The following is a 57,671-nucleotide window of genomic DNA, read 5'->3' as shown; positions in this document are numbered from 1 at the left end:
GATTGGCCCGGCTAGCGAGAAGATGTAATCGTCCAGCCAGTCATGCGCGCCGGGCGGCGGGATCGTTTCCGCCTGCGGCCCCAATATGGCGAGCGCGGTCTGGTGAAGGTGAATGTCCATTTCCGACCAGAAGATCTTATTGGTGGATGCTTCCGGACCGATCTTCGCGCCGGCCATAAGGCGCGAGGCGGTTTGGTAAATGCTGAGCGCATAGGCCTCCGCATTCATGTGTGCGCGCACAACATCAGCTTCCAGTATCGGATCGGCCTCATGCTTCTTGGCCTGCCACAGCTTCGCCAGCGCGGCGGCGGCGACCTGATAGCGGGCAGGTGAGCGAAGCATCAGCCCGCGCTCGAAGCCGGCCGTCGCCATGCAGATATGCCAGCCCTGACCCTCGTCGCCCAGACGGTTGAACGCGGGTACCCGGACATCTTCAAGGAAGATTTCGGCGAAGCCTACATGACCGTTGATCTTCTTGATCGCATTCACCGTGACGCCCGGAGCATCCAGCGGGAAGAAAATGAGAGACAGGCCCTTGTGACGCTCCGAACCGGGCGTGCGGAAAAGGCCAAAGGCCCAGTCTGCAAAGACGGCCCGGCTCGACCAGATCTTGTGCCCGTTCAGGATATAATCCTCGCCGTCCTGTGCCGCCGTCGCACGCACGCCGGCCAGATCGCTGCCAGCCTGGGGTTCGGACCATGCCTGCGCCCAGATTTCCTGTCCGCTTGCCATGGGCGGGAGGAAGCGCTGCTTCTGCTCGTGGGTGCCGAACTCGATCAGCGTGGGGCCGAGCAGGAAGATGCCGTTCTGTCCGACCCGTCCAGGCGCCCCGGCGCGGGCATATTCCTCCTCGAAGATCAGCCACTGGATGAGATCGACGCCCCGGCCGCCATATTCCTTGGGCCAGGTGACCATGCCCCAGTCGCCCGTCTTGAGCGTCGCTTCCCATTGGCGATGTGCTTCGAACCCCTCGCGGGTCGCGTCATAATGTTCGAGCGGCGCGTCCGGCATATTGATCCGCAACCAGGCTCGAACCTCGTCACGAAAGAGCTTCTGCTCGCGGGTGTAGGTCAGGTCCATCAGAAGCTCGCCGCCTTGCCGGTCTCCACAAAGGCGTCGCGGGCCTTCTGGCTATCTTCATGCATGTACATTTCGAGCGTGAACCCTTGCTCCCAGCGGTAGCCGCGGTCGACATCGCGCGCTTCCAGGCCGTTCAATGCTTCCTTCGCGATCACCAGAGCCTTGCGCGACTTGCCGGCGATGATGGCGCAAAAGGCCCGGGCCTCGGTTTCGAGTTCGCTGCGCGCAACGACCTTCTCTACAGCGCCAAGCCGGTAGGCTTCAGCTGCCGGTATATTGCCGCCGGTGAAGAAGGCGGCACGCACCTTGTGCAAGGGCAGCATGCGAGACATGTGGCTCGCACCGCCCATGGCACCGCGATCGACTTCGGGTAGTGAAAAATAGGCGTCTTCGGACGCGATGATGGTGTCTGCCGCGCCGCAGATGCCGATGCCCCCGCCGATCACGAACTTGTGCACGGCCACCACTACGGGCACTTCTGCCTCGCGCACTGCCTTGAACGTGCGATAGTTACCCCGGTTGAGCAGGGTGATACGCTCGGGATGGGCCTGCATTTCCTTGATGTCGACGCCGCCGCAGAAGCCACGCCCTTCAGCGCGGATGAGGACGCAGTTCACTTCCGGGTTTCGCGCTGCCGTCTCGATGATGCCGGGCAGGCTGTTCCAGGTTTCGCTGTCAAACGCGTTGACGGGGGGCACATCGAAGATGATTTCGGCGACCCGGTTTTCGATATGGGTGGTTATCGGCATGATGTTGCTCCCCTCACGCGGCCGAAGCCGTTTCGCCGCCAAGGCCCGCCAGCGCACCGAGGCGCCCATGCGCTTCGGCGACAATCCGGTCGACAAGCTCCTGGCAGCTTGGAATTTCATTGATGCGCCCGCCAACAAGGCCGGTGGCCATGACGCCGTTCTCGACATCGCCATCCACCACGGCCCGCTGGATCAGCATGGGCATGGTTGCGGCCATCATGGCCTGCTTGAGCGGCATTGCGCCATGCCCGGTCATGCCGCGGGCCGATTGTATGAGGCTGATCCAGGAGGCGCCGGTCTGCTTCTTCATCGCGACGCTTGCCTCTATCGCGCGCAGCCACATCGCCACCGTTCCCGATTTCTCGATCCTGTCCATCAGCTTGCTGCGGATCATGCGCTGGGGCACGCCATCAAGGCGGGACGACACGATGATGTTGTCGGTTCCTGCCGCCAGATAGGCCTTTTTCGTTACATCAGGCACAGGGCTTTCACGCGTCAGCAGGAAGCGCGTACCCATGGCAATCCCCACTGCGCCAAAGGCAAGGGCTGCAGCCAGACCACGGCCATCGGCAAAGCCGCCACTGGCAATCACGGGCACCTTCACGGCATCTAGCACCTGCGGCAACAGGATGGTGGTTGCGACCGAGCCGGTATGGCCGCCGCCTTCACCCCCCTGGACGCTCACCATGTCGACGCCCAGTTCAGCCATTTTCTGCGCATGCTTGACCGCGCCGACAGTGGGAATGCACAGGATACCGGCATTCTTGAAACGGGCGATCATCTTCGCGTTGGGGCCCCGACCGAAGCTGACCGCGCGAACCTGTTCGCGATTCTCCAATATGAGGTCCACGATCTGGTCGGCGCCCGGCTGGAAGCTATGGAAGTTGACGCCGAAGGGACGGTCGGTGCCGCGTCGAACCTCGAGCAGTTTCGTGCGGGCCTCTTCCGGCGTCATCACGGCAGCGCCCAGGAAACCGAAAGCGCCCGCATTGGAACTCGCGATGACCAGCGAGGGCTCTGCAATCCAGCCCATCGCTGTCTGGATGATCGGCCAGCGGCATCCCAGACGCTCGACCATGATGGAGTGGAGGGGCTCGCCCATCGTTATGCGTCCTTGCCTGCAGCGGCCTTGTTGGCAGCCGCCATGGACTTGGCATCCATCCCGCCGAGCGAGTTGCTGGAAGTGAGATCGCTCTGGGCATGGGCGAAGTGGTGCATGTGGAAGACGGCATCGGTTGCCGAGCGCTTGCCGCGCAATTCCTCGACATGGTTGATCGCCTGCTTGGTCAGCCAGTTGCCCAGCCTTGGTCTGCCCGCGAGCTCGTCCGCCCATGTCTTGACGTCGGCCAGCAGGCTTTCGCGCGTCGACAGTCGGTTCACCATGCCGAACTGATAGGCGCGCTGCGCGCTCATCCGCTCTCCAAGAAGGATGAATTCCTTGGCCACGCGCGTGGGCAGTTCAAAGCCATGCGCGAAATATTCGACCCCTGGAATGCCCATGCGGTTGACGGGATCCTGGAAGAAGGCGTCTTCGGTCGCCACGATGAGGTCGCAGACCCAGGCCAGCATCAGCCCACCCGCCACACATGCTCCCTGGACGGCCGCAATCGTCGGCTTGGGCATGTCGCGCCAGCGCCGGCACATGCCGACATAGACTTCATGCTCACGCGTGTAGAGGAATTCAGCCGCCGGCTTGTTGACATGATCGGGCAGCAGCATGGCACGGTCCCAGCTCTTCGCCACATCCCGGCCCGGCGTTCCAATGTCATGCCCGGCGGAAAAATGTTTCCCCGCACCGCGCAGGACGATGACCTTGACTGCATCATCGCTCACCGCACGCTGGAAGGCGGCGTCGAGTGCATAGGTCATCTGACTGTTTTGCGCGTTGTTGAATTGCGGCCGGTTCATGATGACATGCGCGACAGCACCGTCAGTCTCATAGAGAACCGGTTCATCCGTCTCGTAGACGATGTCGGCAGTGCGCGGCTCGACAAGGCGGTCCAGGTCGCTCATTGCGCCCTCCTGGCGAGCGGATTGTCCTTGATGACGCTGGCCCGGATATTGTGCGGATCGAGGCGTGCGATAATCTCGAGGGCATCAGGCCCGGGCAGAGGTGTCTCTACAAGGTCGCCTTTTTCCAACGGGAAGCCGGTCGCGTCCTGCACTTCCTCGAACGTGACGCCAGGGTGGAGCGAGACGACGCGGATAGCATTGTCGACGCCGCCAAAGTCCATGACAGCAAGATTGGTGACGATCTGGCGCAGATCGACGCCGCTATAATTACCCCCTGCCACGCGGCGGGCCGGGTTGTAGCCGACGCCCGAAACCATATCGACTTCGCCCGCCACGAAAGTGCGTGCGCTGTGAAATGGAAAGAAGAAGCTGTTGGCGTGATAGATGGTGTTACCGGGAAATCCTCTGACGCCTAGCATCTGCGTCTTGGGCTTCTCGTAGGTGCCACCCAGATAGCTCAGATTGATCTGGCCGAAGCGGTCGAGCTGGGTCGGCGTCACCATGGCATGACGCCTGCCGGTCCACACCGCGCTGTCGAAATAGCGCGAGAAAGGCAGATAGCCCGCTACTTTGGGCTTGTAGTCGCCACGCGGGCCGATCGGCACCGGTTCCTCGACGATATAGGCTTCGCCATCGGTCATCATCAGACCGGGCGAGTGCGTGAGCTTGGCGAGGCTGGCGCCAAGGCGCGGCACGGGGCCGATGCCCGTCGCGGCGATTTCGCGCTCGGTACGAAAAGCTTCGGAACAGGCGAAGATGCAGAGTTCTGCCAGGGTGATGTCGCTCATCAGAAAATCGGGAGCGGGAGAGCCGCTACCGCCTCCTTTCCGCCGAAAGTTGCAAGATAGCTGGGCTCGTCCTTGCCCACGAAGCGGTCCGCGACCTGCGCCCAGTCACCGGGCTCGCGCGCGGCATCGGTGTAGGCCTTGAGCGCCTTCATGTCCCAGCCATAGCCAGGCGGCATGGCGCTGGGATGGGCGCCGCAGGGGATTTCGACAACCGCCGACACGAAGCAGCGCTCGAAGGCGTTGGCCTGAACATCGTGGGAATAGTGATCCTCCATGCGATCGACCAGTTCCTCGCAGGACACGAATGTCTTCTCCGCCGCCTTGGCGAACCATTCGTCGTAGAAGACGTCAGGACCAAAGAGCTGGACATGGCCGCGCCAGTCGCAGCGGTTGACATGCAAGAGAGCGGCGTCGAGCTTGAGCGCCGGCATGGCGATCAGCGTCTCGCCATCGGGATAGGGCGATTGCACGTGCTTGAGCCCGCCCAGTTCAGCCAGATCAGTACCCAGCCCGACGCGCGTCGGAAGAAAGGGGAGGCCGAAGGCTGCCGCCTTGAGACCCCATTGGAACATGCCCTCGTCGAGTTCGAGAACTTCGATCTGGCCGCTCTCGCGCGCCTTGCGGAACCAGGGCTCGAGCGGGATGGCGTCAAGGGATACGAAAGCAAAGACAAGCTTGCGCACTTTTCCGGCGGCGCACAGCATGCCGACATCGGCACCGCCATAGGCCACGATCGTGAGATCCTTGAGGTCCGAGCGGAGAATTTCGCGGACGAGCGCCATCGGCTTGCGCCGGGGGCCCCACCCGCCGATCCCGATCGTCATGCCGTCGCGTAGCGAGGCGACCATGTCGGCTGCCGACATTCTCTTGTCCAAGACTGGTCCGGTCATCTTGTCTTCATCACTTTCCTGAGCGCGGGAGGAAAAAGCCGGGGCAGGGAAGGGCGATGCTCCGCTTGCGCATATAAAAGGCCATCCCGCTACGCGGGCGACCAAGTGTCGCGCTATGAGAGAATGGCACCATCGCTCAGCAACCTCGCCCATGTGAAATCCGCGTTGACCCGGATTTGCCTGTGTTTATCGGCTAAAACGCTCCGCATTGTTCGGCTGAACAGATGCTTGAACGCTGGTTTGCGGATGATTCTGCATCCATCCGCTGGCCCGTCGATGGTTTGGGCCTATATCCATCATTCGCAATGTGCAAGCCCCTTTGTCTTGACGATTTGCGTAATAAAGAATTATGACAGCTACGCAACTGCCGCATCGGCGGTGTGATTCGACGGAGAAGGATGATGAGCGGCGCTTCCGCGACCCAATCGATTGAGCAGCATGCGTCGACCCCGACGCCGGACGAACTGATCGCTGCCGCGCGGGCCATGATCCCCACGCTGCGCGAGCGGTCCCGGGCCTGTACCCTCGCACACAATGTTCCAGCCGAGACGGTCGCGGAAATGAAGGCGGCGGGCTTCTTCCGGATCCTGCAGCCGCGCCGCATGGGGGGGTATGAAATGCACCCCAACGTCTTCTTCGAGGTACAGAAGGCGCTGGCGGAAGGATGCATGTCGACCGGCTGGATCTATGGCGTGCTGGGCTGCCATCCCTATGAGCTCGCCCTGTTCCACGACGAGGCGCAGCAGGAAGTCTGGGGTGAGAACCCCGACATGCTTGTTTCCTCGACCTATCAGCCCGTGGGCAAGGTCGAGAAGGCCGACGGCGGTTTTTATCTTTCTGGTCGCTGGGGCTTCTCGTCAGGATCCACGCATTGCGGATGGGTGCTGCTGGGCGCCATCTACTTCCCCGAGGCGGGGCCGCCGGATATGCGCACTTTCCTCCTGCCCAGGTCCGATTATCAGGTGATCGAGGGAACCTGGGATACGTTCGGTCTCCAGGGTACCGGTAGTTTCGATATCGTGGTCGATCGCGTCTTTGTTCCCGAGCATCGCACGCATCGCGCGGCCGATGGCTTTGCCTGCACCAATCCGGGTCAGGAGGTCAACGAAGGGCCGCTCTACCGCACGCCCTGGGCGCAGGTGTTCGTTCGTTCGGTCTCGACGGCGGCCTTTGGCGGCGCGCGCGCTGCCATCAAGGCTGGGATCGAGATTATGAACAGTCGCGTGTCGACGAATACAGGCAAGGCGTCGAAGGGGGATCCCATCCTGCACGCCGCACTCGCAAGGGCGCATGCGGAGGTCAACGAGATGGAACTTACCCATCGCACGACTTTCGATGACCTCTGGAGCTATGCCGAGCGCAAGGAGCCCGTCCCCATGGAGAAGCGCGCGCTCTTTGCCTATCAGTCGTCGAGCGTGGTGCGCCGAATGGCCGATCTGGTCGACGAGATCGTCAAATTGCTCGGTGGTCGCGCCATCTACATGTCGAGCCCGATCATTCAGCCCTGGCTCGACCTGCATGCCGCGCGCGCGCATGTCGCCAACGACCCGGGCAACCGGGCGACCGACGTGATCGCCACGATGCAGGGCGACGCGCCCGCCTTCAATTTCCTGTAAGGAGGGACGGCATGTCCAGCATGAACCTCGTGCGCAGCACATATGTGGTTTCGGGCGGCTATGAGATATCGCTTGCCGAGATCGGGCAGGGGCCGGCAGTTGTCTTCATTCATGGGAGCGGACCGGGCGCCTCGGGTGCGTCCAATTTCCGGCAGAATGCCGAAATATTCGCGGAGGCCGGCTTCCGGGTCATCCTGCCCGATATGATCGGCTACGGGGCATCGTCAAAGCCCCAGGATATCGACTACACGCTCGCGCTCTTCACTGACACGCTCAAGGAGGCGCTGGTCCAGCACGGCGTCTCCAGGGCGTTCCTCGTGGGTAATTCCCTGGGCGGCGGCGTCGCGATCCAGATGGCGCTCGATGATCCTGCCTTTGTCGATAAGCTCGTGCTGATGGCTCCGGGCTGCATTGAGGAACTCCCGATCTACTTTGCGATGCCCGGGATCGCTACGATGCGCTCGTCTTTCGGAAGTCCCGAATTCTCCGAGGCCGACCAGCGGCGACTGGGTGAGAGCCTTGTGTTCGACCCGGTGCATATTACCGATGCGCTGGTGGCTGAGCGCTTCGCGGTTGCGAAAACGCAGCCCAAGGATGTCCTGACCCGCATGAAGACGCCCAATCTGCGTCCGCGGCTGGGTGAGCTTACGGCGCCGATCCAGCTCTTCTGGGGCTTCAATGAGCGGTTCATGCCCTTGAGTGGCATCGACTATTTCATGGAATCCTGCCCGGACGTGCGCTGCACGATCTTCAACAAGGTCGGGCATTGGGTGCAGGTCGAGCGCGCCGAGGAGTTCAACCGTCAATCGATTGCGTTTCTGCGTGGCTGAGGCGCAGGCGCAGGCGCGCGAGGTCGATGTGGAGGTTGCGCAGGGCTTGCGCGGCGCGATGCGCAGGCTTGCCTCGGGTGTGGCTATCGTGACTGCGACGGGTCCGGAAGGGCCTGTCGGGATGGCCGCGACATCGATCACCTCGCTCACATTCGACCCGCCGGCAGTCCTCATATGCGTCAACCAGAGCGCAAGCCTGCATGCATGCCTCTCGCCAGGCTGCCCGATCGGGATCAGCCTGCTCGCGCGCGATCAGCGGGACGTCTCGGCCGCCTTTGGCGGTGCGGTGGCGCGAGAGGCCCGGTTCGGTGTCGGAAGCTGGTCGCATGACGGACATGGCCTGCCGATCCTGGATGATGCGCAGGCAAATCTCACATGCACGATCGATAGTATCACGCCCTACGGCACCCACAGCATCGTGATCGCGCGGGTCGAGGCGGTCAGGCTGAGCGATTTGGTCGACCCTCTCATCTATCAGGACGGAGCCTATCTGTGAGCGCCATCATCGAGAATGATCTGAATGCGACGCTGGCCGCGGAGCTGTATGCATGCCTGCGTGAGCGCCGTACGGTGCCACCGCTTGCCGCACGCCATCCTGGCCTTACCATCGATGACGCCTATGCCATCTCGCTCGCCGCTCTTGAACAGCGCGTTGCCGATGGCGAAAGGGTGGTCGGCAAGAAGATCGGCGTGACCTCCAAGGCCGTCCAGGACATGCTGGGCGTACATCAGCCCGATTTTGGTTTTCTGACCGATCGCATGTGGATCGAGGGCGACATCGATATCGAGAAGGCGGGGCTCATCCAGCCACGGGCGGAAGCCGAAATCGGTTTTCTGCTCAAGGACAGTCTCAAGGGGCCGGGCGTCACGGCAGAGCAGGTGATCGCGGCGACCGAGGCGATCATGCCGTGCTTCGAGATCGTCGACAGCCGGATCGAGAACTGGAAGATCGGGATCGTCGATACGGTGGCGGACAATGCGTCCTGCGGCGTATTCGTGCTTGGCGATGCGCGCGTCGACCCCGAGGCGCATGATTTGCCGACCCTGCATGTGACGGTGACCAAGAACGGCGCGCCGCTTTCGGAAGGCTATGGCCATGCGGTTCAGGGGTCGCCGGCAGAGGCGGTCGCTTGGCTCGCCAATACGCTGGGTGCCTATGGCGTCACGCTGGAAGCGGGCGACGTGATCCTCTCGGGCAGCCTCGTTCCGCTCGAGCCCGCTGTGGCCGGCGACGTTTTTGAAATGCAGCTGCATGGCGTCGGCGCCTGCACGGCGCGCTTCGTTTAAGGAGATCTGAATATGACGAACAAGGTCAAGGCTGCGATCATCGGGTCGGGCAATATCGGCACCGATCTCATGATCAAGATGGTCAAATATCCGCAGAATATGGAACTGGTGGCGGTTGTTGGCATCGACGAGGCCTCCGAGGGGCTCGCGATGGCGCGCGAGCGCGGCGTGGCGACAACCCATGAAGGGCTGGAAGGTCTTCAGAGGATGGATGTCTATCCCGATATCGGCATCGTGTTCGACGCAACCTCCGCCTATGCGCACAAGGTCCATGATGCGGCGCTGCGCGCGGACGGCAAGCAGGTGGTGGATTTGACGCCGGCCGCGATCGGACCCTACACGATCCCGACCGTCAATGGCGAAGCCAATCTGGAAGCGGGCAACGTCAACATGGTGACATGTGGCGGGCAGGCAACCATCCCGATGGTCGCGGCCGTCAGCCAGGTGGCGACGGTGCATTATGCCGAAATCGTGGCGTCGGTTTCGTCGCGCTCTGCGGGGCCGGGGACGCGTGCGAATATCGACGAGTTCACGCGCACCACGGCCGGAGCGATCGAGAAGGTCGGTGGCGCCGCGCAAGGCAAGGCGATCATCATCCTTAATCCAGCCGAGCCGCCCATGATCATGCGCGACACCGTATTCACGCTCTCGGAAGGCGCGGACGAGGCCACGATCCGTGCGTCGGTCGAGGCGATGGTGAAGAAGGTTCAGGCCTATGTGCCGGGCTATCGTCTCAAGCAGGAGGTGCAGTTCGAGCGGTTCGGCGACAACAACAAGCTCAAGATCCCCGGCCGTGGAGAGTTTACCGGGATCAAGACCATGATCCTGCTCGAGGTGGAAGGCGCGGGCGACTATCTGCCCAGCTACTCGGGCAATCTCGACATCATGACCGCCGCCGCCAAGGCGACCGGAGAGCTGCTGGCGCAGCGCATTGCAGAAGGAAAGAAGGTGGCGGCATGAGCAGCAAGTTCAACGTGGAAGCGGGCGACAAGCTTTACATTCAGGATGTCACGCTGCGCGACGGCATGCACGCGATCCGGCACATGTACGGCATCGACCATGTCAAGGCGATCGCCAAGGCGCTCGATGATGCCGGCGTGGACGCGATCGAGGTGGCGCATGGCGATGGTCTCAATGGTGCCAGCTTCAATTATGGCTTTGGCGCCCATACGGACTGGGAATGGCTCGAGGCCGTCGCATCGGTGCTGACGAAGTCTGTCCTGACCACGCTCATCCTCCCGGGCGTAGGCACGGTCGATGAACTGCGCCGGGCCTATGATATCGGCGTGCGATCCGTGCGCGTTGCCACGCACTGCACCGAGGCGGACGTGTCGAAGCAGCATATCGGCATCGCCCGGGACCTTGGCATGGACGTGTCGGGCTTCCTGATGATGAGCCATATGATCGAACCTGAGCATCTGGCCCAACAGGCGCTGCTCATGGAAAGCTATGGCGTGCAATGTGTCTATGTGACGGACAGTGGCGGCGCACTCGACATGGACGGTGTTACGGCGAGGCTTCAGGCTTATGACAGGGTTCTAAAGCCTGAGACCCAGCGCGGCATTCATGCCCACCATAATCTGTCTCTGGGCGTCGCCAACTCGATCGTCGCGGCCCAGGCCGGTGCCGTTCGTATCGACGCGAGTCTCACGGGGATGGGCGCGGGCGCTGGCAACGCGCCGCTCGAGGTCTTCATCGCTGCTGCGCAGCGTAAGGGCTGGAACCATGGCTGTGACGTCAACCTGCTGATGGATGCAGCCGAGGATCTGGTGCGCCCGCTCCAGGACCGGCCGGTACGCGTCGATCGCGAGACGCTCGCTCTTGGCTATGCGGGCGTCTACTCGTCCTTTCTGCGGCATGCGGAGAAGGCGGCCGAAACCTATGGCATCGATACGCGCGCTATCCTGCTCGAGCTGGGCCGGCGCAAGATGGTCGGCGGCCAGGAGGATATGATCGTAGACGTCGCACTCGATATGGTGAAGGCCAAGGCTCTCGCGAACTGAGGAAAATCAGGGGGAGAGGCGAAAAGTTGCAACTCCCCCTGGTTCCTGGAAAAGCGCAATCTTCGTAGCGTTTCTGGGCTGTCACCGCGCAAATCGGCAAGGTCACCGCCTCGGGCGATGATGGTTATGCTTGACTGCGCGCCCGGCGCGGTTATCGCTACGGCCAGCGTTGCCGAGTGGCGGGGCGCTGATGCGGAGCTTGCATATAACCGGATCATTCCTCGCGGGCAGATCTTGAGTTGATGTATTGTCCGCAGGGAGCTGAGACGGGATGCAGATCAGAAGTGGCGGGACCAGCGTGCCAGCAGCGCTTGATGCCCTGGACACGAATATTGTCGACATCCTGCGCCTGAACGGGCGCGCGACCAATCAGGAAATTGCCGAGAAGCTTTCAGTAACGGCCGCAACCGTCTCTTCCCGTCTGCAGAAGATGGAGGAGGCGCGCGTGATGCGCGTCGTCGCCGTCACCGACTTTTCCGCTTATAATTACGATCTTATCATCGCTCTTGGCGTCCGGGTACTGGGTCGTGAGGTCACTGAGGTGGCCAGCGAGCTTGCGGCCCTCGATCAGGTGCTCAGCGTCAATATCATGAGCGGCGAATATGATATGGAACTGCTCGTGGCGCTTCATGATATCGCCGAAGTGCAGAGCCTCCTTTACGAGCATATCGCGTCGATCGAAGGTGTTCTGGAAATTGACCCGGGTATCGCGGTCGATATCGTGAAATTCGAATTCAATGTGGCGCCCCTATGATCGCGAACCGACCCGAGCATATGCATCTCGATAAGCTCGATCGGGGCATTGTCGAACGTCTCGCGCGCGACGCGCGGATTTCCAACCGCGCGATTGCCGGAGAACTCGGCGTGACGGAAGGTACGATCCGTACGCGGATCAAGCGCCTGCAAAAGGAAGGGTTGATCCAGTTCACGGTCGTCACCGACTTCCGAATGGCAGGTTCACCCAATCTGTGCATGATGGGTATCGATGCCGATCCTGCGCAGGTGAAGGCGCTTGCGACAGCGCTTTCCGAGATCGAAGAGATCAATTGCGTGATCGTCATGCTCGGGCGTTACAGCCTTCTTGCGATGGGGCTTTTTACCAGCATCGAGCAGCTTAACGAGGTAGTGAATGATCGCGTTCGTACCTTGCCAGGCGTGCGCAAGGTGCACCCATCCATCTCGGTCTATAATATGAAATATGAGGCCGGGATTGCGAAGATCACGCCGCGGCCGGAAAGCTGAGGCTCGAGGTTGCGCCTCGAAATGCGGATTTCAATGTCTAATGGCTCCGCAAAATTATAATATTTCTTGACGATTTTGCCGATTTGCGTTCATTTCTCTCCTGATTGGTGCGAGCCCATATCTCTCGCACCGGATAGGTGCGGGAGAGGAATGTGGAAAAATCCGATGGCAAGGTCGCCCTTGTAACGGGGGGGACGCGCGGTATCGGCGCGGCGATCACGCGGCGCCTTCTGGAAGAGGGCTATCTGGTCGCTATCTGCGGTCGCAACCCTCCCGAATCACCCGTCACGGGCGGTGGCCGCGAGGCAGAATTTCATGCCGCCGATATTCGCAATGCCGAAGAGGCCACGGCGCTTATTGAAGCGATCGTTGGCAGGTATGGGCGCCTTGACCTGGTCGTAAATAACGCGGGTGGTTCGCCGCACGCTCATGCAGCTTCTGCCAGTCCGCGCTTTTCGGAGCGCATCATCCAGCTCAACCTCCTGGCGCCTCTGCACATAGCGACCGCCGCTTTTACGCATCTGAGCGTTACGAACGGATCGATCGTCAACATCTGCAGCGTGAGCGCGGTACGACCCTCGCCAGGAACGGCAGCCTATGGTGCTGCCAAGGCCGGTCTGCTCAGCCTGACGACCTCCCTGGCGCAGGAGTGGGGGCCGCAGGTTCGGGTCAATGCCATCATCGTGGGCCTCATCGAGACGGAGAATACGGCGGCGACCTATGGCAGCGAAGCGGCGCAGGCCCGCATCGCTGCATCCGTGCCGTTGAAGCGGCTGGGGCGCGGTGAGGATATTGCCGAGGCCGTCCTCTTTCTGGGATCGCCGGCCGCGCGCTATGTGAGCGGTGCGCGCCTTGATGTCCATGGTGGCGGAGAGCGACCACTCTTCCTCCAGATCGTGGAGGATGAGGCGCGCGGGGCGTGATGCTTGCCCCTCGTTTAGGCCTGCCGGCGACGGCTGTCATCGTCACTGGCGGCGCATCGGGCATTGGCCTGGCGACGGCCCATGCGTTGGCGGCAGTCGGTCGGCGCGTCGCCATCTGGGATGTCGACAAGGAAGGCGGGATCACAGCGGCTGCGCATATTCGCGAAACCTGGGGGGTGCCCGCTCTCGCGCAGGAAATCGACCTGCTGGATCTCATGAGCATCGGTCCCGCCGCTGATACCACGCGCGCAACTCTCGGGCCGATCGGCGGACTGGTGCATTCGGCAGGAACCGCGCAACCAACGGGGCTGGATGGTCTCACCGAGGCAGCCTGGACAAGAGGGATTGACCTCCATGTGCGTGCGCTGGCTTTCACCGCGAAGGCGCTGAGAAGCGAAATGCGCATGGCGGGGGGGAGCGCGATCGTTGCCGTTGCTTCCATCAACGCGCATCTCGGCAATGGACTGATCCCGATTTATACGGCGGCAAAAGGGGCAATCCTCTCGCTGGTACGTGCGCTGGCCGATGAACTCGCTGCAGATGGCATCCGAGTGAACAGTGTCAGTCCAGGAATGATCGACACGCCCATGCTGGCCTCGGATCGCGACGCCATGGCCGAGAGATTCGGCAAGCGGATCCTTCTTGGACGACTGGGGCAGGCTGACGAGGTTGCGCGGACCATCCGCTTCCTGTTGTCCGAGGAGGCAAGCTACGTGACAGGCGCCGAACTGGTGGTCGATGGCGGCAATATCTGCTCGCAGCGATAGACTGGCGTCTGAGTTAAGCTGAGTATTGAGGCGTAATCTCCTGCGCGTGGACGCCTGTCTGGCGGTATGGAATGCCCAGCGTAGGGGCGGGCGAAGGGAGGTCTTCTCAATTCGGTGGAAGCGTAGCAAAATTCCCACACAATACGCATTGAAGGCATAAATAGGCATATTGGCGTTGATATGCGTTTTCAAATGCCATAACGGCTTCTCTATCAATAAGGGCGAAGCGACCAAGCAGCGTCGCTTCCATTTTTGGGGAGGAACTGAGATGCTTCGCACACTTCTGCTGACTGGCGCGGCCTGCTGCCCGCTGATCGCTTATGCACAGGACGCTGCACCAGTTCAGGCACAGGCTGATGGTCAGTCAGGCGGTTCCGCCGATACGGGCGGGCTGGGTGACATCGTCGTTACCGCGCAGCGCCGCGAGCAGCGGCTTCAGGATGTCCCGGTCGCGGTCAGCGCGTTCAACAGCGAGGCGCTGGCGGCGCGCAACATCACCAGCCTTTCGGGCGTCGAAGGCCTGGCGCCCAATGTGAAGTTCACCAGCGCTGCGGGCTATCAGAGCTACTCCGCCGTGGCGATCCGCGGTGCCTATGAGCTTAACACCGCACCCTTCTATGACCAGCCGACCGGCGTCTACATCGACGGCGTCTTCATCGGAAAGGCGCAGGGCTCGATCTTCGATATCGCCGATATCGCCTCGATCGAGATTCTTCGCGGTCCGCAGGGGACCTTGTTCGGCCGCAACACGCTGGCCGGCGCAGTCAATATCACGACCCGCAAGCCCAGCGGAAACCTGCAGGGCACGTTTGAGGCCGGCGTCGGGAGCTTTGGTCTGCATCGAGTGCGCGCAAGCGTCGACCTGCCGCGCGTCGGCCCGCTCAGCGTCAATGTTTCCGGTCTCATCACAGCGCGCGATGGTTATTTCAAGAACCGCTCGACGCCCTATGGCAGTGCATCGAGCATTCTGCCGTTGCAACCGGCAACCACGGATGATTTCAATGCGGCCAAGAGTGCATCCTTCCGCGTCGCCGCCAAGCTGGACCTGGCCGACAATCTGACGGCGAACTACAGCTTCGACTATAGCCGCGTCCGCAATCGCCCGGGCATGGCGCAGCTCACCCGCATTGGCGAGGGTGGGATATTCGATCCCGCTTCCGCCTCCTATGTGGGCGTCCCCATCTATCTCTATGTTCGTCCTGATCGGGTGAAGACCGGCTATTATAATGGCTCGGTGAACAACCAGGAACTGCATGACGATGTGAACACCTATGGGCACGCACTGACGATCGATTGGGATCTGGGCGGCGCTTCGGTGAAGTCGATCAGCGCCTATCGTCATCAGCGCTACTCGAATGCACTCGATCTTGACGGAACGCCCTATCCGCTGGCCAGCGCCGCATTGGACTCGCGCTACAAGTCCTTCTCGCAGGAACTGCAGCTGACCGGGAAGATCGGCGATACGATCAATTACACCGGTGGCGTCTATTATTTCTGGGATGATGGTGCGGTTACCGACAACCCGTTTCAGGCTTTTGGCGGAGCACCTTCCATTTCCCGATATGGCTTTGGTACTTCGGCATTCGCTGTTTACGGGCAGGCGGACTGGAGCCCTGCGGCTCTCGAGGGCCTGACTGTCACGCTCGGCGGGCGCTACAGCACGGAGCGCAAAGACACGGATCGCGTCTTCGCCGCGAACGACATCGCGCCTATCAGCTACATCATTCCGCCCGGGACGACGGCTGCAAAGCGGTTCAATTCGTTCACGCCGACCGCGATCCTTAGTTACAAGATCAACCGGGATGTGAACGTCTACGCCAAATATGCCAAGGGCTTCAAAAGTGGCGGCTTTGGTGGCGAAGCCGCTACGATCGAGGAAGCGGTGCGGCCCTTCCAGCCCGAAACCGTCGATACCTTCGAAGTTGGCCTGAAGTCGGAGCTGTTCGATCGTCGCTTGCGTCTCAACCTTGCGGCCTTCTGGAACGAGCGCAAGGACATGCAGCTTTCTGTGTTCACGGGCTTCGTGGGCGGATTGGCGCAGACCTCGATCCGCAATGCCGGCGCGGCGCGGGTAAGGGGCTTTGAGGCGGAAATGCTGGCCCGTCCGGTCGACTGGTTCACGCTGCAGGCCTCACTTGGCTATCTCGACGGCAAGTTCAAGACTTTGCTGGAGGCTAACCCGGCTGATCCTTCGGGGCCGCCAATCAACGTCGCTGATGATCGGGAATTTCCTGTCGTTCCGCGCTGGACCTGGAGCCTTTCTCCCGATGTACGCTTGGCGACTTTCGGCGATGCTGAGCTGCATCTGATCGTCGATTACAGCCACTCGGCGCGCTCTTTCCAGGGAGCCTATGACCCGGCAACCGCGCGCGCGGCGCCGCTCGATGGATATGATGTCGTCGATGCTCGGCTGAGGCTTTCGGACGTGGCACTCAATGGCACGAAAGTGGCGTTGTCGGCATGGATGAAGAATATCACCAACGAGAAGTATCGCGTTGGCGGGTTCGACTTCGGACAGGCGTTCGGCAACCTGACCGTCGGCTATTTCAATCCCCCGCGCACGTTCGGGGCGGACGCAACGATCTCCTTCTGATCGGATCAGGGTCTGCTGGACCGGCCTTTTGAGCAAGGCCGGTCCAGCAGGATCAGACAGGGCTCAGGGGTGAGCGCATGGGTGACAAAGCTTTGACGAGGCTTGAGGCCGAACATCATATCCAGCGCGCCTATTACGAATATGCACGCGCGCTTGATATGCGCGACTGGCCAGCGCTTGACCGTGTTTTTACACAAGACTGCGACGCGCGATACGGGGCGGATGCTCACCTGCAGGGCCGGGAAGCGATCGTTTCTGCTATTCGGCGCTATCTCGACAATTGCGGTCCAAGCCAGCACATGATCAGTAATATCGTCGTTGACGCGGACGGAGATTGCCTCGTCAGCCATGCCGCCGTGCGGGCCATCCATAGGGCGCGCGACGATAATCGGGTTTTCGAGAGCGTTGCGCGATATTCCGGCCGCTGGATAGCGGACCAGCAGGGATGGCGGGCCTGCGTATGGCGCATGGATGTCGGCTTCAATCATGGCGATCCGACCGTCCTGGGATTGCCGGCATCTGCTGACGTCGTTCAAGACGAAGGAGACGGTTCATGATAATCCAATCCTACGCCCTGCGGACGGCTGCCGATACGAAGGCAGATTGCCTTGCCGTCTTGTCCGAGCTCGCGGCCCTGCTGAAGGCATCTGAAGGATGCCGGGATGCTCTGATTCTCCAGAGCAGGGATGACGAACGCGACGTTGGCTTTCTCGAATTCTGGGCCGATGACGCGGCGCGATTGGCGGCAGGTATGTCGATACCCAAGGAGCTGATGGGGCGCTTGATGAGCGCGCTTGAAGGGCGTCCGGGCATACGATCCTACGAAGCCGTTTCAGGCTAGATGCCATGTGTCGCGCCAGGAGCGCCGACATGCCTTTTCACGGGCACCATCCGATTGATGGTCAAAGAGCCTCGCAGTCCAAATTGTGAAGGAAAGCGGAGAGTATACAAATGTTAGTTATCGCGGCGGTCGCAGAGCGTGCCGACAATGAGCATCGTGTCGCGTTGACGCCTTCTGCGGTGGCGCGTTTCGCCAAGCTTGGCTTACGGTCCGTCATAGAGGGTGGGGCAGGAGCACGCGGCGGGTTTGCCGATGTTGACTATGCGCAGCAAGGCGCTGAGATTTCATCGCGAGAAGAGGTCCTCGCCAAAGCTGATATCCTGCTTGCAATACGTCCGCCCCAGATCGAAAGTGTCGCAGGTCTGCGACCTGGCACCAAGCTGATCGGTGGCCTCGCGCCTTATACCGATCCCGGGCGGCTCAAGGGTTATGCCGGTCTCGGCATCGAAGCGATGGCGCTGGAATTGCTGCCGCGCACGACGCGTGCGCAGGCGATGGACATCCTGTCGAGCCAGGCCAATCTGGCCGGCTACCATGCAGTGGCGCGGGCGGCCACAGCGCTCAACCGTTGTCTGCCGATGATGACGACGGCGGCGGGATCGATCCCGGCAGCCAGGGCCTTCATCATGGGCGTAGGCGTCGCCGGTTTGCAAGCGATCGCGACCGCGCGGCGGCTGGGCGCAGTGGTTTCCGCCACGGACGTGCGGCCCGAGGTGCGCGAACAGATCCAGTCGCTCGGCGCCAAGCCGGTGTTCGAGGAAGTGCGCGAGGGCGACGAGATCACCAAGGCGGCCGGCGGCTATGCCGGCGAGATGAGCGAGAGCTATCGCCAGCGCCAGGCAGCGCTGGTGTCGGGCCATATCGCCAACCAGGATATTGTCGTCACCACGGCGCTGATCCCTGGCCGTCCCGCGCCGCGCCTGATTTCTGACGCGCAGATCGCGTCGATGAAGCCGGGCAGCGTGATCGTCGATCTGGCGGCGGAAAATGGCGGCAATGTCGAGGGTGTCGTCGCCGGCGACATGGTGGAGCGGCACGGCGTGCTGCTGATAGGCCTCACCGATGGGGCGTCGCGCCTGGCGGTCGATGCGTCGAACCTGTTCGCGCGCAACTGCTATAATTTTATCGAGGCCTATTGGGACAAGAAGGAGAAGGTCCTGTCCATGCCGGCCGACGATCAGCTGGTCGAAGCTGTGACTCTGACGCGGGGCGGCGTCGTCGTTCATCCGCGTTTCGCGCAGATGCAGGCTGCCTGATCCATCTAGGGGGGACATTTAGATGACCGCGCTCAATCCCGACTATCTGTTCGTTTTCATTCTGGCGGCCTTTCTGGGCTTCCAGCTCATCAAGAAAGTGTCGCCGCTGCTGCACTCACCGTTGATGAGCCTCACCAACGCGATCGCCGCCGTGGTGATCGTGGGTGCCATCTCCATCACCGGTGAGGAAGGCGCGACGCCGCTCGCCAAGACGCTGGGCTTCATCGCCGTCTTCTGCGCCACGGTGAATCTGGTCAGCGGCTTCATGATCACGGACCGCATGCTCAAGATGTTCAAGCGCAAGGAGGGCTGAGACCATGCACGCTTTCGTCCCCTTCGCGGCGATCGTCGCGTCCGCTCTGTTCATCCTTTCGCTGATGTGGATGAGCCACCCCACCACTGCCCGGCGCGGCGTGCGCGCCGGCGAGATTGGCATGGTGATCGCCATCATCGGCGCGCTCGTCAGCCATGAGGTGGTCAGCTATGATCTGATCCTGATCGCGATGGTCGCGGGCGCGGCGGCGGGTATCCCGATGGCGCTGCTGATGCCGATGACCGCCATTCCGCAGCGGACCGCGATCAGCCACGCCTTCGGTGCGCTCGCCGTGGGCCTGATCGGGGCGGCGGAGTTCTACAAGCACGCCCATGCGCAATATGGCGGCGGCTTCGTGATGTGGGCGCTCATGTTCGAGATGCTGCTGGGCTTCCTGACCTGCACCGCGTCGGTCGTGGCGTTCGGCAAGTTGCAGGAAATCCTGCCGACCAAGGCGCTGGTCTTTTCCGGGCAGCGGGTGGTGAATGGCCTTGTCGCGCTGGCCACCGTGGTGATCGCGGCGATGCTGGCGATAGACCCAACGCAGACGGTGCTGTTCCCTGTCTTCGTGGCGCTGGCGCTGCTGTTCGGCGTGCTGCTGGTGATCCCGATCGGCGGCGCGGACATGCCGACCGTCATCGCGCTGCTCAACAGCTATGCGGGCCTGGCCGCGTCGGCGATGGGCTTTGCGCTCGGCAACAAGCTGTTGATCGTGGCGGGTGCGCTGGACGGGGCTTCGGGCTTCATCCTGGCTGTCATCATGTGCAAGGCGATGAATCGCAGCTTCGCCAACGTCATGTTCGGCGGCTTCGGATCGGCCCCGGCTGGTAGCGCGGGCGGCAAGGACGACCGGGTCGTGCGCTCCGCCTCGGCCGAGGAAGCGGCAATGCAGCTGGAGAATGCCGCAAGCGTCGTCGTCATCCCTGGTTACGGCATGGCGGTGGCGCAGGCGCAGCACAAGGTCAGCGAGCTGTATCAGGCGCTCACCAGGAAGGGCGTGGACGTGAAGTTTGCGATCCACCCCGTCGCAGGCCGCATGCCCGGCCATATGAACGTGCTGCTGGCCGAGGCGAACGTGCCCTATGAGCAACTGATCGAACTGGACGACATTAATCCCGACCTGCCGCAGACCGACGTGGCGCTCATCATCGGAGCGAACGACACGATCAACCCGTCGGCGCGCGACGATCCCGACAGCGCAATCGCGGGCATGCCGATCATCGAAGCGGATCGCGCGCGTTCGGTCTTCGTGATCAAGCGGAGCATGAACGCCGGGTTCGCCGGGATCGACAATCCAATCTATTATAACAGCAATACCCAGATGCTGTTCGGCGACGCAAAGGACATGGTCGGTACTATCGCCAAGGAACTGGCGGGCGGCGGATCAGGCCTTGGACATTGATCAGTGGAACGCAAATCACAGGATCTTGCAGGCTTCTTCAAAGGCGAGACGAGGAAGACGCGCTAAGGGTTGGTCCTCACCATGCCCCAGAGCGCAAAGGAAATTGGACTTGATGGCCGTTCCGGCAAAGAAGTCCGCATCCAGCGCCTCGTGGTCGAAGCCGGACATCGGACCGCAATCAAGGCCAAGAGATCGAGCCGCCAGTATCAGATAGGCGCCCTGCAGCGTTCCGTTACGAAAAGCGGTGTCTTTCTGAACTTGCGGGTCGGAGAACCAGTGTCGCGCACCCGGATTATGGGGGAAGAGCTGAGGCATATGATCTGTGAAGTTCAGGTCATGCGCAACAATCACGATGGCGGATGCAGCAAGGCTCTTGCTCGCATTTGTGGCTGACATATGTTTCGCGACGCGGCTCTTTGCCGCCTCGCTCGTGCAGAAAAGGAAGCGGGCGGGCGAAACGTTGGCGGAAGTCGGCCCCATTTTCAACATATCGTAGAGATCGCGCCAGATACGATCGGGAAGGGGCTCCCTGCTCCACGCATTGCGGGAGCGGGCCGCGTAGAAGAGCTGTGCGATGGCGGGCGGATCGAGACTGTCAGGCACGAACGAATGTCTCCGGGACGATGTTGTTGGGTAGGGCAGCCTTTGGCCCCTATGAAGGAGGGACTGAAAAAGTCTCCCAGACGAGGTTGGCTTCGTCTGGGAGCAGGGGAGGCTCGTTAGAACGCCATGGAGGCGTCGATCCCATAGGTGCGCGGCCTGTTGAAGCTTGCAGCGACGAAGCCGCTGATGTCGGACGCATATTGCACGACGCGCTTGTTGAAGAGATTCTGGCCCCAGGCAGAGAGCTTGACCTTGCTACCGGCTATTGGGAGATCGAGGAGCGAAACACGCCCGTTGACGATCCAGTGCGCCTGGGAGGTCGCAGCCCGGTCCAGGGCCGGATCGGCGAAGGGGATCAGCACGAAGCGCACGTCGCTGCGATAGCTTGCATCGAGCTGGAAAGAGAGACGTGCTCCGTTTGCCATAGGCCTTGTCTCGAAGCTCGCATTGGGTGCGAAGGTCATTTTCGGCGTTTGCTGCCGGACCGCGATGTCGGAAATGTCTTCAGGCGTTCCGGTCGCGGCCGTTGAGATATATTTGCGATAGTCGAAGTCGAGGAGGCCGAGATTGGCACCGACTTGCAGACCCTCGACGGGTGCCAGCACCAGTTCTGCCTCAAGCCCGCGAATGCGCGCTTTGCCGGCATTTTCGAAGTTGAGGACGGTCGTGAACACCGAGACCTGGAGATCGTCATAGTCGGCAAGGAAGGCGGCGAGGTTCAGGCGCAAGCGATTATCCCAAAGCTGGCTTTTTACGCCTGCCTCATAGGAGATGAGCTTCTCGGCACCGAAGGGCTTTCCGTTATAGATGCCGCCGGAGAGATAGCCGGTTCCGGCTTTGGCGTAGAGCATGATATCGGGCGTTGCCTGGAATTCGCCAACCACCTGCCAGGTCAGTTGGTCAAAGGAGGCCGAGCCCTTCGCGGCCGGCGTCGCGAGATAGTTGATCTCGCGACGCTTGTCCCAGGTCTGGCGCGCGCCGGCAGTCAGCGTGAACCGATCGGAGATCCTGAAGCTTCCTTGCGCAAACAGTGCGAAGGATCGGTTGGTGACCCTGGCATCGGCAAATTGATCGCTGGCCGTAACCGGGACAGGCTCTCCCTGCGGAGGGAATGTCTTGAAGAACTGGACAGGGTTATAGTCGCGCCCGTGCTCCTCGAAAAAGAAGGCTCCAGCGACCCAGTTGAAGCGATCGGACTTCCCCAGCATTTGAAACTCGTTCGAATATTGATGCTGTTTGCGACGCGATATCGCGTTGAGAACCGAGAAGTCGTTGCCGGTGCCGCCAAAGGGGTCGATGAGCTTGTTGCCATCGAAGCTGTTTCCGTAACTCACCGTCTCAAGTCGACGATAGGCAGTGATGTTCTTGATCGTGACGGCGTCGCTTGCCTCATAGGCGAGGGTGAGGCTGTGCCCTTGGGCGCGCAGCCTATCGGTGCCGCGCTGGGGATCATAGATCGCTGAAAGTGGGCTTGTGCTCACCACGTTCGTGCCGCCAAGGCCCGGTTGAAGCGAAAAGATATACTGGACCGTGCCGCCAAGCGGATTGCTGCCTGGGACGTCTGCCGACCCCCGAAAGCCTATAGCCTGCATGCCAAGCTGTGACCCGCGAAAGTCAGTGAAATCGAATTTATAGTCCGCTGTGAGCGGGCCGCCGGAGTCATGCCGTACAGCCACGAAGACAGAATCCACATTTTCCGCGCCCAGTGTGTCGGCTGCTCTGCTTGTACCGATCCTGCCTCCGGTGCCAGGCCCGTAATTCCGCTCAACCCCGGCGGCCAGGTTTCTGACATAGCCATCGACTTCGCGATGGGCATAGGTAACAGATGCCTTGAAGCCTGCGACTTCGGGCAAGTCTATGCGGGTGCGGCTGCGGACTTCATCATAGCGTCCATAGGTGAGGTCCTGACGCACGCCGAACTCGCCGGTGGGACCGCGCGTGATGAAATTGACTGCCCCGCCTGTGGTGTTCCGCCCGAACAGGGTGCCCTGCGGACCGCGCAATACCTCGATGCGCTCGATGTCGGCGATATCGAAAAGGCTGCCGGACGAGCGTCCAAGATAGACACCATCGATGTATATGCTCACGCCATTGTCGATCTGCGCTGCGGTTTCGCCTCCCAGGACGCCGCGAAGCGAGAAGGAGGGAAGCGCTGCATTGCTGGGTTGGCGAAGCACCTGAAAATTCGGCACGACACTGCCAAGACCCGCCACGCTGGTGATACGCTGGTTTTCAAGCGCCTCGCTTGTCAGTGCCGTGACGGCCACAGGAACCCGCTGAAGATTTTCCTCCCGCTTCTGCGCCGTGACCACAATATCCTGCAGTCCGACCGGATCCTGCGGCGTCGTCTGTGCCTGGGCCAGCCCCGACAGACTCATTACCACCATCGAGCAGATGCTCGCGCCTTGCTTCGCGTGCGTTGCAAGCACATCCTTCTTGTTGGTCATCTTCCCCTCCATCCTATATTTGTCTGTATGTTCTTGTTGATCATGCGGTGTGGTCTGCCTGCATACGCACGCGACCTTGTCGTCAGACCGCCGGACTAAGTGCCGCCCGTTCTCTGTTTGCCCGCTGGCCACGCAGGCCGCGTTCCTCAAGCAGCGGGAGCACCCGCTCGGCAAAGAAGGGCAGTTCTGCGAGATAGTCGTGAAATCCCAGGAACAGTGCGTCGATACCGGCGTCGTGAAAGCCCGCGATCCTCTCCGCTATTTGCTCTGGTGTTCCTACAAGCGCGTCAGCCCCGGCCGAGAGTGCCATGTCACGCAATATGGTCTGCTGTTTGTCCTGTGGCAGCGCGTCGATGTTCATGCCCGACGACAGCGCAAGGTTCCGCGTGGCAACGAGGTCGGCATGATCGCGCAGATGCTGATGATAGCGCTTGGCCTCGGCTTCGGTTTCCCGACAGACGACGAGTGAGAGGGAGGCTACTCCGACATCCTTATTGCCGGCGTCAGCCGCGAGTTCCCGCATCTTTCGGCTGTGCTCGCGCAGTCTGTCGCGGTCGTCGGACCGAGCGAAGGTGAGATCGGCGTGGCGCGCGGCGAACGCAATCCCGTCTGCCGATGTGGCTGCGCTTACGATCGGCGGGGCGGCTTGGACGGGCTTTGGCCCGCTAACCAGATTCTCCAGCTTGAAGAAGGCGCCGTCATGATCGAAGGGCTCATATGAACGCCAAAGCGCGCGGACGATTTCCAGCCATTCGGTTGCATAGCTGTAGCGCTCGTCGATCTGATGGGGGGCAAGGCCAAACATCCCCATTTCCTGCCGGTACCAGCCCATCACCATGTTGATCCCGCTTCTTCCGCGCGAAACATGATCGATCGTTGCCACCGCCTTGGCGGCGAAGACCGGATGAACCATTGGCAGATGGATGGTGGCTATCGTCATCAGTCGCGTCGTGACCGCGGCGATTGCAGCCATGTAGGTCAGCGTCTCATAAGTGTCGCCCGCGAAATTACTTTCGCCGCCAAATCCGCGCCAGCGCGAGACCGGCATGAACAGCTCGAAACCGATCTCGTCGGCAAGGCGCGCTATGGCCAGGCTATGGTCCCAGGACACTTCATAGGAACTGGGGACCGTATGGATGCCGCCCGAACCCGTGCCGTTTGTCGCGAAAACGCCCAGCATCATCGGTTGGCGGCGGTGGAGCGCGAAGAGGCTGTCACTTCTTGAAATTCTGTCTTGATGGTTCATCTCGGGTATCTCGTTCTTGGCAAGCGAGGTGCTGCCGTCCGGAATGGTGACCGTGCGGTTGATGCAGCGATGCGACGGGGGCTCAGGCAGGTTCGGTCACGAACCGGATATCCGCGCCATTGACCGCCTCGAGCACATAGGATGCCGAGGGCAAGGCGATCCCGCGATCGGCAAGTATCGTGCGCATGGCCTCCAGATCGGTCACCAGAAAATCGAGGCGAAAGACACCTTCACCTTGCGCCTTCAACAAGCCGGCCAGGCGCTCCGCCACAGATCCTGGCGTTGGCGGTCCTTCAGTGGCGAACAGGCCGAACTCGCGCATGCCGCGGCCGTCTCCCGGCGCCTTGAAATGCGCGGATCGCACGCCCGGCTCGCCTGTCCGGGCCGAGGTATCGACAGGCGGATATCCAAAGACGGCGCTGTAGGTCGAAATGGCGGCGTCAAGGTCCTCAACGACGAGGTCAATGCCGGAAAAGCCGACAAACACGCCGCCTTGTGTGTCGTCTCCAAAGTCCGAATGCCCGTCCTTGGTGAACATCATCTCACGGGCTTGCCGGTCGCCTCCCGGGACATGGCGGGCAATGAAAATCTCAAGGCCGTGCAGCGTCCCAAGCGTATTGGAGCTCCCGACAGCATAATGTTGGGGTTCCTCATGGACGAAGGTCAGGCCACGCGCCGATATCTCTTCCATCGTCCTGGGCAGATCGTCGCACATCACGCCAATCAGGAATATCCTGTCGCGTTCGACCCGGACGGAATCTCCGCCCTCCTTGAAGAAGCCGATAGCATGGGACATCTCGCCGTTTCCGGGGATCTGGTAGTACATCGCCGTGATGTCCTGCCCGGGCATCATGTCCGGATGTATCCAGAGGGGCTCAGTTCCAAAAATGCGATCAAGCCGGTCCTTGGCACCGTCGAGATCTTTAACGACATAGTCGATCACATAGATATTGGTCAGCAAGGCCGTCTCCTCTGTCCGCCTCTCGTCCGGGCGCTTCCAAGCCCAAAGCTCGGCTCGCGCCGGGGTTCAGGCAAGCAACTTCGATGTGAGGAAGGGCGGAAACAGCGCCCGTTTCAGTGACGCGATCCGACCGGTATCAGTTTCTGTTACCGCCCATCCGGCATACAGGCGCAGACTTGCAGAGGCGCGGCGACGGGCCGTTGACGGTTAGCTTGACTCGCAAGCCGATGGCGGTTCATCTTCGCATTCAGCGGCGTAATGGAAGAGAAATGTCTCTCTATGCGTAGCGCCACGCGGCAGTTGCAAGGTCGCGGTGCCTTGAGGAGAGGATATGGTATATTGGACGGCAAGAGCCGCCGCGGGGTCGGTGGACGCGGGCAGTCCTGATCGCGCGGCAGTGGGCGCGAAGCCGCGTAGCCCAAATGGTCGGGAAACCCAACATCGTCAGAGCCGACTGCTCAAGACCGTCCTCAAGCAACAGATCCGACTTCGAGGCATGCGCTATCGCGATATTGCCGAGCAGCTTGGCGTAAGCGTAATGACGGTCAAGCGCTATCTCAATTCAGAACGCCTCCCTATCGAGATTATCGAAGATATCGGCCTTTGCATGGGGCTGAGCCTGCTCGAGATCGCGGAAATCGCAAAGGCGGACGATGGGCGCGACGCGTTGGACCTTGAACTCCAGCAGGAGCATGCCCTTGCCAGCGACAATGCCTTGGCGCTGATGCGGCTCCTGCTCTACAGCGGCATGAGCGTACCGGACATCATGAGCGAATATGCGATCGATGAACCAACCGTCATATCCCTGCTCACGAGGCTCGACAGGTTGAAGCTCATCGAATTGCTGCCAGGCAATCGCGTTCGTATCCGGGGCACGCATCATGTCGAATGGCGCCCGGGAGGCCCAATACGGCACACGATCGAGCATAATATTCGCCACCATTTCGTTCAGATGGACTTTGCGAACACCGAGCAGTTTTTCGGTTATGAATCGGTCCGTCTCTCCAAGGCCTCAATGAGGCAGCTTGAAGAGCATATGCGCCAGTTGGTCCGCCAGGTGCGCATTCTTCACCGCATCGATCAGGGCGTGAGAAACGACGAGAAGCAGTGGTACACGCTTTTGGTCGCGCAAAGAGAGACGAACTGGGGCTTTCCAGTCGACAATGGCAAGACGCTCGTTCCGCGCCGCGCGCTCGAACCTACCTATCCGGCAGTCGCCGAGCCGCCGGTCAGCAACGACTGACAGGGCACTTTGCAGCCCAAGGCTCAGCCGAGCGTTGCGCTGCTCAGGAATATCTTGCGGACAAGCTCGGGCTGCCCTCGAACGCCCATCTTGGCATAAATGCTCTTGGCATAGCTGCGGATGGTCTCGCTTCTAAGTCCCATGGCGCTGCATGCCTCGCTCAATGATCGGCCGTCGCACAGGGCAAGCGCGAGTTCCGCCTCGCGAGGCGATAAGCCGAATATATGCCGCAGAAACGGTCGCTGATCATGAACTGCAGCATGACTAAATCGGCAGAAGAGAAGCAGCACCGGCACGTCCAGGGCGGCTTCGGGACGTTCCGTCATGGGGATCAGCAGCGCATCGATCTGTGGCGTCTCGCGCAAGATGGCGATCCGGGGCGGTGCGTTGGCATCGCGCGCGAAGTCGAGCGCCGCTTGCGAAAGGCGCTGGGCTGCAGGCGGGTCGAGATGCAGCCGTTCCCCAAGAATATTCTCCGATCCATGGATGTGGCCCAGGAGTGGCAGGAGGTTGCGGTCATAGTCGATGATCCGCGCATCGCGGCCCAAGGCAATCCAGCCTACGCCCGCGCGCGCCAGGCCTTCCTGGCTTGCAGCACCTCTGACGCGCTGCCGCTCGGTGAGGACGAAGCCACGCAGCGCGACGGCGACATGGGGAGCAACGGCTGCCATCAATGCTCCATCGGCGGCCGAGAACAGATCGCTGTCGCGCGCAAGCATCAGCCAGGCGCTGGTTCCTTCCTGTTCCTTGATACGAACGATGCGTTCGTCCGTGAGGCCCATCTCGCCGTTGAAGGTCTCGTGGAAAGCACGAAATTCAGCGTCTCCCGATACGAGTTCGGAGATCTGATAGACACGGCCCGGACGCAGGCTTCGATAGGGCAGGCGATCCTTGTCGTAAATGCGTTCAAGACCGACGGCCCGCGCTTCTGCGCGCAGATTGCGGCCCGCAAACACCTCCTTGGACAGGTGAATGGGCATATCGCCCTGGGTGAAGATGAGCGAGGCGTAGATTGCGCCCGTCCTTCTGCGAAGGCGTTCGAGGAACGTCGACCATTCCTGCTGATCATGGACGCCCGCATAGAGCGGAAGCAGAAGATCCGTTTCGTCGGCGCTCGTGAGTTGCATTTTACCCTCATATGGGGGGTCTGCGGGTTTGTCCCATACAATAATCGAGCTGCACATCTGCAACGAACAGGAAGAGGATTCGCGATGGCGTCAGCCGCAGGAAATCTCACGCATCTGGAAAGGCTCGAATCCGAGGCGATCCACATCATGCGCGAAGTAGTCTCGGAGGCTGAGAAGCCTGTGATGCTCTACAGCGTCGGCAAGGATTCGGCCGTGATGCTGCACTTGGCGCGCAAGGCCTTTTATCCCTCGCCGCCGCCCTTTCCCTTGCTGCATGTCGATACGACCTGGAAGTTCCAGGAAATGTACAAGCTGCGCGATCGCATGGCGGAAGAAAGCGGCATGGAGCTGCTGGTCTACCAGAACCAGGAGGCCAAGGACCGCGGCATCAACCCGTTCGATCACGGCGCGCTGCACACCGACATGTGGAAGACCGAAGGGCTCAAGCAGGCGCTCAATCTCTATGGTTTCGACGCGGCCTTTGGCGGCGCGCGGCGTGACGAGGAGAAGAGCCGCGCAAAGGAGCGCATCTTTTCCTTCCGCACGGCCAGCCATGGCTGGGACCCGAAGAACCAGCGTCCTGAACTGTGGAACCTTTACAATGCCCGCAAGAACAAGGGCGAGAGCATCCGCGTGTTCCCGATCTCCAATTGGACCGAGCTGGACATCTGGCAATATATCCATCTCAACGATGTGCCGATCGTGCCGCTCTACTTTGCGGACAAGCGCCCGACCGTGGAACGCGATGGCATGCTGCTGATGGTCGATGACGACCGCTTCCCGCTGCGTGAGGGCGAAGTACCTGTCGAGCGCTCGATCCGTTTCCGGACGTTGGGCTGCTATCCGCTGACAGGCGCGGTGGAGAGCGAAGCCAAGACGCTGCCCGAGGTTATCCAGGAAACGCTGCTCACGACAACCAGCGAGCGCCAGGGCCGCGCGATCGACAAGGACGCCGGCGGCGCCGGTATGGAGAAGAAAAAGCAGGAGGGGTATTTCTGATGTCGGACGTGCTCGAGAATGACGAACCCATCTACAAGACCGACGCCCTCATCGCTGAGGATATCGATGCTTATCTCGAAACCCACCAGCACAAGACGATGCTGCGCTTCATCACCTGCGGGTCGGTGGACGACGGCAAGTCGACGCTGATCGGTCGGCTGCTCTATGACAGCAAGATGATCTTCGAGGACCAGCTCGAAGCCTTGCAGTCGGACAGCAAGAAGGTCGGCACCCAGGGGCAGGAGATCGACTTTGCCCTCCTCGTCGACGGCCTCGCCGCCGAGCGGGAGCAGGGTATCACCATCGATGTCGCCTATCGTTTCTTCAACACCGAAAAGCGCAAGTTCATCGTCGCCGATACGCCCGGCCATGAGCAGTATACGCGTAACATGGTGACGGGCGCATCGACTGCCGACCTCGCCGTCATCCTGATCGACGCGCGCAAGGGCGTGCTGGTGCAGACGCGCCGGCACAGCTACCTCGCGCATCTGATCGGCATCAAGAATATCGTGCTGGCGATCAACAAGATGGACCTGGTCGACTATGATCAGGCGATCTACGACGCGATCTTGAAGGACTATACCGAGTTCGCGACCTCCATCGGCATCAAGGCGTTCACCCCGATCCCGATCTCGGGCTTCAAGGGCGACAACATCACTGGCCCGAGCGAGAACACGCCCTGGTACAAGGGGCCTGCGCTGATCGAGCATCTCGAAAATGTCGAGGTTGATCAGGTCTCCGATCAGGAAAAGCCGTTCCGCATGGCCGTGCAGTGGGTCAACCGCCCGAACCTGGATTTCCGCGGCTTCTCGGGCCAGATCGCGACCGGTACGGTCAAGGTCGGCGACGCCGTGCGCGTCCTGCCTTCAGGCAAGACCAGCACGATCATTCGCATCGTGACGCTGGATGGTGACCTCGACCAGGCCTCCGCCGGCCAGTCCGTGACGCTCTGCTTCGCCGATGAAGTGGACTGCTCGCGTGGCGACGTGATCGCGGCGTCCGACAGTCCGCCGCAGGCTGCAGACCAGTTCGAATCTACCATCGTTTGGATGGCAGACGAGGAGATGCTGCCCGGCCGGCCTTACTGGCTGAAGCTGGGCACGCAGACCGTCACAGCGACGATCCAGCAGCCCAAATATCAGGTCAACGTCAACACGATGGAGCATCTGGCCGCCAAGACGCTGGATCTGAACGCCATCGGCGTCGCCAACCTGTCCACCGACAAGGCGATCACCTTCGAGCCCTATGGCGACAACCGCACATTGGGCGGCTTCATCCTGATCGACAAGATCACCAACGCCACCGTCGCGGCCGGCATGCTGCACTTCAGCCTGCGCCGGGCGCAGAATGTCCATTGGCAGCCGACCGACGTCAGCCGGGAAAGCCATGCGGGGCTCAAGAACCAGAAGCCCGCCGTGCTGTGGTTCACCGGCCTGTCGGGTGCGGGCAAGTCGACCATCGCCAACCTCGTCGAGAAGAAGCTGGCGCGGATGAACCGCCACACCTTCCTGCTGGATGGCGACAATGTGCGGCACGGGCTCAACAAGGACCTGGGCTTTACCGATGCCGACCGGGTGGAGAATATCCGGCGCGTGGGCGAGGTCGCCAAGTTGATGACCGATGCGGGCCTGATCGTCATCACCGCCTTCATTTCGCCCTTCCGCTCGGAGCGCGACATGGTGCGGCAGATGATGCAGCCCGGCGAGTTCGTGGAGGTCCATATCGACACGCCACTGGCTGATGCTGAAGCGCGAGACGTCAAGGGTCTCTACAAGAAGGCAAGGGCAGGGGACCTCAAGAACTTCACAGGCATCGACAGTCCCTATGAGGCTCCCCATGATCCAGAGATCAGGATCGACACGACGAACATGACCGCTGAGGAAGCGGCTGACGCGATCGTTGCGAGGCTGATCCCATGAGCGGTCCGATAAATGCCGCGGCGATGAGCGACGGAGATCTTGCGTCGCATCTTGCGCAGGTCGCCGGCCAGATACTGATAGACGTCCGCTCGTCCGGCCTGTTCAGCGCGAAAGCGCTGGGCAAGGCCGGCGACCAGACCGCCAACCAGTTTCTGGTTCATGCGTTGCGTGAGGTGCGGGGCGATGATGGCCTTTTGTCGGAAGAGGAAAAGGATAATCCGGCGCGGCTCGATCAGAGCCGCGTGTGGATCGTCGATCCGGTCGATGGCACCCGCGAATATGGTGAGGAACGCGCCGACTGGGCGGTCCATGTCGGTCTTGCCATCGATGGCGAGCCCGTGTTGGGCGCGGTAGCCCTGCCGGGCCTCGATGGCGGCACCGTACTGCGATCCGATCGCCCCATTCCGGTCCCGCCCGCACCCGACACGTTGCGCATGGTGGTGAGCAGGACCCGGCCAGCCAAGGAAGCTGTTGAGGTCGCCGAGCGTCTTGGTGCCGAGCTTGTGCCCATGGGGTCCGCCGGCGCGAAGGCGATGGCAATCATTCTGGGTCAGGCCGACATCTACCTGCATTCGGGTGGTCAATATGAGTGGGACTCGATGGCGCCAGCCGCCGTTGCACTTGCCCATGGCTTGCATGCGTCCAGGATCGACGGATCGCCTCTCGTTTACAATCAGGCGGATGTCTATCTGCCAGACCTCCTCGTCTGCCGAAAGGAGCACGCCGAGCAGGTTCTGGCATTGATCGGCGAAGTCGCGCAGGCCGCATGATATAAGGGAAGGGGGCAGCAAGGCTGCTCCCTCCCCCTTTGGCCATGTATAGCATCGAGCCCGGCAGCAGAACCATTCTACTTGCCCTGTAAGAAAGCAGTCCGATCAGCAGGGCTCGTTCCCCAGCGGCTTAACGCTAGAAGTTGGGGCTCCGGCGCGTTGTTCGATCAGCCCAGGTTTCTGGCAGGTGCAGTCGCCGCGGCCTTGCCGCATCGCCGTCCGAAAAAGGTCGACTCGCCAATGCATGTTCCGCTGGCATAATTTTCCAGGCCCTGCGCGGCGGCGATATTTGCGGCCACCGCTCCTGCTGCAAACAGGCCTGGCACGGGCGAACCGTCACCTTTAAGAACTTGGCCGTCTATGTTCGTGCGTAGGCCGCCCATCGTGAAACCCAGATAAGGCGCGCTACCCAGGGAGCAGTCGATGGCCGCATAGGGTGGTTTATCGATCGGGCGCACATAGCTCTCGCCTTTGTGAAACACCGGGTCCACGCCGTGCGCAGCATGATGGTTATAATCGCGGATCGTCGTTTGGAGCTGGCCTTTGGGAAGCGCCAGATCCTTTTCCATCAGTTCGATATCATCCCAGGCATCGACCAGTTCCTGACCCATGATCGGGCGGTCGAAACTTTCGACATCGCATATCAGCCAGACTTTTTGGCCCGGCTGGCGAAGCATGGCTGCCGTGGTGCGGCCATGATAGGAGTCCTCGGCGACAAATCGCTGGCCTTTGCTGTTGACCAACATGCCCTCGAGCAACGAGGCGGGGGGATAGACCGGCGAAGTCACGAAAATCGATTGCGGGAACTGCATGTCTGCACCCGCCAGCAGGCCCATTTCAAGCCCGGCCCCGTCCGAATTGGGCGTGCCTATGACCTCGATCCCTGCAAGCGCAAGCGTTGGGCAGTAACGCTCTATCAGCGCCCTGTTCATGCCGAAGCCTCCGGTCGCCAGAATGACGCCTCTTCGTGCGCCGAAGGTTCGTCGGGTCCCGAACTGGATGGTCTGGACGCCGCAAATCTGCCCGTCCTTATCCTGAACGAGACCTTCGGCCTTTTCGTCATAGCTCAGATGAATGGCTTGCGATCGCTCGGCGCTGGCAGTCAGGGCGGCCATCAGCGCCGCCCCGCCGGTCCCTGCGGGCGCATCGGCCCGGTGGCCGCGAGGGAAGGGTTTGGTGATTGCGGGGAAAGGCCAGACCTTCTCGTTGCCGGTCCATGCGAGGCTGTCCTGGGTGGGATGCTCGAAATGCTTATGATCGTAGAAGCGATCGTTGAACGGCACGCCATGCGCCTTGAGCCATTCGAAATGTTCTACGCTCCCTTCGCAATAGGCGCGCAGTTTTACATGGTCCGGCCAAGGCGTGGAGGCCAGAAGATAGTCATACATTGCCTCGACCGTGTCGGCCTGGTCGTTAGCATGTTGAACGGACGTTCCCGCGCCCAAATAGACATAGCCGCCAGCCAGCGCCGTCGATCCCCCGCCGCCTGAGGCTCGCTCGAGGATAGTCACGCGAGCGCCGGACGCACAGGCGTCGAGCCCGGCGGCTATCCCTGCGCCCCCCATTCCAACGACGATGACGTCATCGACGCGATCGAATTTCACATCATCGAGGGGAGTGATCGAAAACTGCATCTGATCTTCCAGCTCTGCTTGGACCTGCGTTGGCTGGGCCAGCGTCTTTAGCCGACGGAGATCGCGTAGATATACCAGGAGAGGGTCGCGATGGCTGTGACTACGCACAGCCTGTTACCGATTAGATCGAGCCTGGACATCTGACATCTCCCTTTCACGCCCATCACGTGGCATGCTATTTTGCGTGAATTATTATAGAGATTTCGACGCTTGTGAAGGGTAAAATTGTACAATAATGGCTCTATGCGTATTTCTATATCAATGGATCGGCGCATTGCAGGCGGGCAGATGATCCCGCCTGACGACAGGTGCGGAGCGAAGAGAGAGCAAAATGCAGATGGGCCTTTCAAGATAGCGAATGCGTCTTCTGAAAATCGAGAGAGAAAATAATGAGATCATTGGTAGATCCCGCCATCATGCCGGCTAAACCATTGCTGGCTGTACTCGCTGGCCAATGCCTGCCTGTACCGCCGGTTTGGCTGATGCGGCAGGCAGGGCGCTATCTGCCCGAGTATAGAGCGCTGCGCGCGGACAAAGGCGGCTTCCTGGAGCTTGTCTATGACAGTGTCGCGGCATCCAAAGTCACCATGCAGCCGATCAGGCGTTTCGGGTTCGATGGAGCCATCATATTTTCGGACATCCTCATCGTCCCTTATGCGATGGGACAAAATCTCTGGTTTGAACACGGTGAGGGGCCTCGCTTGGCCCCGATATTGGATGACGTAGATCTGGCGATGCTCGAGCCGCATCCTGATCGGTACGAAGCTATTTACGATACGATCAGGTTGGTCCGGTCCGAACTCGCTGCGGAGACTACGCTTCTGGGCTTCGCTGGCAGTCCCTGGACCATATCGACCTACATGATTGCAGGGCAGGGTAGCAAAGACCAGTCATCTGCGCGGCGTCTTGCATATCGTGATCCGGCTCGATTCTCACAAATCATCGATGCGATCGTTGAGGCGACCGTGACGTTCCTTTCCGGTCAGGTTGCAGCCGGCGTGGAAGCCGTGCAGCTGTTCGACAGCTGGGCTGGCAGCCTTGCCCCGTTGCAGTTCGAACAGTGGGTGGTCGAGCCGAACCGCAAGATTGTTGAAGGGCTCAGGAAATTGCATCCTGGCGTTCCGATCATCGGCTTCCCCAAGGGCATCGGTGCCAAGCTTGCTGACTATGTCGCGGGAACAGCTGTTGATGCGGTCGGTCTTGATGAAACAATCGACCCGCGATGGGCTAACCGCGTGCTTCCGCAAGGATTTCCGGTGCAGGGAAATCTTGATCCTTTGGCCTTGATCGCTGGAGGAAGGGCAATGGAAGAAGCGGTCGATCTGATACAGGAAGCTTTCGCCGGCCGACCTCATATTTTGAACTTAGGGCACGGAATATTGCCCGATACGCCGGTTGCGCATGTCGAAGGATTGTTGCGCTATATTCGCAACTTAGATGCTGCTGGGCCGCTGAATGGCTGCGCTTCTGTAGAAAGTCGGGTGCTGCGCCGCTAGCGATGGGAAGGCGCCGTTCGCTATTTGGGGCCGGCTCAATTGGGTACTGACAGGGATCGCCTGTTTAGCTGGGTGGCGCGCGAGACCCTCCTCTACCAACTTGATTACCGACCGGGAGCTTCTGGTCCCCGAACTTCGTGAGGGCGCACAATAGGGATGATCCCCCGCAGCGCCGCACATCAGGCGCCAACGAGACTGAATTTAAACGGCGAGGAGTAATGACTATGCAGATCGATCTCACGGGAAAGCAGGCTCTTGTCACAGGGTCAACTCGCGGCATCGGTTATGCGATTGCCCGTGGTCTGGCCGCGGCAGGGGCTATCGTGCATATTAATGGCCGTACACAGGAGGCCGTTGACTCAGCGTTGTCCAAATTGACGTCTGAAAAGATATCAGGGAGATTTAAGTCGGCGCCAGGTGATATCGCCTCGGCTCAAGGGGTAGCGGCTATCTGCAAGAACTTGCCGCAGGTGGATATATTGGTCTGCAATGCAGCAACCTTTGATTGGATACCTTTCTTTCAATCCACCGACGATGATTGGCAAAAGGATATAGACATCAACTTGATGTCCGCAGTCCGGCTTGCACGCGCCTATCTCCCTGGCATGATCGACAAGAATGCCGGGAGGGTGGTTCTGATCGCATCGGAATCGGGTTTGAACATTCCTCACGACATGATCCATTATGGCGTAAGCAAGGCTGCCGAAATTGCCCTTGCGCGCGGCCTGGCCGAATTGACTGCTGGAACGAACGTCACCGTCAACAGCGTCTTGCCGGGACCGACCGCATCAAGCGACGCTGGTGATTTCCTGGATAAATATGCGCGGGAGAAAGGTGTAGCTGCTGAGCATGCCGAGCGTCACTTAGTAGAGTCTATCCGTCCCAGTTCGTTGCTTCGGCGCCTGGCGACCGTCGAAGAGGTTGCTAACATGGTCGTCTACATAAGCTCGGCCCAGTCATCGGCGACCAATGGGGCTGCCCTGCGCGTCGAGGGTGGCATTTTGCGCCATCCAGGTTGATCGCCTGAACCGAGCGCAGGGCTGAATAAGGTCGTAATATCGTTTGGTGTATTGCGCGAGAACATAGCGAGGGGCAGGTAAGGCATGCAGTCAAAACATGTCGCCAAGGTCAGCCGAAGGCATGATGCCACAGCTATTACTGCTGATCTCGTCTATTTGGCGCAGCGTTTGAACTTCCCATTGGAAGACCTCTTTCGCCGAGCAGGGATATCTGATGAAAGCTGGGGTGGTCTTCGGCCGCAGCTGAGCTTGCATCGGCAGCAATTATCGCGCCTGTTCGAAGCCATTGTTATTAGGGCTGAGCAGGAATCCTGCCATCGTGGCCTTTCGAGGCCGGCTCTTCCGGAGCATGGCTTCCAAATGCTATGCTTCGCCTTGATCGCTTGTCCAACTCTGGGCGATGCGATCGAAATGGGAAAGCGCTTCTTCGAAATATTCACGGACGGAGAAACGAACATAGGGGTGACGCAACAGGGCGAGCGTTGCCTGTTCGTCATGCGATCGACGAGTGACCGACGGGACTGCCCCTATAATGCGTTGGTGACGATTGCCGGTCTTCATTCCTTCGCGCAGCTGTTCAGCTGGCTGGTCGGGCAGGATCTGGATATAGATGACATTGCGATATGGCATGATATTCGCGCCGAGATCGTCTGGCGTGGCAGCCCCCTGGTCGGCCAACTGCAGACGGCGCGGGCGACAAACGGTTTCTCGTTTGATGCGGCTCTTCTCGCTCAAAGGGTGATCCGCAGCTATGCCGAACTGGTCGAATTGATACAGTTTTTTCCGTTCGACCTGATGCCGCCTGATTATGACGGCTGGCTTCTGGCAGAACGAGTGAAGGCCTACTGCCAGTCGGCTCTCAGGGTGGGAACAATTCCCCGGCTCCCCGAGATAGCAGCCGTTTTCAATATCAGCCTCACGACATTGCGACGACGCCTCTCGGAAGAAAACCGATCTTTCCAGCGGATAAAGGATAGCTGCCGTTTCGAACTGGCGCAGAGCATGTTGACGACGTCGCCTGCGACCTTGTCTCAGATCGCGGATCAACTGGCATTTACTGACGTCGCCAATTTCCGCCGAAGCTTTCGTCGCTGGACGGGGTACTCACCCGATGCCTATCGTCGGGGACAAATGCAGGCTGGCTCCGCCAGATTGGGCCGCGTCGAGAATGACCAATCTGTGGACAAAAATGACCTCCCTTAGCCAGCTTCATTCCTGTAGCCAGAAGCAAGCAACGGATTGAGCCAGCAGCGCGACATGACAAGGCTGTGGCATCAATCTGAGTGAGGAGAGGAAAGCGACCTATGCGCTACAGGCTTTTGGGCCAGTCGGGACTGCGCGTTTCCACTTTCTGCCTTGGAACCATGACATTTGGTACCGCTGACTGGGGGGCTGCGTATGATGAGGCCGCAGCGATTTACGGGCACTTTCGCGATACCGGCGGAAATTTTCTCGACACAGCAAATGAAATCTACGCGGAAGGACGGTCGGAGGAGATCATCGCCCGATTGGTCTGTGGGCATCGGGATGAGCTGGTGATCGCTACGAAATATACCGATCATCCAGGTGGTGGCGACCCCAATGTGGCCGGCAATCATCGCAAGTCTCTGCGTCGCTCGCTCGAGCGAAGCCTGCGCAGGCTTGGAACGGACTATATTGACCTCCTCTGGGTCCACGCATGGGATTTCACTACGGCGCCACAGGAAGTGATGCGCGCACTCGACGACATGGTGCGCGAGGGCAAGATATTGCACATCGGAATTTCAAACACGCCGGCCTGGCTGATCGCGCGTTGCAACACGCTGGCGGAACTGCGGGGCTGGTCCAGTTTCGCAGCAGTTCAGGTCGAGTATAGTCTGGCAGAACGAAGTGCCGAAATAGAGACGTTGCCCATGGCACAGGCACTTGGGCTTTCGGTCCTTGCCTGGTCGCCATTGGCCATGGGCGTGCTCACCGGGAAATATCTGCGGCCATCCGGTGAGGCGCGCCGGCTTGACCAGGTCAACTATCGATCTGCTGATGGGAAAGCTGCCGAAGTGGCGGAAATGGTGGCGACAATCGCCGGAAAAAGGGGATGCAGCCCAGCGGCGGTGGCGCTGGCCTGGCTGCTGGCGCAGGCCAATGTCAGCCCAGTGATAGGGGCCCGAACGGTCGCGCAACTGAAGGATTGTCTGGGCGCGCAGGAACTGATGCTCGAGGCAGGGGACATCCAGGCGCTTCTGGCCGTCAGCGAACCGGCTTTGACTGCACCACACACTGCCATCCAGGGGGGAAGCGCCATCATCTATGGCGGGTTTCGAGACCAGATAGACATCTGATTCAAGCCTATTTTCGGAGTAAATTCAATGGCGTCAGCGTTGCATGACGGCATGCTGGGCATGCTTGCGTCCGTTCGGGACGAGACACTCTCGAACCGGATCGCTCACACGATCGAGCAGCTTGTGTCGAGTTACCGGGACGTGGACGTCAAGCGGCGGATCGCGCTGTGCGCTGCCGACGTCGTGTTCGTGGATCCCGTGGGCCTTCCTGAGATCCATGGGCGCCTGGCGATGGAAGCATTTTTCACGCAGTGCCTGGCAGAGGGATACGCCTTTTCCATGACCGTGGAGGAACTCGTCATCTGCGCAGATGAAGCGCTGATGACCTGGATCGTCGATATTTCAAAGGCGGGGCAAGGCAACGCCCAATTGCGGTCGACCAACATGATGCGGTTCACACCAGAAGGGCTGATCGCGAGCTGGCGAGCCATCTTCGATCCCTCCAGGATCAGCTCCAGCGACGAGGTGCAGGTAGATAAGGGGGCGGCCAGCCGCGCGGTGGTGGAAAGCTACCTCGCGCGGCTGGTTGCGGGGCGCGCCGATGCGGGTGAACTGGTTGCGCCGGATGCGGACTGGTGGGTAGCTGGCGGATGGGACGGCGGCGGCCGATTTCAGCGGGTGGAAGTCGAACAGATCGCGGACTTGTCCCGCAACTGGTTCGATGGCCCAATGCGGTTTTCCGTTCGGTCTGTGATCGCCGACGGCGCGCAAGTCGCTGTCGAACTCCACTCGGACGCTCTGCTGCGAGGCGGCGCGCCCTACGCGAACGACTATGTCATGATCTACGAGGTTCGGAACGGTCTGATCCGGTCCGTGCGCGAATATCTCGACACCCAGCTTATCGTCGACAGCTTGCGGGCCATTGGGGAAACCCATCCGGCCGTGGCCATGCGCGCCTAGGCCAGGATCGGGGCGGATACCAAAAATATCAAAATGGGAGGGAATGTCATGAAGAGCATCTTGTTTTCTTCGGCCGCTGCTGTTCTGGTCGTGACACCCGGTCATGCCCAGACGGGCCAGACTGATAATCTGGGTGATATCATCGTCACAGCACGCAAGCGTGCAGAAAATGTGCAGGAAGTCCCCACGGCGGTGACGGCTATGGACCGCCGCCTGCTCGAGGATCTTCAGATCCGCAGTTTCCAGGACATCGGCAAGACCGCGCCCAATGTGGTGATCCTAAAGCAGACGGGCGAACCATCGGCGCCGCAGTTTAACATTCGCGGCATTGCAGCCGGATCCTCGGACTTCCGACTGGATTCCGGCATCGCCCTCTATATCGATGGCGTGTATCTCGGGCGACCTAGCAACTCGGCCTTCGACATGGCTGATCTGGAATCGATCGAAGTGCTGCGTGGACCGCAGGGCACACTCTTCGGGCGCAACGCAACAGGTGGTGCGGTATCCTTTCACACTGCAGGGCCTACGGGAACGTTCGGCGTCATAGCTGATAGTAGCCTTGGCAATTACGATCGTGCCCGTGGTCGCATCACTGTAAATACGCCCGACTGGGGCGGCCTTTCTGCTCGACTGACCTATGTTCATGATCAGAACAGGGGGTGGGCGCGCAATAGCGGACCGATCCGTACGTTCAACTATGGGCCTCCGCATGGCACGAAGCGCGCCGTCGCTACCTTTGGTGCCAATGATGCAGACTCGGTTATGGCAGCTGTCCGTTATGATGGGATCGATCGGCTTACCATCGATTACAAGTTTGATTGGACCGACTGGAACGGAACCCTGGCGGCCATGCAATTGCTGAATGCAGGCCCTGTCTTTGGCGCGATCACCGGCTTTGGAAATCAACCGGCACTGGGCGGCACCAATGTCGTCAGTATCGATCGCTTAAAGTCGCTGCCGCTTGACGGCATCGGGCCAGCGTCGCAGCGGACCTGGGGGCATAGCCTGACGGTCGACTTCGCCCTGACAGACAGTATTGATCTCAAATATATTTCTGGCCTGCGCGGGTTCAGGCAGCGTTCCTCGACCGAGCTTGACGGCAATGTCCTTTTTGACCCGTCAGGCAACGGCAACGAGTTTCAAGCGCTGTCTTCAGCCGAGTCGAAGCGACAGAGGCAGTGGTCGCACGAATTGCAGATCATTGGCGATACCGGCCCCATCAACTGGGTCGGCGGCATCTTTTATTTCCGCGAGAAGGCATCCAGAAACAGTCCGGTCATCTTCGCTGAATCGCACGCACCTGGTGCGCCGATACCGCTGGTCAACCCGGATGCCTACGTCGCTAACGCCCTGCAGGACCTGCAAAACAGGTCGTTCGCTAGCTATGCCCATGCCGAATATGCGCTGACGTCGAAGCTGGAGCTGGCTGGGGGTATCCGCTATTCTTGGGACAGCCGAACCGAGGACGATCTGATCGCGGCGCCTCGCGCAGATGGCTCACCGCGCGGGCGTGTGACGGCAAAGCAGGACCGCTTCGACTTCGATGCCTCCGCGCGATACAAGCTTGCGGATGACACCAATATTTACGCCAAGTTCGCGACCGGCTTCGTCACTGGGGGCGTCCTCAACGGCAACATCTTCCAGCCCGAAACGGTAAAATCCTACGAACTGGGGATAAAGAGCGAATTTCTGGATAGGCATGTGCGGGTAAACGCGGCACTTTTTCAGGCGGACCGGTCCAATCTCCAGGTGGCAGGGTTCGATCCGAACCAGGGAGGCAATATCCTCCTGAACGCGGGCAGCGAGCGGGACCGGGGATTTGAGGTCGAGGCAACGGTCATACCGCTTTCCGGACTGACGCTTACCGCAAACTACGGCTTTACCGACGTGAGCATCTCAACCGACGTAAGAACTTATCAGCCGCGGCATACAGGCTATCTCGCGGCCGGCTATGAGACAGCGCCATTTGCCAATGGTTCAGTACTCAGCCTGCGGATCGACGGGCAGTATGTGGGCAAGCATTATCGGCTCCAATGTCCGATTGGATCCACCCAGTCGCCGGTGACCGGCTGCTCGAACCTTGGTGCTGCTGACATGCAACTGGACCGCGCATTGGTCATTCCAGCGACATGGCAGTTGGGCGCGCGCATCACGATCGCCGACATTCCACTGGGCGTGCTGAAAGGCAGCGTGTCGCTGTGGGGGAAAAACCTTAATGATTCCGACAAACTGGAGTTTCTGTTTCCGGTTATCGACACCTGGGTCGTCGGCAGCTTCCAGACACCCCGGACATTCGGCGTGGATTTACGCATCGAATATTGAACCATGCTGAGAGCGCCCGCCGAAATTCCATGCCTTGGCAGCGCAGATCGTGGGATCTCCCAGGGTGCCATTGGGTTCCGTTCCGACCGGCCCGAGATCATCGGCCATTATCCATCCCCAAACACGCCTTCCCAGACATGTCGTGAACCAAGTCCCGTAGGGTAGTTCGCGCATGCCTTGGAAGGAGGCAAAACGGACGCGGTCGATCACAACTCGATAAATGTCTATGGAACGAGTAGACTTTCTTTTTGCCTTTGAAGCTATGCTACGTTGAGCCGAATCTGCAAAAATTCTACGCAATATCTACCAATAAAGTAGATAAAGGTGCGGAATGCGTAGCAGGGGTAGGGTTGGTTCGGCGATTTTGATGGTGGCTCTCAGCGGCGGTACGCAGATTTCTCATGCGGCCGGCACGGGAGCCAACGAAGTACAGGCAGAAGGGCAGATCATCGTCACGGCACGCCGACGCGACGAGACAGCGCAGGATGTGCCAATTGCGATGACGGTGCTGGGCGGGAGGCAGCTTGAGCGCGCCAACTATCAGACCCTCGATCAAATCAAGCAACTTGCACCCAGCCTGCAACTCGTGGCGACCAATCCGCGCAATACTGCCATCAACATCAGGGGGCTGGGCAGCAATGCCTCGGTTACGGCGGACGGCCTGGAAAATGGCGTCGGTGTGTATATCGACGACGTCTATTATGCCCGTCCGGGGCAGGCGACGTTCGACCTGGTCGATCTTGACCGCGTCGAGATTTTGAAAGGTCCTCAAGGAACGCTGTTCGGCAAGAACACCACGGCTGGCGCCATCAGCATCCAGACGCGCGCGCCGAGCTTCACACCCGAGGCTTCCGTCGAGTTGAGCTATGGCAGTCTCGACTATGTGCAGGCGCGGGCATCGGTGTCTGGTCCGCTGATGGCGGACAAGCTGGCCTTTCGGCTGACTGCATCGGAGACGCGGCGCGATGGCTATATCCGCAACGTTCGGACCGGCGGTGACCTCTCCAATCTCGATAGTCAGTTGGTGCGGGCGCAATTGCTCTTTACGCCCTCATCCAGCTTTTCCCTGCGCCTGACCGGCGACTACAGCCTGCGGGCGGAAGACTGTTGCGTCGGATTGCCGGCAGGGCTTGTCACCCAACTGCCCAACGGTACGCCGCTGGCCAATGCCTTTGCCGCCCGCGCGACGCGTCTTGGCTATAATCTCCCATCAGTCGATCCAGCCAGGCGCGTGACCGATATCGACGGTACCGCCCGGTACAAGGTCGAACAGGGTGGCGCGGCCGCACAGGCGAACCTGATACTGGATGGTGTGCGGCTGACGTCGATCACCAGTTGGCGCTTCTGGAACTGGAAGCCGCAAAACGACGCCGATCAAATTGGGCTGTCGCTCTTTGCACGCGCGCAGACGACGACATTGCAGCGCCAGTTCAGTCAGGAACTGCGGTTGGCCTCGGAAGGGCAAAGGGCGATCGACTATGTCGCGGGCCTCTATTATTTCTACCAGCGGCTGCCGAGCGACGTAATCACCGAATATGGATCGGACGCTGCCGCCTTCATCCTGGCCCCGGCGCTGTTCGGTAACGCCGGCGGTGCGGCCGCGCTTACGGGTTACACGGTGACCGGGCGATCGACACCGCAGACGCACAGCTACGCGGCCTTCGGGCAGGCAACCTGGCATGCATCGCCGCGCCTTGACGTGACGGCGGGCCTGCGCTTCACGCAGGAGAATAAGCGCGGGGGCTATGCGCAGTCGATTTCCGGCGGCGTGCCGTTGTCGACCTTGCCCGCGCTGGCCGCCATGATCCGCAACAATTTCGGGACGGCCACCGCCTATCAGACGCAGACCAAAAGCGGCAAGCTGTCTGGCCAGATCAACGTCGCTTACAAGCCGAGCGATAGCGTTCTGGCCTATGCGACCTATGCGCGTGGTTATAAGTCGGGCGGACTCAATCTGACGAACCTTCCTGCCAATGCCAGCCCGGTCGTCGGTCCGGAGACTGTCGATCATTACGAACTCGGACTGAAGTCACGCTGGCTTGGCAATGCGCTGACGCTTAATGCGGCATTGTTCCGGACCGATATCGGCGACTTCCAGGCCACTCTGGTCGATGTCGACCGGTCCATCAGCTATCTCGCCAATGCCGCACGGGTCCGATCGCAGGGCTTTGAACTGGAGGCGCAGGCCCGTCCCGTGCCCTTCCTGTCGCTGTTCGCCGGGGTGACTTATGCGGATGCGACCTACCGGTCCTACAGTGCTGCGCCATGCTCGCTCGATCGGCCCGGCGCCACGATCTGCGACCTGAGCGGCGAGACGTTGCCCAATGCGTCGAAATGGAGCGTGTCGGCCGGCGGGGAGTTTGATGTGCCGCTCGGCACGTCTCCGCTCGGCGAGACACGCCTCGTCGCCGGCGCCGACTATAGCTATCGGTCATCCTATGGCAGCAGCCCGGACAACACGATCTATGGCATCGTTCCGGGCTATGCGCTGACGAACGCGCGCTTCGGACTTCGGGGGGACAGGCTGGAATTCTACGCCTGGGCGCGCAACCTGCTGAACAAGGACTATGTGACGCGCCTTAACCTGGCGCCGTTCAACTCAGGGCTGATCACGGCGGGTGCCGGCGAGCCACGTACCTATGGTGTCACCTTGCGGGCGACCTTCCGGTGAGCGTGCTGCCAATGATGAGCCATGGATTGCCACTACAGGTCCGGCGCGTGGCCGGGCGTGCAGGGGCGATCATCGATGGCGTAGAGCTGGGACCCGACATGGCCGACGATGTCGTCGAAGCTGTCCGCGCCGCATTGCTGCGGCACAAGGTCGTGTTCTTCCGCGACCAGGCGCAACTCGACGATGACGCGCAGGAAGGCTTTGCAGCGCGGCTGGGCCCGCTGCAGGCGCATCCGACTGTTCCGGCGAAACAGGATGGCACCTTTGTCCTAGAACTCGATTCCTTGCATGGCGGCCGGACCAACAGCTGGCACACCGATGTCACCTTTCTTCCCGCCTATCCCGCTTTCTCGGTCCTGCGCGCGGTCAAGATACCGCAGGTCGGCGGCGACACGATCTGGGCGAACACGGCTACCGCCTATGATGACCTGCCCGACGCGCTCAAGCGGGAGGTGGATGGCATGTGGGCGATCCACAGCAATGACTTCGACTATGCCCGCGCCAGCGTAGTTGTGGAAGGCGAGGAAGGGCATGGCGCGGGCCAGAGCCTCCTGACCAGCACCCTGTTCGAGACACGCCATCCGCTCGTGCGGGTGCATCCCGAAACGGGCGAGCGCAGCCTGGTCCTGGGCCATTTCCTCAAAGCCATCGAAGGATGCGGGCGTGAGGAGTCACGATCGCTGTTCCGCCATCTCCAGGCCTATGTGACCCGGCCGGAAAATAGCGTTCGCTGGCAATGGGCGGCTGGCGACGTGGCCATCTGGGACAATCGCGCGACGCAGCATTATGCGATCCACGACTATGACGAGCGGCGGATCATGCGCCGGGTCACCATCGGCGGGGATGCGCCGACGGCGGTTGACGGCAGCCGTAGCGTGCAAGTTCGCCCGATCGGGAAGGATTGAAGCGATGGCAGACACGAGACCCAACTTCCTCCTGATCGTCGCGGACGACCTAGGCTATTCCGATCTCGGCGCCTTCGGGGGCGAGATCAGGACACCGCATCTCGACAGGCTGGCGCTCGAGGGGATCAGGCTGACGGATTTTCATTCCGCGCCGGCCTGTTCGCCTACGCGCGCGATGATCATGACCGGGACCGATCCGCATATCGCCGGGATCGGGTCGATGCTGGAGGTCGCGCTCGACAGTTTCGTTGGCGCGCCCGGCTATGAGGGCCATCTCAACGACCGTGTCGTGACGGTCACCGAACTGCTGCGCGATGCAGGCTATCGCACGATGCTATCGGGCAAATGGCATTTGGGCGAGACTTCGACGAGCAAGCCGCATGCGCGGGGATTTGAGCGATCTTTCGCGTTTCTGCCTGCAGGCGGAAGCCATTACGGCCTTGGCGACGTCAATCGCTTCGCGACCGTAGAGTCGGTCTACGAAGAAGATGGTTCGATCGTCGAGAGCCTGCCCGAAGACTTCTACTCCTCGGACTATTTTGCCAGCAAACTTCTGGAATATCTGGGCGAGGAGAAAGACAGGCCGTTCTTTGCCTATCTGCCCTTTACCGCGCCGCATTATCCGTTGCAGGCCCCGATCGAGGACATCGCCCGCTATCGCGGCATTTATGACAATGGCCCCGATGCCCTGCGCGCCCGCCGCCTCGCCAGGCTGAAGGCCCTTGGCTTGTGTGACCCCGACGTCGTTGCACACCCCGTCGTGGCGGACGAACCGGAGTGGAATGACCTGACTGCCGAGGAGAAGGCCTGGTCCGCCCGGACCATGGAAGTCTATGCCGCCATGGTCGACCGCATGGACCAGAATGTCGGGAGGGTCATCGACCAGCTGCGTGCGGACGGCCGGCTCGACAATACAGTGGTGATATTCCTGTCCGACAATGGCGCTGAAGGCGCGATCGTCGAGGCCATGCCAATTTATGGGCCGATCATCGTCGATCGGGTGCGCCGCTACTATGACAACAGCATCGATAATCTGGGTTCACCGACCAGTTGCTGCTGGTACGGCCCGCGCTGGGCGCAGGCGGCTACCGCCCCGTCACGATTGCACAAGGCCTATACGACGCAGGGCGGCATACGCGTGCCGGCCTTCGTCACGGCGCCGCGTTTCGAGCGGCAGGGGACGGTGGGGCATGCCTTCGGCACAGCGATGGATATAGCCCCCACCTTGCTGGAGCTGGCCGGCGTCGTGTATCCCGCTTCCTACCAGGGCAGGGATGTGGCCCAGCCGCGCGGCCGGTCCATGGGGCCCTGGCTCGATGGCCTGACTGACGCCATCCATCCCGAAAATAGCGAGACCGGGTGGGAATTATTCGGTCGCCGCGCCATTCGACGAGGGAAGTGGAAAGCCATCTGGCTGCCCGAGCCTCTGGGAACGGGGACCTGGCAGCTCTATGACCTGGCGGCCGATCCAGGTGAGGCCAATGATCTCGCGCAGGAGGAGACTGACACCCTTGCGCAGCTGCTGGAGGCCTGGGAGCGCTATGTCAGCGAGACCGGGGTAGTGCGCACCCCCGTCAGTGTGTTCGAGATCGGCGCGGGGTTCGGCGTATGACCGACAGGATCGAGCCGCTCAGCCGCAGACGCCTGACGGCTTTTGCAACGCTGGGCGTGGCCACCGGTGGCTTCAACATTCCGCTGCAGGCCTATCTGCCCGCCTTCTACGCACAATCGGTCGGCGTGTCGCTCCAGACGGTAGGGTTCATCTTTCTGACGGCCAGGCTTCTGGCTGCGGTTTCGGATCCGGTGATCGGCTGGGCTTCAGACAACAGCCGTACCCGCTTCGGGCGGCGCAAGCCATGGATCGTCGGGGGCGGCATCGTCTTCGTGCTGGGTGCGATCGGCACCTTCCTGCCGCCGCCCAACGCAGGCGCGCCATGGCTGGCCGTCAACCTGCTGCTGCTGTGCCTGGGTTGGACGGCGACCGCGACGCCGCTTTACGCCTGGGGTGGCGAACTGTCCGATGCGCCGCGCGAGCGTGCGCGCATCCAAGCCTATATCCAGACCGCAGCATCCATCGGCATTTTTGCCATCCTGTTGCTGCCGGGACTGCTTGATCTGGTCGGTTCGAAAGATATTTCGGCAAGAATAGCGTCGATGGGGGGGCTGGTGGCTGGCACGGCGCTCCTTGGTTTGACGCTTATCGGCCTGAAGTTTCACGAGGATGGCCCCGCACAAGCCGAGCAGGCACCAGGATGGCGGGATAGCTTACGGGCGTTGGGACGCGACGCCATGCTGTGGCGCATTATCGCATCGGATTTCTTTGTCGCTCTCGGGCAGGGATGCCGGGGCGCGGTATTTGTTTTCTTCGTGACCCATTATATGGGGCTCCAGATCGCCAGTCTGCTGCTGCTGCTCCAATATGCATTTGGAATTGTCGCTTCGCATCTATGGGCCTCAATCAGTTACAGGCTTGGCCGAGCGCGAACGCTTGTTTTGGCCGAACTGGTGCAGGTCGGCATCAACCTCTCATTATTGTTCATCACCCCTGAACGCCTATGGCTGCTTGTTCTCCTCGTGGTGGCGCAGGGGCTCACGCAAGGTTCTGGCAATCTCATGCTCAGGGCGATGATATATGATGTTGCAGACCGGCATCGAGACAGCGGTCAGGGAGAACGGGCGGGCCTGTTCTCGTCGGTCTTCAACGTCACGACGAATGCTGCGATGGCGCTTTCGATCGCTCTGGCATTTTCTGTCATTGCCCAGTTCGGCTTCAATCCTGCTGGAGGCAATGACCTGTTCGCGCTTCAGGGGCTTCTTGGTTTTCTCGCTATCGCCCCGGCGGTCGGACATTTTGTCTCGGTTCTGTTCGTCCTTAAATTGGCCAGGCGTGAAGCACGGACGTAGGAGAGGACGGGAGGAACCGAGCTGGAAAAGAAACGGTGCGGTACGGCAATGCCGCAGGCCATGGCGGCCTTTCAATGGAAATCGTGGCTCTTGATAGGTACGATCTGAGAGAGTTCGGCTTTCGTTTCAAAGGGGGCCGAGGCCAGCGTACGGCCACGTGGGACGCCTGGGTCACGCGGGTCTGGGCCGCCACCGTGCGTGGCGCCATCGCCGCGACCGGGTTGAATGGAGAGGGCAGTCTGGCCGATCGAGCGTAGCATATCGTCATGATCGATGATCCGGTCGCAGATGATGTGAATGACCTCGCCTTCCTTCTGCAATCGTCCACGCATGGCGATCATGGAAGCTGCCATGACCTGCCGTCGATAAATCTCGAACCGGTCGGGCCATAATATGCCCTGCGCGACGCCGGTCTCGTCCTCGATCGTGACGAACAATACCCCCTTTGCGGAGCCGGGGCGCTGGCGCACGAGGATGACGCCCGCCACCTCGACATTGCGGCCATCACGGATCGAGGGAAGATCGGCGCAGCGCGCGATCTGCATGCTATCGAGGCGATCGCGCAGGAAGCTTAAAGGATGGGCGCGCAGCGATAGCTGCAGAGCCCGATAATCCTCGACCACCTCACGACCCTCCGTCATTGGCCTGAGGCTCGTTTGGGGTTCCATGCCTTCGGGCGAGAAGGTCGCTTCGCGCGCATCGGCAGCCGCAAAGAGGGGGAGGGGCGCTTCGCCCAGACCCTTGACCTTCCACAGGCCCTGTCTGCGGTCCTGGGCGATGCAGGCAAAGGCGTCAGCCTCGGCCAGCCGCTCGATGGCAGCACGCGGCACGTGCGCGCGCCGCCAGACCTCCTCGACACTCTCAAAAGGGGCAGGCCCGCGCGCGGCCGCGATCGCCGCGCCATGCAGATTGGAAAGGCCACGAACCTGGCGAAAACCCAGGCGCACGGCCTTGTAGCGACCTCTCGCGGGCTCCAGCGTGCAGTCCCAATGGCTCTCGTTGATGGAGACCGGCCTGACTTCAACGCCATGATTGCGCGCGTCGCGCACGATCTGGGCCGGGGCATAGAAACCCATGGGCTGGGCATTGAGGAGCGCGGCGCAGAAGACGTCCGGGTGATGATGCTTCATCCAGCATGACGCATAGGCGATCTTGGCAAAGGAGGCCGCGTGGCTCTCTGGAAATCCGTAGGAGCCGAACCCCTCGATCTGCTTGAAGGTGCGCTCGGCAAAGTCCTTGGGATAGCCGCGCTCGACCATGCCGTTCACCAGCTTGTCGTAGAAATGGCTGACCCCGCCCGTCATCTTGAATGTCGCCATGGCGCGGCGAAGCTGGTCGGCCTCGACCGGAGTAAAGCCTGCGCCCACGATAGCGACCTTCATGGCCTGCTCCTGGAAGAGGGGGACGCCGAGCGTCTTCTTGAGCACCGCTTCGAGTTCAGGCTTGGGATAGATCGGCTTCTCCTTGCCCTCGCGTCGCCTGAGATAGGGATGAACCATGTCGCCCTGGATGGGGCCGGGGCGCACGATCGCGACCTCGATGACGAGATCGTAAAATTCCTTCGGCTTGATCCTGGGCAGCATCGACATCTGCGCCCGGCTCTCGATCTGGAAGACGCCCAGCGTATCGGCCTTCTGGATCATGGCGTAGACGGCCGGATCATCGTCCTGAAGATCGGCCATGCCAACGCATATGCCCTTATGCTCTTCGAGCAGATTGAACGCGCGGTTCATGCAGCCAAGCATACCCAGGCCCAGGACATCGACCTTCATGAACTTCAGGGCATCGATATCGTCCTTGTCCCATTCGATGATCTGCCGCTGATCCATGCGTGCGGGTTCGATCGGCACGAGATCGTCGAGCCGGTCCTGGGTAAGGACAAAGCCGCCGGGATGCTGGGAGAGGTGGCGCGGCGTGCCGATCAGCTGGCGGGAGAGCTCGAGCGTCAGCTTGAGGCGATGATCGTCCGCGTTGAGGTTGAGGCTTTCGATCTGCTCTTGCGAGATGCCGTCCATCGACCAGCCCCAGACGAGGCCCGTCAGCATCTTGGTGAGATCGCGCGGCAGGCCCAGCGCCTTGCCGACCTCGGCGACAGCGCCACGGGTCCGGTAGCGCGTGACGACGGCTGTCAGCGCCGAGCGGGTGCGGCCATAGGTCTCATAGATCCACTGGATTATCTCCTCGCGCCGTTCATGCTCGAAATCGACATCGATGTCGGGCGGCTCCTTGCGCTCGCCGCTGACGAAGCGCTCGAACAGCAGTTCGTGGCGGATCGGATCGATCGAGGTGATGCCCAGCATATAGCAGACGCAGCTGTTTGCGGCCGAACCTCGCCCCTGGCAGAGAATGCCACGCCGGCGGCTCTCGGCGACGATCGCGTTGACCGTCAGGAAATAGGGGGCATAGCCGAGCTGGTCGATGAGGCGCAGTTCATGGTCGATCTGACTGCGATAGGCCGCAGGCAAGCCATCGGGGAACATCCGCTTCGCGGCCGCATCGGTGAGATCGACGAGAGCCTCCTGGGCGGTTCGCCCGGCGATTACCTCCTCATAGGGATATTGATACTGGATTTCGCCGAGATCGAACCGGCACATTTCTGCGATGTCTGCGCTGGCCTGGATCGCGTCTGGAAAAGCGGCGAAGCGCCGTTCCATTTCCTGTGGGCTCTGGAGGCAGCGGTCCATGAAACGCTGACGCCGGAAGCCCAGCGCATCGATCGTCGTGCGCTCGCGTATTGCGGTCATGACATCCTGAAGAGGGCGAGCCTCAGGAGCGTGATAGAGGATATCGCCCGTCGCCACGGCGCGCACGCCGGCGGCACGGGCGAGGGCAGCAAGGGCATGGAGCCTTGCGGCATCGTCTGGCCGGCGGCGCAGAGACAACGCCATATGGGCGCGCGCGCCGAACGCAGCGCGAAGCGCGGTCAGATGCGCAGCCGTAATCGGATCCGCGCTGTCGGGCAGCAGGATTGCGACCATATTCTCGGCATGAGCAGCGACATCGCTCCAGTCGAGGATGCAGCAGCCCTTGCCGCCGCGCGCCTTGCCCAAGGTCAGGAAGCGGGCGAGCCGGCTCCAGGCGGCACGGTCGATGGGATAGAGCAGCAGTGCGCGTCCGTCGGTAAGCTCAACCCGCGCGCCGGGCATCATTCGGACACCGGTCGTCTTCTGCGCGTCCCAGCCTCGGACCACGCCGGCTACGCTCCCCCAGTCGGCTAAACCCAGCGTGTGATGTCCCAGGAGCGCGGCGGCAGCGAACAACTGCTCGGGCGAGGAGGCCCCGCGCAGGAAGGAGAAATGGCTGATGACCTGCAGTTCGACATAGCGGGCCATCAGCCGAAAATCCCGTGCATGAACCAGCTGAGATTTCCGGTTTGCTCGTCGACCCCGTCTCCGCGCCGGAAAAGCCAGAAGCGCGCGCCGTCTTGCGCTTCGACCCGGAAATAATCGCGCACGGCCCACATCTCGCGGGCACTCCTCCACCACTCGCCATGAATCCGTTCAGGACCATCGCCTGCCACGACGCGATAGTCGGTGCGGCGCCAGGTGAAGCGCCGGGGTGGATGGTCAGGCAGGAGCGCCACGACATTGACCAGCAGTTCGGGTCGCCCAAGCATCCGCACCGGGCGTTTCCACTGCGGCCATCCAGCGGGTCTCTCCAGCGGTCCGATCCGCCCGACAGCGCGTTCGGGCACATCGCTCTCGCGCGACGAGAGGCGAAAGGGCGTGTCGGGATCGATCCGGCCGGCAAGCTGGTCGATGACCGGTGCCAGATCAACCGGCCGATTGCCGACGGCAAAGCCGCTATTGATCGCCTCGGCGCCAAGGTCCTCGATGCGAGGCGCGACAAGCGACATGGCCTCGATGCCGAGGCCCGGATCGATCCGTTCGACCCGCATGCCGAGCATGCGCTTGAGATGCCTGGCGTCCCGGGTCGCGCGCGCCGTGCCGATCGCGATCCGCTGCTCGCTCCCGTCAACGATCTGGCAGGCGAGGATTGCGGTTCGAAGGCCGGCGCCACGGGCCAGTAGCTGGGCAGCCATATCGTCCACCAGATCGCCGATCACCTGGTTGATGGCGTCGGCCGTGCCGATCGGTTCGAGCATGCGGCGCTCGGCACGCGGCGCGGTGAAAGGGACCACCGCGATGATTGGCTCGGGCCTGACGCCGCGCGCCTGGTCGAGCCGCTCGACGGTCGAAAGCCCCAGACGTCGCGCCAGCGGGCCGCGCGGCATGGGGTAGAGATCGGCGATCCGCTCGATCCCGAAGCGCGCCGCCGAGACGAGTGCCGGCGGCTCGAGGCGCAGCGCGGCAAGCGGCAAGGACGCGATGGCCTGCGTCTCGGCGCCGGTCGGCAGAAGGCTGATCGTCTCGCCGCCATAGCGCGCGAGCGCATGGGCAGCGCCCGGCGTGCCAGCAACGCAGATGCTGGCGGTCATGCCCAGGCGCTGGAGGAAGCGCAGCAGGCGGCGACAGAAGCGTTCCTCGCCGCCGAACAGGTGCGTGGTCCCCGTGAGGTCGAGCCAGAGCCCGTCCTCTCCAGCGACGCTGGCCGTCGGGGTCCAGTGCGCCACGGCATGAAGCGCCAGCCGGTCGAGCCAGGCGCGGTCGGCGTCGGGCTGCGCGTCATGCACGTCGAGATCGGTGACGAGCGCGCGCGCATGGGCAGCTGCCATGCCTGGACGCAGGCCAAGGTCCAGCGCCACGGGGCAGGCGGCGGTCACGATATCACGCTGTCCGGTCCTGGCGATGATTATGGTGGGCCGCCCCCATAGTTCCGCCCAGCTGAGGCCAGGACGCGCCGCGGCTGCGTTGCCGCCATCATCGGCGCGCAGCGTCCGGAAGGGATGCTCGGCATGTTCGCTGCGTCTGCCCATCTCGCGCATTGTCGGGCGCTGGTGGGCCGGAAGCGCGTCGATCTCGGTCTGGCTCGGTCGGCTGCCAAGCGCGCCATCGCGGGCCCAGCGCGCGCCCGGACGCCAGCCGCCGCCCCTTGGGACAGAGCAGGCGCCGGGATTGTCGTCGACTGGCGCAGGCAAGCGTTGCGCGAGGCTGAAGGCGCCAGACTCAGGCGGCCTGGATAGCCGCTCCGCCCATCGCAACCGCTCGATTGGGAGCTGCGGCAGGTAGAGCGAGGCGACCCGTATCATCGCACGCCTCCAGTTCGAGAGAGAAGGGATTGCCATTTCGCTGCCGGACAAGCTCGACCAGCCAGCGCGCACGCCCGACGCCGGGATGGGGGAGGGGTGCCGACGGCGCGCAGCCGATGCGCCAGCGGGTCATCGCCGACGAGAGGCCGCTTAGGGGGCAACGCCCAAGCCGGCGATGACGCCGATAGAGGAGGACGGGCCTGCCGCCATCCGATGCCGCAAGCTGCAGCCGACGGGTCGCGGTCTGGTCGGCCGCCTTCACTTCGGCGATCACGCAGGCGAAGCTGCCATCGCGTAGCGCGTCCTCGGCCATGGCCAGGACGATACTGTCCTTCTTGCCCTGAGCGTAGACGATAGTGTCCGGGGCGATGCCGGCTTGCTCGAGGCCAGGCGCGTAGAGATCGAATTGGCTCGCAGTCCAGAATATGTCCGAACCCCGGCGGCTCGCAAATCTGGCAGCGATGCCTGCTGCAAACAGGGTTGCCGCTGCGTCATCGTTAAGGGTCGGTGAAGCGGCAGCGACTTCGTGCAGTCCTGCACCATCGAGCCCATATCCAGCCAGCCGATCGTCCAGTTCCGCTATATCGAAGGCGAGCACAGGCCCGCGCGCGGGCCGCGCACGGCCAAGCTCCGCACGAAGCGCGGCAAGATCGTCGGCGCGAGGCCGATCGGCAAGGGCAGAGACCATGGGCATGGGAATAGGACGACTCAAATGTTCTCTATATGTTCCTTTCAATCATGGCTTTGGTCAAGGACCGCTTGGACAAATGATGCGCTAAACGCTGTGCTGATCCGGGACTCCACATTTAAAGCCATAGCTTCCAAGAGGTTGGTGACGCCTTCTGCGATTCTGCGCGAAGAATGGGGATGGCGACCACGAGAAGCGGACCAACGCCGGTAGCATGCAGCGCCCTCATATCCCGGCCCGGCGGAATGTCGAGCGCATTAAGCCGGGCAATGAAACAATCGCGGGCCGACGCGTTGATCAGGTCATAAGCATCTGCGCGGATCAACCAAGAGATATATATGAGCTAAAAGAGAAGGAAGCCCACCCGTAATCCCTCATCGACTGATAGTGCGGCATTTGGGAAATATTCATGTGATTTTTAGGATCCACGATTACTGCCATTCATCATGACTGATATCTTCGTGATGGGAATATAATCGCAGTCGAAACAAAGCAGGATATGACATGATGCTGCCGCAGTATCGGCTTCCTTGCATTGATCTGGAAGGTCGGATCGCTCTGCTGTCGCAACTAGTGGTTCTTCGCACTGGCGGGCGGCATTTGGAAGAATATGCCTCCTTTAGTCCCGTTCGGTCGAAAAATTTTACAGGCGACTCGCTCGATATGCATGGTTCACGATGTGATCCGGTGCGGTGTCTCCCCATGGCCACGGGCTTGGAGGCAAAAAAAGACCCGGCGAACCAAAGCTCGCTGGGTCAATTCCTTCACATCCCGTACGCTACGGAAATGTCAATCGGCTTGGCTCGTTAGGGCAGCGCATAGGCAATCACATAATCGCCGCGGCCGCTCTTATTGCCCGTTCGGGTCAGACCGCCAGCCGTTACGACGATGAACTGCTTCCCGTTCTTGTCGGTATAGCTTATGGGCGCGGCCTGGCTGCCCACTGGCAGACGTGCCTTCCACACTTCCTTGCCGTTCCGGTTATCGAAGGCGCGCAGATACAGATCAAGCGTGCCCGAGAAGAAGGTGAGGCCGCCACCTGTGACCAGAGGGCCACCCATGGTTGGCATCCCCAGTTGAACCGGGATACCCGTGGCCATGCCGGGCGCGTCGGCGATGGTGCCAGCAGGAACCTGCCACTTGATCTTGCCGGACTTGAGATCAATGGCCGTCATCGATCCATAGGGCGGCTTGAAGCACGGCGTTCCGATCGGTGAGAAGAACATCGACCGTTCGACGCCATAAGGCGTTCCGACCTGTTCGGAATATTCCCCTTCCGAAGTCGGTTTGAGGTTCGACTTCTTGGCCCACTCGCGATCAACGAACCGCGCCCACTGGGCCATGCGGATGTCATTGACGTAAAGCGTGCCGGTCCGCTCGTCGATGGCGCCGCCACCCCAGTTGAAGCCGCCATAATAGCCGGGATAGATCAATGTCCGGTCAAAGCCGACCGGCGTGAACTCGCCTTCATAACGCATCCTCTTGAACTCGATCCTGCAGAGCAACTGATCGAAGATCGTGCCGCCCCACATATCGCTTTCAAGTAGTCGGTCCGTTCCAACCGAAATGGCGGAATAGGGCTGGGTCGGGGCGAGATACTGCCCCTTGGGTGCACCGTTTTGCGGCACCTTGCGATAGGTTACGGGCACGACCGGTTTGCCGTTGCGGCGATCAAGCACGAAAACCTGGCCGCGTTTGGTCAGGCCGACGACGACCGGCGTCGAGCCGCCCTTGCCGTCGGGCATGTCGTACAGGATCGGCTGGGCCGCGACGTCATAGTCATAGAGGTCATGATTGACGGTACGGAAGCTCCAGCGGACATTGCCGGTCTTCACGTCCAGCGCGACGATGGAGTCGTTGAACTCATCGGACGCCGGATGGCGATTGCCGCCCCAGAAATCAGGCGTCTGATTGCCCGTCGGGATATAGATCAGGCCGAGCTTTGCATCGAACGAGGCCGTGCCCCAGAAGTTTGGCGTTTCAGGCTGATACATGCCGCCAGGAGGCGGCGCGCCCTTATTGTTGGGATTGGCAGGATCCCAAGCCCAGGCCAGCGCGCCGGTACGAACATTGAAGCCGCGAACAACGCCGGATGGTTCGCCGGTTTTGAGATTGTCATTGATCTTGCCGCCGACGACAACGATGTCGCCAGCCACCAGAGGCGCTGAGGTGGGATAGTAGGAGCCCTTGGCGGTTGGTCCCATGCCTTCGAGCAGGTTGACTGAACCATGTTCCCCACCAAAGGCGGGGCAGACCTTGCCGGTGGAGGCGTCGAGCGTAATAAGCCGGGCATCGATCGTCGTCAGGACGATCCGTGTCTGACACGCATCGCTGGAATTGGCGGTCGGCGTTTCAGCATAGCCGATACCACGGCAGCGCTGCCAGGTTTCGGTATGAGCCTTGGGATCGAAGGTCCAGCGCTGCTGGCCTGTCGACGCATCTACCGCAGCGACCTTGCTGAATGGCGTACAAACGAACAGCGTATCGCCTACCTTGATGGGCGTGCCCTGGAATTCAGCGGAATCGAATGCGATGTCTCCCGTATGGTAAGTCCAGGCGACCTTGAGATTTTTCACATTATCCGGCGTGATCTGACCGATCGAAGCATAATGGGTGCCTTGCGTACCATTGCCCCACTGGCGCCAGTCCTGGTTAGGCTGCGTCGACGCAAGGCCAATCTCTTCCGGAGTGCCGGTAGGCGAAATCGTGGGATGGATGACGAACATGCCGCCGATCATTGCGATCATGATGCCACCCAGTCCGAGGCTGGCGACCATGACGTTCGTACGGCTCACCAGCGCCTGACCGCGTCCCTTAAGCTGTGGAGCCAAGAGCACGCTGACAAGGGCGATCCCCAGAAACACCATAAGGCGTGAGAAGGAAGGCCAGAAGTCGAAGCCGACTTCGTAGACATTCCAGCACAACGCCGCTGCCAGAAGCCCCAAGCTGACCCACGTCGCCATCAGGTTCCGCCGACACAAAAGAATGCCGGCAACGACCATGGCCGCGCCGGCGAGCAGGAAGAATGGTGAACCGCCCAAGGTTACGAGCCAGCCGCCACCGATGGCGAGTGAAGCACCCATGAGAGTTCCAATCACCCCGACGATAGCCGGGATGTAAGTGACAAGTTTTCGCATGCGTACTCCGCTCGACCGCTTAGCCACGAGGTGGCTTTTTTTATGAATGGCGCTGCGCGTAAACAAAAGCGGATGGTGAGCGCAATCGCCACGGCAGGAATGCGAAAGAGAAGTAGATTCTCCAATTTAGAGAATATGAGCGCAGCCCGACTGCAGCTCCAGCTACGTCGAAAAATGCTAGCTCCATGGCCGCAATGTCCAAGATCATAACTTCACTGCCCGGAACCGGACCGTAGCGAATGTCAAAGCCTCGACCTTTCTGACTGGCAGGAGGCGTTCAAAAGAAATGGCTGGTTTTGGAACAGGTCGGGGCTGCGAGAGCGGCTTGAAAGGGGCGCTAGCTGCAAGACGGCTTTGCGTTGAACGAATGACGGTTTCTGGCGGAAGCTGCGGTATTAAGCCCGGTCAGCAAACGACGCATTCTGGTCGGCACCTGCCAGAAAAGCGGACCGTCTGCAGTCGGGGGATTCGAAATCTGGCTCGGAGCGTCTGTGAAGGGTGTGCGCCGTGCAAAGGCGGCACTTTCTAGCGGGTGAAAGGCCCGCCCGGCGATGCTCCAGCCGGAAGCAACCGGGGCAGGCATGGAGGTGACGAAATGTCTGAAGCCCCCGGATGACGGT

The 57,671-nt window shown here is 61.1% G+C and carries 46 protein-coding genes (1 of these 46 running past the window's edge); 30 read left to right on the top strand and 16 right to left on the bottom strand.

What is annotated here, in order from left to right:
- The 6 genes in view from RQH62_RS14915 to RQH62_RS14890 are tightly spaced (at most 13 nt apart) and all read right to left on the bottom strand, a layout consistent with a single transcriptional unit that may run on beyond the window.
- Positions 1 to 1,080, bottom strand: partial view of an acyl-CoA dehydrogenase gene (locus tag RQH62_RS14915; RefSeq protein WP_311269526.1) — the 5' portion only. The gene continues 66 nt to the left of window position 1, outside the view; only the first 1,080 of its 1,146 coding nucleotides appear in the window; the start codon lies at positions 1,078 to 1,080; its stop codon lies off the left edge, out of view.
- A complete protein-coding gene (locus RQH62_RS14910; RefSeq protein ID WP_311269525.1) occupies positions 1,080 to 1,829 on the bottom strand; it encodes an enoyl-CoA hydratase family protein in 750 nt (249 codons plus the stop codon). The genes RQH62_RS14915 and RQH62_RS14910 overlap by 1 nt, the downstream gene beginning before the upstream one ends.
- A 13-nt stretch (positions 1,830 to 1,842) precedes the next feature.
- Positions 1,843 to 2,931, bottom strand: a complete 1,089-nt coding sequence (locus RQH62_RS14905) for a nitronate monooxygenase (RefSeq protein ID WP_311269524.1) — start codon at positions 2,929 to 2,931, stop codon at positions 1,843 to 1,845.
- Positions 2,932 to 2,933: 2 nt separating this feature from the next.
- On the bottom strand, positions 2,934 to 3,842 hold the full coding sequence (locus tag RQH62_RS14900) for an enoyl-CoA hydratase (RefSeq protein ID WP_311269523.1): 909 nt from the start codon (positions 3,840 to 3,842) through the stop codon (positions 2,934 to 2,936).
- On the bottom strand, positions 3,839 to 4,630 hold the full coding sequence (locus tag RQH62_RS14895; protein WP_311269522.1) for a ketoacid CoA transferase: 792 nt from the start codon (positions 4,628 to 4,630) through the stop codon (positions 3,839 to 3,841). Before RQH62_RS14895 ends, RQH62_RS14900 begins: the two co-directional genes overlap by 4 nt.
- Complete coding sequence (locus RQH62_RS14890) at positions 4,630 to 5,493, bottom strand: CoA-transferase (RefSeq protein ID WP_311269521.1); 864 nt, start codon at positions 5,491 to 5,493, stop codon at positions 4,630 to 4,632. Before RQH62_RS14890 ends, RQH62_RS14895 begins: the two co-directional genes overlap by 1 nt.
- Before the next feature lie 428 nt (positions 5,494 to 5,921).
- On the opposite strand from RQH62_RS14890, the gene RQH62_RS14885 reads away from it, so the two are divergent.
- The 16 genes from RQH62_RS14885 to RQH62_RS14810 all read left to right on the top strand — a co-directional run bounded on the left by RQH62_RS14885 (position 5,922) and on the right by RQH62_RS14810 (position 20,593).
- On the top strand, positions 5,922 to 7,136 hold the full coding sequence (locus RQH62_RS14885; RefSeq protein WP_311269520.1) for an acyl-CoA dehydrogenase family protein: 1,215 nt from the start codon (positions 5,922 to 5,924) through the stop codon (positions 7,134 to 7,136).
- Between the two features lie 11 nt (positions 7,137 to 7,147).
- The gene (locus RQH62_RS14880) at positions 7,148 to 7,966 is read left to right on the top strand and encodes an alpha/beta hydrolase (protein WP_311269519.1); all 819 of its coding nucleotides are present in this window, start codon (positions 7,148 to 7,150) and stop codon (positions 7,964 to 7,966) included.
- Positions 7,959 to 8,462 (top strand): flavin reductase family protein, encoded by a 504-nt coding sequence (locus RQH62_RS14875; protein WP_311269518.1) that lies wholly within the window; start codon positions 7,959 to 7,961, stop codon positions 8,460 to 8,462. Before RQH62_RS14880 ends, RQH62_RS14875 begins: the two co-directional genes overlap by 8 nt.
- Positions 8,459 to 9,253 carry a fumarylacetoacetate hydrolase family protein gene (locus RQH62_RS14870; RefSeq protein WP_311269517.1) on the top strand — a complete coding sequence of 265 codons (795 nt, stop codon included), beginning with the start codon at positions 8,459 to 8,461 and terminating at the stop codon, positions 9,251 to 9,253. Before RQH62_RS14875 ends, RQH62_RS14870 begins: the two co-directional genes overlap by 4 nt.
- A 12-nt stretch (positions 9,254 to 9,265) precedes the next feature.
- Complete coding sequence (locus tag RQH62_RS14865; protein WP_311269516.1) at positions 9,266 to 10,213, top strand: acetaldehyde dehydrogenase (acetylating); 948 nt, start codon at positions 9,266 to 9,268, stop codon at positions 10,211 to 10,213.
- Positions 10,210 to 11,256 (top strand): 4-hydroxy-2-oxovalerate aldolase, encoded by a 1,047-nt coding sequence (gene dmpG, locus RQH62_RS14860; RefSeq protein WP_311269515.1) that lies wholly within the window; start codon positions 10,210 to 10,212, stop codon positions 11,254 to 11,256. Before RQH62_RS14865 ends, dmpG begins: the two co-directional genes overlap by 4 nt.
- A 271-nt stretch (positions 11,257 to 11,527) precedes the next feature.
- Complete coding sequence (locus tag RQH62_RS14855) at positions 11,528 to 12,010, top strand: Lrp/AsnC family transcriptional regulator (RefSeq protein ID WP_311269514.1); 483 nt, start codon at positions 11,528 to 11,530, stop codon at positions 12,008 to 12,010.
- Positions 12,007 to 12,498: an Lrp/AsnC family transcriptional regulator gene (locus RQH62_RS14850; RefSeq protein WP_311269513.1), complete on the top strand. Its 492-nt coding sequence runs from the start codon at positions 12,007 to 12,009 to the stop codon at positions 12,496 to 12,498. The genes RQH62_RS14855 and RQH62_RS14850 overlap by 4 nt, the downstream gene beginning before the upstream one ends.
- 152 nt (positions 12,499 to 12,650) lie before the next feature.
- Positions 12,651 to 13,421 carry an SDR family oxidoreductase gene (locus RQH62_RS14845; protein ID WP_311269512.1) on the top strand — a complete coding sequence of 257 codons (771 nt, stop codon included), beginning with the start codon at positions 12,651 to 12,653 and terminating at the stop codon, positions 13,419 to 13,421.
- The gene (locus RQH62_RS14840; RefSeq protein WP_311269601.1) at positions 13,421 to 14,188 is read left to right on the top strand and encodes an SDR family oxidoreductase; all 768 of its coding nucleotides are present in this window, start codon (positions 13,421 to 13,423) and stop codon (positions 14,186 to 14,188) included. The genes RQH62_RS14845 and RQH62_RS14840 overlap by 1 nt, the downstream gene beginning before the upstream one ends.
- Before the next feature lie 268 nt (positions 14,189 to 14,456).
- Complete coding sequence (locus tag RQH62_RS14835; protein WP_311269511.1) at positions 14,457 to 16,781, top strand: TonB-dependent receptor domain-containing protein; 2,325 nt, start codon at positions 14,457 to 14,459, stop codon at positions 16,779 to 16,781.
- Between the two features lie 77 nt (positions 16,782 to 16,858).
- Positions 16,859 to 17,338 (top strand): nuclear transport factor 2 family protein, encoded by a 480-nt coding sequence (locus RQH62_RS14830; RefSeq protein WP_311269510.1) that lies wholly within the window; start codon positions 16,859 to 16,861, stop codon positions 17,336 to 17,338.
- A complete protein-coding gene (locus RQH62_RS14825; RefSeq protein WP_311269509.1) occupies positions 17,335 to 17,622 on the top strand; it encodes an antibiotic biosynthesis monooxygenase in 288 nt (95 codons plus the stop codon). The genes RQH62_RS14830 and RQH62_RS14825 overlap by 4 nt, the downstream gene beginning before the upstream one ends.
- Positions 17,623 to 17,732: 110 nt before the next feature.
- Positions 17,733 to 18,878: an NAD(P) transhydrogenase subunit alpha gene (locus RQH62_RS14820; RefSeq protein WP_311269508.1), complete on the top strand. Its 1,146-nt coding sequence runs from the start codon at positions 17,733 to 17,735 to the stop codon at positions 18,876 to 18,878.
- Between the two features lie 22 nt (positions 18,879 to 18,900).
- On the top strand, positions 18,901 to 19,191 hold the full coding sequence (locus tag RQH62_RS14815) for an NAD(P) transhydrogenase subunit alpha (RefSeq protein ID WP_311269507.1): 291 nt from the start codon (positions 18,901 to 18,903) through the stop codon (positions 19,189 to 19,191).
- Between the two features lie 4 nt (positions 19,192 to 19,195).
- Positions 19,196 to 20,593 (top strand): NAD(P)(+) transhydrogenase (Re/Si-specific) subunit beta, encoded by a 1,398-nt coding sequence (locus RQH62_RS14810; RefSeq protein ID WP_311269506.1) that lies wholly within the window; start codon positions 19,196 to 19,198, stop codon positions 20,591 to 20,593.
- A gap of 15 nt (positions 20,594 to 20,608) precedes the next feature.
- Here the strand turns inward: RQH62_RS14810 and RQH62_RS14805 are convergent, their stop codons facing one another.
- The 4 genes from RQH62_RS14805 to RQH62_RS14790 all read right to left on the bottom strand — a co-directional run bounded on the left by RQH62_RS14805 (position 20,609) and on the right by RQH62_RS14790 (position 25,850).
- Positions 20,609 to 21,196 carry a malonic semialdehyde reductase gene (locus RQH62_RS14805; RefSeq protein WP_311269505.1) on the bottom strand — a complete coding sequence of 196 codons (588 nt, stop codon included), beginning with the start codon at positions 21,194 to 21,196 and terminating at the stop codon, positions 20,609 to 20,611.
- A gap of 116 nt (positions 21,197 to 21,312) precedes the next feature.
- Entirely contained in the window at positions 21,313 to 23,643 is a 2,331-nt protein-coding gene (locus RQH62_RS14800) for a TonB-dependent receptor domain-containing protein (RefSeq protein WP_311269504.1), read from the bottom strand.
- A gap of 82 nt (positions 23,644 to 23,725) precedes the next feature.
- Positions 23,726 to 24,889, bottom strand: a complete 1,164-nt coding sequence (locus RQH62_RS14795) for an LLM class flavin-dependent oxidoreductase (protein ID WP_311269503.1) — start codon at positions 24,887 to 24,889, stop codon at positions 23,726 to 23,728.
- Between the two features lie 82 nt (positions 24,890 to 24,971).
- Positions 24,972 to 25,850, bottom strand: coding sequence for a hypothetical protein (locus RQH62_RS14790; RefSeq protein WP_311269502.1), 879 nt, complete (start codon positions 25,848 to 25,850; stop codon positions 24,972 to 24,974).
- Between the two features lie 331 nt (positions 25,851 to 26,181).
- Between RQH62_RS14790 and RQH62_RS14785 the strand changes: the two genes are divergently transcribed.
- The gene (locus tag RQH62_RS14785) at positions 26,182 to 27,093 is read left to right on the top strand and encodes a hypothetical protein (protein WP_311269501.1); all 912 of its coding nucleotides are present in this window, start codon (positions 26,182 to 26,184) and stop codon (positions 27,091 to 27,093) included.
- Positions 27,094 to 27,116: 23 nt separating this feature from the next.
- On the opposite strand, the gene RQH62_RS14780 is transcribed toward RQH62_RS14785, so the two are convergent.
- Positions 27,117 to 28,220 carry a helix-turn-helix transcriptional regulator gene (locus tag RQH62_RS14780; protein ID WP_311269500.1) on the bottom strand — a complete coding sequence of 368 codons (1,104 nt, stop codon included), beginning with the start codon at positions 28,218 to 28,220 and terminating at the stop codon, positions 27,117 to 27,119.
- Between RQH62_RS14780 and cysD the strand changes: the two genes are divergently transcribed.
- The 3 genes from cysD to RQH62_RS14765 are packed head-to-tail and all read left to right on the top strand — an operon-like array spanning position 28,161 to position 31,908.
- Complete coding sequence (gene cysD / locus RQH62_RS14775) at positions 28,161 to 29,219, top strand: sulfate adenylyltransferase subunit CysD (protein ID WP_311269499.1); 1,059 nt, start codon at positions 28,161 to 28,163, stop codon at positions 29,217 to 29,219. The genes RQH62_RS14780 and cysD overlap by 60 nt on opposite strands.
- Positions 29,219 to 31,138, top strand: coding sequence for a sulfate adenylyltransferase subunit CysN (gene cysN, locus RQH62_RS14770; RefSeq protein ID WP_311269498.1), 1,920 nt, complete (start codon positions 29,219 to 29,221; stop codon positions 31,136 to 31,138). The genes cysD and cysN overlap by 1 nt, the downstream gene beginning before the upstream one ends.
- Positions 31,135 to 31,908 (top strand): 3'(2'),5'-bisphosphate nucleotidase CysQ, encoded by a 774-nt coding sequence (locus tag RQH62_RS14765; RefSeq protein ID WP_311269497.1) that lies wholly within the window; start codon positions 31,135 to 31,137, stop codon positions 31,906 to 31,908. Before cysN ends, RQH62_RS14765 begins: the two co-directional genes overlap by 4 nt.
- Before the next feature lie 167 nt (positions 31,909 to 32,075).
- Here RQH62_RS14765 and RQH62_RS14760 read toward each other — a convergent pair whose 3' ends face one another.
- Positions 32,076 to 33,542 carry an FAD-dependent oxidoreductase gene (locus tag RQH62_RS14760; RefSeq protein ID WP_311269496.1) on the bottom strand — a complete coding sequence of 489 codons (1,467 nt, stop codon included), beginning with the start codon at positions 33,540 to 33,542 and terminating at the stop codon, positions 32,076 to 32,078.
- Positions 33,543 to 33,931: 389 nt separating this feature from the next.
- Between RQH62_RS14760 and hemE the strand changes: the two genes are divergently transcribed.
- The 10 genes from hemE (at position 33,932) to RQH62_RS14710 (ending at position 48,077) form a co-directional block, all read left to right on the top strand.
- Positions 33,932 to 35,038: a uroporphyrinogen decarboxylase gene (gene hemE, locus RQH62_RS14755; RefSeq protein ID WP_311269495.1), complete on the top strand. Its 1,107-nt coding sequence runs from the start codon at positions 33,932 to 33,934 to the stop codon at positions 35,036 to 35,038.
- Between the two features lie 224 nt (positions 35,039 to 35,262).
- Positions 35,263 to 36,057 carry an SDR family oxidoreductase gene (locus RQH62_RS14750; RefSeq protein ID WP_311269494.1) on the top strand — a complete coding sequence of 265 codons (795 nt, stop codon included), beginning with the start codon at positions 35,263 to 35,265 and terminating at the stop codon, positions 36,055 to 36,057.
- A gap of 84 nt (positions 36,058 to 36,141) precedes the next feature.
- Positions 36,142 to 37,260, top strand: coding sequence for a helix-turn-helix domain-containing protein (locus RQH62_RS14745; protein ID WP_311269493.1), 1,119 nt, complete (start codon positions 36,142 to 36,144; stop codon positions 37,258 to 37,260).
- Positions 37,261 to 37,361: 101 nt separating this feature from the next.
- A complete protein-coding gene (locus RQH62_RS14740; RefSeq protein WP_311269492.1) occupies positions 37,362 to 38,375 on the top strand; it encodes an aldo/keto reductase in 1,014 nt (337 codons plus the stop codon).
- A 27-nt stretch (positions 38,376 to 38,402) separates the two neighbouring features.
- On the top strand, positions 38,403 to 39,275 hold the full coding sequence (locus RQH62_RS14735; protein ID WP_311269491.1) for a nuclear transport factor 2 family protein: 873 nt from the start codon (positions 38,403 to 38,405) through the stop codon (positions 39,273 to 39,275).
- Between the two features lie 48 nt (positions 39,276 to 39,323).
- Positions 39,324 to 41,597 (top strand): TonB-dependent receptor, encoded by a 2,274-nt coding sequence (locus RQH62_RS14730; RefSeq protein ID WP_311269490.1) that lies wholly within the window; start codon positions 39,324 to 39,326, stop codon positions 41,595 to 41,597.
- Positions 41,598 to 41,964: 367 nt separating this feature from the next.
- Positions 41,965 to 44,268, top strand: coding sequence for a TonB-dependent receptor (locus RQH62_RS14725; RefSeq protein WP_311269489.1), 2,304 nt, complete (start codon positions 41,965 to 41,967; stop codon positions 44,266 to 44,268).
- Entirely contained in the window at positions 44,265 to 45,173 is a 909-nt protein-coding gene (locus RQH62_RS14720; protein WP_311269488.1) for a TauD/TfdA family dioxygenase, read from the top strand. The genes RQH62_RS14725 and RQH62_RS14720 overlap by 4 nt, the downstream gene beginning before the upstream one ends.
- Before the next feature lie 4 nt (positions 45,174 to 45,177).
- Positions 45,178 to 46,785 carry an arylsulfatase gene (locus tag RQH62_RS14715; RefSeq protein WP_311269487.1) on the top strand — a complete coding sequence of 536 codons (1,608 nt, stop codon included), beginning with the start codon at positions 45,178 to 45,180 and terminating at the stop codon, positions 46,783 to 46,785.
- Positions 46,782 to 48,077 carry an MFS transporter gene (locus RQH62_RS14710; protein WP_311269486.1) on the top strand — a complete coding sequence of 432 codons (1,296 nt, stop codon included), beginning with the start codon at positions 46,782 to 46,784 and terminating at the stop codon, positions 48,075 to 48,077. The genes RQH62_RS14715 and RQH62_RS14710 overlap by 4 nt, the downstream gene beginning before the upstream one ends.
- Before the next feature lie 71 nt (positions 48,078 to 48,148).
- Here the strand turns inward: RQH62_RS14710 and RQH62_RS14705 are convergent, their stop codons facing one another.
- From RQH62_RS14705 to RQH62_RS14690, 4 genes are all read right to left on the bottom strand, one after another.
- Positions 48,149 to 51,409 (bottom strand): error-prone DNA polymerase, encoded by a 3,261-nt coding sequence (locus RQH62_RS14705; RefSeq protein WP_311269485.1) that lies wholly within the window; start codon positions 51,407 to 51,409, stop codon positions 48,149 to 48,151.
- A complete protein-coding gene (locus tag RQH62_RS14700; RefSeq protein ID WP_311269484.1) occupies positions 51,409 to 53,115 on the bottom strand; it encodes a DUF6504 family protein in 1,707 nt (568 codons plus the stop codon). The genes RQH62_RS14705 and RQH62_RS14700 overlap by 1 nt, the downstream gene beginning before the upstream one ends.
- A 28-nt stretch (positions 53,116 to 53,143) precedes the next feature.
- Positions 53,144 to 53,914 carry a protein ImuA gene (locus RQH62_RS14695; RefSeq protein ID WP_311269483.1) on the bottom strand — a complete coding sequence of 257 codons (771 nt, stop codon included), beginning with the start codon at positions 53,912 to 53,914 and terminating at the stop codon, positions 53,144 to 53,146.
- An 806-nt stretch (positions 53,915 to 54,720) separates the two neighbouring features.
- The gene (locus RQH62_RS14690; protein ID WP_311269482.1) at positions 54,721 to 57,117 is read right to left on the bottom strand and encodes a membrane-bound PQQ-dependent dehydrogenase, glucose/quinate/shikimate family; all 2,397 of its coding nucleotides are present in this window, start codon (positions 57,115 to 57,117) and stop codon (positions 54,721 to 54,723) included.
- Positions 57,118 to 57,671: the final 554 nt, after the last annotated feature.

This window comes from Sphingobium sp. WCS2017Hpa-17 (assembly GCF_031843765.1).
Lineage (GTDB): Bacteria > Pseudomonadota > Alphaproteobacteria > Sphingomonadales > Sphingomonadaceae > Sphingobium.
The sequence above is the reverse complement of the archived record's forward strand: the minus strand, read 5'-3'. Positions and strand labels throughout refer to the sequence as shown.

Coding starts and splice junctions, on each gene's coding strand:
- cysN (WP_311269498.1), top strand. CDS start 29,219: ATGTCGGACGTGCTCGAGAATGACGAACCCATCTACAAGACCGACGCC.
- RQH62_RS14750 (WP_311269494.1), top strand. CDS start 35,263: ATGCAGATCGATCTCACGGGAAAGCAGGCTCTTGTCACAGGGTCAACT.
- RQH62_RS14895 (WP_311269522.1), bottom strand. CDS start 4,630: ATGAGCGACATCACCCTGGCAGAACTCTGCATCTTCGCCTGTTCCGAA.
- RQH62_RS14900 (WP_311269523.1), bottom strand. CDS start 3,842: ATGAGCGACCTGGACCGCCTTGTCGAGCCGCGCACTGCCGACATCGTC.
- RQH62_RS14850 (WP_311269513.1), top strand. CDS start 12,007: ATGATCGCGAACCGACCCGAGCATATGCATCTCGATAAGCTCGATCGG.
- RQH62_RS14735 (WP_311269491.1), top strand. CDS start 38,403: ATGGCGTCAGCGTTGCATGACGGCATGCTGGGCATGCTTGCGTCCGTT.
- RQH62_RS14800 (WP_311269504.1), bottom strand. CDS start 23,643: ATGACCAACAAGAAGGATGTGCTTGCAACGCACGCGAAGCAAGGCGCG.
- RQH62_RS14810 (WP_311269506.1), top strand. CDS start 19,196: ATGCACGCTTTCGTCCCCTTCGCGGCGATCGTCGCGTCCGCTCTGTTC.
- RQH62_RS14835 (WP_311269511.1), top strand. CDS start 14,457: ATGCTTCGCACACTTCTGCTGACTGGCGCGGCCTGCTGCCCGCTGATC.
- RQH62_RS14855 (WP_311269514.1), top strand. CDS start 11,528: ATGCAGATCAGAAGTGGCGGGACCAGCGTGCCAGCAGCGCTTGATGCC.
- RQH62_RS14815 (WP_311269507.1), top strand. CDS start 18,901: ATGACCGCGCTCAATCCCGACTATCTGTTCGTTTTCATTCTGGCGGCC.
- cysD (WP_311269499.1), top strand. CDS start 28,161: ATGGACGCCCGCATAGAGCGGAAGCAGAAGATCCGTTTCGTCGGCGCT.
- RQH62_RS14890 (WP_311269521.1), bottom strand. CDS start 5,493: ATGTCGGCAGCCGACATGGTCGCCTCGCTACGCGACGGCATGACGATC.
- RQH62_RS14880 (WP_311269519.1), top strand. CDS start 7,148: ATGTCCAGCATGAACCTCGTGCGCAGCACATATGTGGTTTCGGGCGGC.
- RQH62_RS14910 (WP_311269525.1), bottom strand. CDS start 1,829: ATGCCGATAACCACCCATATCGAAAACCGGGTCGCCGAAATCATCTTC.
- RQH62_RS14885 (WP_311269520.1), top strand. CDS start 5,922: ATGAGCGGCGCTTCCGCGACCCAATCGATTGAGCAGCATGCGTCGACC.
- RQH62_RS14695 (WP_311269483.1), bottom strand. CDS start 53,914: ATGGTCTCTGCCCTTGCCGATCGGCCTCGCGCCGACGATCTTGCCGCG.
- RQH62_RS14820 (WP_311269508.1), top strand. CDS start 17,733: ATGTTAGTTATCGCGGCGGTCGCAGAGCGTGCCGACAATGAGCATCGT.
- RQH62_RS14830 (WP_311269510.1), top strand. CDS start 16,859: ATGGGTGACAAAGCTTTGACGAGGCTTGAGGCCGAACATCATATCCAG.
- hemE (WP_311269495.1), top strand. CDS start 33,932: ATGAGATCATTGGTAGATCCCGCCATCATGCCGGCTAAACCATTGCTG.
- RQH62_RS14710 (WP_311269486.1), top strand. CDS start 46,782: ATGACCGACAGGATCGAGCCGCTCAGCCGCAGACGCCTGACGGCTTTT.
- RQH62_RS14785 (WP_311269501.1), top strand. CDS start 26,182: ATGGTATATTGGACGGCAAGAGCCGCCGCGGGGTCGGTGGACGCGGGC.
- RQH62_RS14725 (WP_311269489.1), top strand. CDS start 41,965: ATGGTGGCTCTCAGCGGCGGTACGCAGATTTCTCATGCGGCCGGCACG.
- RQH62_RS14795 (WP_311269503.1), bottom strand. CDS start 24,889: ATGAACCATCAAGACAGAATTTCAAGAAGTGACAGCCTCTTCGCGCTC.
- RQH62_RS14705 (WP_311269485.1), bottom strand. CDS start 51,409: ATGGCCCGCTATGTCGAACTGCAGGTCATCAGCCATTTCTCCTTCCTG.
- RQH62_RS14760 (WP_311269496.1), bottom strand. CDS start 33,542: ATGCAGTTTTCGATCACTCCCCTCGATGATGTGAAATTCGATCGCGTC.
- RQH62_RS14780 (WP_311269500.1), bottom strand. CDS start 28,220: ATGCAACTCACGAGCGCCGACGAAACGGATCTTCTGCTTCCGCTCTAT.
- RQH62_RS14715 (WP_311269487.1), top strand. CDS start 45,178: ATGGCAGACACGAGACCCAACTTCCTCCTGATCGTCGCGGACGACCTA.
- RQH62_RS14825 (WP_311269509.1), top strand. CDS start 17,335: ATGATAATCCAATCCTACGCCCTGCGGACGGCTGCCGATACGAAGGCA.
- RQH62_RS14865 (WP_311269516.1), top strand. CDS start 9,266: ATGACGAACAAGGTCAAGGCTGCGATCATCGGGTCGGGCAATATCGGC.
- RQH62_RS14765 (WP_311269497.1), top strand. CDS start 31,135: ATGAGCGGTCCGATAAATGCCGCGGCGATGAGCGACGGAGATCTTGCG.
- RQH62_RS14745 (WP_311269493.1), top strand. CDS start 36,142: ATGCAGTCAAAACATGTCGCCAAGGTCAGCCGAAGGCATGATGCCACA.
- RQH62_RS14905 (WP_311269524.1), bottom strand. CDS start 2,931: ATGGGCGAGCCCCTCCACTCCATCATGGTCGAGCGTCTGGGATGCCGC.
- RQH62_RS14730 (WP_311269490.1), top strand. CDS start 39,324: ATGAAGAGCATCTTGTTTTCTTCGGCCGCTGCTGTTCTGGTCGTGACA.
- dmpG (WP_311269515.1), top strand. CDS start 10,210: ATGAGCAGCAAGTTCAACGTGGAAGCGGGCGACAAGCTTTACATTCAG.
- RQH62_RS14740 (WP_311269492.1), top strand. CDS start 37,362: ATGCGCTACAGGCTTTTGGGCCAGTCGGGACTGCGCGTTTCCACTTTC.
- RQH62_RS14840 (WP_311269601.1), top strand. CDS start 13,421: ATGCTTGCCCCTCGTTTAGGCCTGCCGGCGACGGCTGTCATCGTCACT.